This window comes from Corynebacterium accolens (assembly GCF_023520795.1).
In the GTDB taxonomy this organism is placed as follows: Bacteria; Actinomycetota; Actinomycetes; order Mycobacteriales; family Mycobacteriaceae; genus Corynebacterium; species Corynebacterium accolens.
Genome location: NZ_CP046605.1, coordinates 1,498,974 through 1,555,176, shown reverse-complemented (window position 1 = coordinate 1,555,176; position 56,203 = coordinate 1,498,974). Strand labels below are relative to the sequence as shown.

Here is a 56,203-nt window from a genome sequence, read left to right as displayed (position 1 = left end):
TTGCGGCCACGGAGGAAGTGCTCCCTGAATTCCCGGATACCAAGGTCATCATGTTGACCACCTTTGATGATCACAACTTTGTCCACGGTGCAATCTCTGCCGGGGCATCCGGATTTTTGCTCAAAGACGTCGAGCCTGAGGAGCTGCTCTCAGCCATTCGCACCGTGCACTCGGGTGAGGCCGTGCTCTCGCCGCGCATTACCGCCCAGGTGCTCCAACAAGTCCGCAGCGAGGAGGGTGGGGACAGTAGGAAGGCGCACTCGGCTTCGCACACCGCCGCGGCTGCACAGCCAGGCGCCACCACCGCTACGGCCCCGCCGTCCGCGGAACTTACCCCGCGCGAGATGGATATTTTAAGGCTCATGGCGCTGGGGTATTCGAATACCGAAATATCCGAAGAGGAGTTTGTCTCTATGGCAACGGTCAAGACCCACGTGCGCCACGTGCTGACCAAGACTGGGTCCCGCGACCGCGTCCAGGCCGTGCTGTATGCCTATACCCATGGGGTGGTCACCGTAGAAGAACTGCTTTCTCATCCCCAGGGATGAACGGCTAAATCCGCCTCGAGGATGGTTACTTCGCGCTGGGAAAGCGACACGATAAAACCATGCTCACAGTCACACAGCTTTCCAAGAAGTACGGTTCCTTTACAGCAGTAGACAACCTTTCCTTCGAGGTTCCCGATGGCCAAGTCACCGGGTTCTTAGGGCCCAATGGTTCCGGCAAATCCACCACGATGCGCATGTGCGTCGGTCTAGAAAATCCCACCTCCGGCACCGCCACATTCGACGGCACCCCATTCCGCGAACTACCCGATCCCGCCTCCACGGTGGGCACCTTGCTTGATGCCAATTGGTTCCACCCCGGCCGCAGCGCCCGCGCGCACTTGGGCTATATGGCAGCACTCCAGGGAGTATCGATGGACCACGTTGATGACACCCTGGAGCGCGTCGGGCTCGGCAAAGTGGCGAAAAAGCGCATCGGGGGCTATTCGCTTGGCATGAAGCAGCGCCTGGGCCTCGCCTGCGCCATGATGGGACAACCGAAGCACTTGCTTCTCGATGAACCCGTCAACGGCCTTGACCCTGAGGGCGTGCACTGGATGCGCGACCGTATCCGCGAATTCGCCGCCGGGGGATGCGCCGTGCTGGTGTCGTCCCACCTGCTCTCAGAAATGCAGCTCACGGCGGACCGCTTGGTGGTCATCGGCAAGGGCAAGCTCGTTGGTGAAGGAACGGTAGAAGAATTTGTCAATGCCTCTGGTGCCTCCACCGTGGAGGTCGTGGTGGATCAACCAGAAGAACTGGCCCGCCTGCTGCACGATTCGCAGGCAGAGACCTCCTTTGATGGGGAGGTTCTGCGCATTACCGGCCTAGACCGCGACGAGGTCGGCCAATTGTGCTTTGACCACCGCATCCGTATCAGCAGCCTTGAGGTGAAGCACCCCTCCTTGGAAGACGCCTTCCTCGGTGCTACCGCAGACCACCTGGATTACCGCTCCGCATAACCCCCTGTTATCCGTTATCGAAAGGCAGAGTACGAGCCATGAACACCATCGTTTCTGGATCCCGCAAGATATTTTCCCTGCGCTCAACGTGGGTCTACCTCGCTATCATCACCGTTGGCCTAACCACCGCGAACGTGCTGATGGGAGCTATCCGCACTGACGACAGCGCCCTCCAATCCTCCGACCTAGCCATCGGCGCCATCTTCGCCGTGGTCATCATGATCTTTTCCTCGGCCACGCTCGTCGGCGGCGACCTACAAAAAGGCACCGTCGCCTGGAGCTACCTATCTACCAACCGGCGTTTACAGGTGCTCTCGAGCCAAATACTCGTCATCACCGTGGCCAACGTCGCCGCGGCGGCCCTGGCGGGCATACTCGGAATGTTATTTAACGCTGCGCTCGGCAGCTCGTATGACTTCTCCAGCTTCGTGCACTACCCGGATAATGCGGTGTTCCTTTTCACCTTCGTGGAATACATCGTCTATACCCTGCTGGCTACAGGCCTGGCATATATCCTGCGCAGCGGCACCTTTGCAGCCATGCTGCTCATTATTGAGTACTTCGTCATCGAAAGCGTGCTGACTTCAATGGATATGGGCTGGGCCAAATACATCCTGCAGATTTTGCCCGATGCCAACCTGCGCACCTTCTTCCAAGGCCAAGACACCTTCGGCCTTATGGCCCCGCAATGGGCATCCGGCGTCATTGTCTTGGCCATGGTGGTAGCGGTCCTCGGCGGGGCCGCAGCCGTCCAGCGCCGCCGCGCCGTGGTCTAGGCTTCCCGCAGGCGCTCGCGCGTTACGGGGATACGACGAGGGTAAGTTCCCGTGAGCCGTGCGGTGGTTCCTCCACCGTCATGCCGGCCGCGCGGGCGATAGCGGCGACATCGGCGGCGCTGAAGGCATCGGCAGGCGAGAGCGCCAGCTCCCGGGCCAGCAGGCCCTTGTAGTGCTTGTTAAAGTGGCTGACCACCTTGCGCGAGCCATCTGGTTGCACGCTTTCTACCCGCACCGTCACCGCCGAAGGCAGCCGGCCCAATTGCTGGTAGGTGCCCGAGCGGAGATCCACAACCAGCTCGTCGATGTTTTCTAGCGCCTGCGTTATCTGCTTGCCCCAAAAAGACTTCATGGTGCGACCTCCCAGCTTGGAACCGCCCGATAAGCGGTAATGGGGGATGGGGTCGTCCGCGCGCAGGAGGCCGAAGAGGGCATCGCCAATAGCAAGGCGGCTCCACGAGGGAAGGGTGGACGCCGAAAGTGCATCAAAAAGCACGCCAGTATAGCGCTCCACCGCTGGCATGGTGGGGGTGGTAAAAAGCTGACTATTGGATTCGGCCTCACCGCGCAGCTTCTCCGAGAGCTTCAGCGCCACCATCGCCTCATCAATGGGAAGAGACTGCAGCTCAGCGGCGATTTCGCGCCGCGTATCGGTAAGTTCTGGAAAAGATAGGTTGGCAAAATCAAGCGGCTTTCCGGTGCCGCCATGGGCCTTGGTTTCTGAAGGAGGGAGGACAATGAGCATATAGCTAGGGTAGCGATGTATATTTTGACCATGATTACCCGCCTTTCTGAACTATTTCTCCGCACCCTTCGCGAGGACCCAGCCGATGCCGAGGTCCCCAGCCACAAGCTGCTGGTGCGTGCCGGTTACGTGCGCCGCGTCGCGCCGGGCATCTACACCTGGCTGCCGTTGGGTCTGCGCGCCCTGCGCAAGATCGAAGACGTAGTACGCCAAGAAATGGATGCCATTGGCGGGCAAGAAATGCTTTTCCCGGCCCTGCTGCCGCGCGAGCCCTATGAAAAGACCAACCGGTGGGTGGAATACGGCCCCAACCTATTCCGCCTGCAGGACCGCAAGAATGCCGACTTGCTGCTCGGGCCAACACACGAGGAAATGTTCGCCAACGCCGTCAAGGACATGTACTCCTCGTACAAGGATTTCCCGGTCACCTTGTATCAGATTCAGACGAAGTACCGCGATGAGGAACGCCCCCGCGCCGGGGTGCTGCGCGGGCGCGAGTTCGTGATGAAGGATTCCTACTCCTTCGATATGAACGATGAGGGGCTCGATTCCTCCTACGCCCGCCACCGCAAGGCGTATCAGAATGTTTTTGACCGCTTAGAAATCGATTACGCCATTTGTAAGGCCACCTCTGGCGCGATGGGCGGGTCCGCCTCCGAGGAGTTCTTGGCGCTTTCTGAGGTGGGCGAAGACCTCTTCGTGCGCTCCACCGAGGGCGATTATGCGGCCAATGTAGAGGCGGTCGTGACCCAAGCGCCCCCAGAAAAAGATATTGCGGGCCAGCCCGCGGCGAAGGAGTACCGTACCCCGGATGCCGCCACCATTGAAGCGCTTGTGCACTGGGCGAAGACCGAGGACATCGCCGTCGACGGCCATGAGGTCCGGGCCGCCGATATCCTTAAATGCGTCATGGTGGAGGTAACCCACCCGGCGCTTGAGGACGCTGAAGAGAAGAAGGAATTAGCGGCCGTGCTGATTCCGGGCGATCGCGAATTGGATCCCAAGCGCCTTGAGGCAGCCTTAGAGCCTGCGGAATTCACCCTGGCCAGCGATAAGATTTTTGCGCAATACGATTTCTTGGAGCAGGGCTTTGTGGGCCCGCGCGCGCTGAACTCCAATGGCGTGAAGGTCTTTGCCGATCCCCGCGTGGTCAAGGGCTCTTCCTGGATCACTGGCGCGGATGCGCAAAACTGCTACGTCGTGGGCTGCGTGGCCGGCCGCGATTTCCACGTCGATGAGTTTGTGGAAGCAGCAGAGGTGAAAGAGGGCGATCCCGCACCGGATAACCAGGGCACATTGGCCTTGCAGCGCGGCATCGAGCTGGGTCATATCTTCCAGTTGGGCCGCAAGTACACCGAGGCCTTTGACGTGCAAATCCTCGATGAAAACGGCAAGCGCGCCATCCCCACGATGGGCTCTTATGGCATCGGCATCTCCCGCATGCTGGCCGTGCTGGCAGAGCAGCGCCATGATGATAAGGGCCTGAATTGGCCGGTCGCGGTGGCGCCGTACCAAGTGCACGTGGCGGTGGCGAATAAAGATGCCGCGGCCATGGAGGCCGGCGATAAGCTGGTAGAAGAGCTGTCCCAGGCAGGCCTTGAGGTGCTTTTCGATGACCGCCCCAAGGTCTCCCCGGGCGTGAAGTTCAAAGATGCAGAGCTACTCGGCATGCCGTTTGTGGCCATCGTGGGCCGCGCCTTCAAGGACGGCATCATCGAGCTGCGTATCCGCGGCCAAGAAACGCTGGAGGTACCTGCGGATGAGATCGTGGACAAACTCCTCGAGTTGGTGCGAGCTTAACTTAAAGCACCGCGCTAAGGCCCGGCGCCTGTAGGCGCCGGCAGGGTATCGTAGGGGAGTATGAACTTTCATAAAAACGTGCTCCCCACAGCCCTTATCACGATGGGCACGCTGCATTTCCTGCGCGCCAAAACCTTCGAATCTATTGTGCCGCCGCAGCTGCCGGGCTCGCCGCGGTTGTACAACTTCGCCTCCGGCGCCTGGGAGATAGCCACCGGCTATTTGCTCACCGATCGCGCCACCCGCGAATCCGGCGGCGCCTCTGCCGCGGCGCTATTTCTTGCCGTGTGGCCGGCGAATATGTACCACGCCTGGATCGAGCGCGATGCGCGATGGCCGAAGAAGCTGTATCACATCATTCGCCTGCCGCTGCAGATTCCGTTGATTCGCTACGCATGGAAGATCGCGCAGGGTAGGGCATAAAACCTAAAAACCGACTCCCCAATTTTCCCGGGAAATAGATCCCAAGTGGAAAATGGGGGAGTCGGTTGCTTGCGTGATGCCGCGCTCAAGGCGGCATCACGCTACCGCTGTATCAGGAAGCCTATTAGCCGGCCACGGGGCCGCCGCAATTAGGCCATGCGCCAGCTCCCTGGGTGGCAAGGACGTTTTCAGCGATTTCAATCTGCTGTTCCTTGGTGGCTTGGTCAGCGGTGGGCGCGTACTGGGTGCCGCCGCTACCGGCCCAGGTTTGCTGCGAGAACTGCAGTCCGCCGTGGTAGCCGTTGCCGGTGTTGATGTGCCAGTCACCGCCGGATTCGCACGCGGCGACCTGGTCCCACGCGCTTTCCGGGGCGGCGTTGGCGGCAGGGGCGGCAATGCCCGCGATGCCCAACGTAGCTGCTGCCATAGTGAGCAAGGTCTTCTTAGTACGCATTGAGAAAGCACTCCTTCTCATTGTTTTGGCTCGTGGAATCTCCAACAAGCACGTAATCCACCAAATTACGTAGGGTCTGGAGGCATTAGCAATGAATATCGGCCTATAACTCGCTGATTTTTCACTGCCCGCCGGCCAGTGAATCTTCAGGCTGGGGATGTAAGGCAACGCTGGGCGCTATGCTGCCTGGGATTCGGCGGCGATGCCGATAAGCCAGTTCAGCCACTCCTGGTTTGGGCTTTCCTCTTGCGCCGCGGCCACTGCGGCAGCGTGCCACTTATCCGCGTCCTGCTCCATCATGGTATCCAGGAATGCGGCAGCGGAATCCGCATCGCTGGGAAGCGTTGTTCCACCGGAGGAATAGGCAGGCTCTGGCTGTGGAACCTCGCCGTTTTGGCTAATCGCCTCCTGCAGCTGGTCGATGCGGTGGTGATGGAGGCTTAAGAGCTTATCGATGCGCCCCTCGGCAGCAGGATCGCTATAGGCCCGCGCGAAATCCAGCCCAAAGACCTGCTCGTATTCCCACTGCAGCAAATCGGTGGCGCTTTCGCGCTGGGGTTGGGAGAGCGTGGGGATATCGGGGGCATCGCCAGGCAGCCAGGCATTGAGCGTAATGGCCTGTTGGGTAACTATCGGCCGCGACTCAGAACTGACCTCATCGGCGGCTTCCGTGGTGGCCGAGGCGGCCTCCTCTAGCACCTGGGAGGAATCTGTGGCAGGAGGTGCCTGCGTGGGCCGGTCCACCTCACAGCTGTGCGGGACATTGCCTTGGTCATCGGTGCCGCAGAGGCGCGCAATTTCCGCAAACAGCGCATCGGCCTGGGAGCTGCGCATATCCGCGGCTTCATCGTCGACACCTTGGAGGGCGAGTCCATCGCTCGCGGCGGCCACGGCGAGGCGCTCGAGTGCGTCTTCTGGGCGCGGGCCAAAATAGTCGACGACGGAATCGACTGCGGAACAACCCGCAAGCGCGGGCAGGGTGGCAGTCGAGGCTACACAGGTTAAAGCAATACGTCGGCGGTTCACCCAAAAGACTGTACCTCGAAGGACGTAGGCTAGTGGGCATGGCTTTCCCAGATGCACAACAATTAACTGATTTGCTCCAACCTCGCCTTGCAGCCCGCGGGCTCGACGTGGAGGATATTAAAACCACCAAGGCGGGAAAGAAATCACAGGTCATCATCCGCATCGATGGTGATAAGCGGCCTAGCTCCGATGTCTTGGAAGAGGTCTCCGACGATATTTCGGCCTTCTTCGATGAGAAAGAGGAAACGGGTGAGCTGAATTTTGGCGCCGGATATACCTTGGAGGTCTCCACCCCAGGCGTGGATCTGCCGCTGACCTCACCGCGTCACTGGCGCCGCAATCAGGGGCGGAAGGTGACCTTTAATCGCGGCGACGACAAGAGCCATACCGCGCGCATCGGTGCGCTCAACGCGGCCGAAGATGCCGTTGTCCTTATCACCTCTGAGAAAAACGAGGTGCATACAGAAGTGGAGCGATTGGAAAACATTGCCCACGCAGTGGTAGAAATTGAATTTGCACAGCCATCACAACGTGAGCTAGACGCCGTGCACCAGCCATTTGCAGAAGCCGAGAGCTAACCGGCAATCGAGAGGACAGACAAGTGAATATTGATCTTGAGGCACTTCGCACCATCGAATCCGAACGACAGGTCCCCGTCAATGACCTGTTGGAGGCGATTGCGAGTGCCTTGTTGTATTCCTACCTGGATTACCGCGAATCCACCGCGGAGGGTAAGGCCGAAGGCACCAAGTCCCGGGTAGACATCGATACCACCACCGGTGCCGTCAGCGTCATCGTTACTGAGCGTGACCCCGAAACCGGGGAAGTAACCAGTGAATACGATGACACCCCGGATAACTTTGGCCGCGTGGGTGCACGCGCCGTACGCGAAGCCATTTTGCGCAAGCTGCGCGAGGCCGAAGCCGAGCGCACCTTTGATTCCTATTCGGAGCTTAGCGGGCGCGTTGTCAGTGGCATCGTCCAGCGCGATGCGCATGCCAATGCCCGCGGCATCGTCGTGGTCCAGCTCGGCTCTGAACTGGAATCGCAGGACGGCATCCTGCTTCCCGCAGAACAAATCCCCGGGGAAAAGCTGCAGCACGGTGACCGCATCAAGGCTTATGTGGTGGGGGTAAACCGCAATGGCGCCAATGTGCAGATCAACTTGTCCAGGACCCACCCGGAGCTGGTGCGCGGTCTTTTTGAACTGGAAGTTCCGGAAGTTGCGGATGGCAGCGTGGAAATGATCGCCATTGCCCGCGAAGCTGGGCACCGCTCGAAGGTCGCCGTCATCGGTCACGCGAAGGGCCTGAACGCCAAGGGTGCGTGCATCGGCCCGCGCGGCCAGCGCGTGAATAACATCATGCGCCAGCTGGGTGGGGAAAAGATCGACATCATCGATTACAGCGAGGATCCCACCGTGTATGTGGGCAATGCTTTGGCCCCCTCGAAGGTGATCAAGGTGACCGTGCTCGATAGCGAGGAGCAGGTGGCGCGCGTCATCGTCCCTGACTACCAGCTGTCCCTTGCCATTGGTAAGGAAGGCCAGAACGCGCGGCTCGCCGCCCGTTTGACCGGATGGAAGATCGATATTCATTCAGACGCGGACGCGAATTAAGGAATTGCGGATATATAGCGTAGGCTAGTAAACGGCCCAGATGCAGAAAGGGACATGAAGACGCAGCGAAAGTTAAGGAGTTCGATGTCGCAGACTCAACGGCTTCGTACTTGCATCGCTACGCGTCAACGCATGCCCGATACGGAGTTGCTGCGGGTGGTCATTGATGCCAATGATCCCCACGGCAGCCGTGCGGTGGCGGATCCATTCCGGCGGCTTCCCGGCCGCGGCGCATGGATTAGCCCCACGCTTTCTGCACTCGAGCTAGCTGAGCGCAAACATGCTTTCAAGCGCGCGCTCCGCACGTCCGCATCCGTGGACACAGGTCAGGTACGTAGGTACTTGGAAGCACAGTGCGAAAATGTACAGGGCGAAAAAGTACCGTGTGCGGAACAACCTGCACAAGATTCGTACACACCAGAGTTAAAAAGGAAGACCGAACACTGATGAGCGCACAACGATGAAGCATCAGCGATGAAAGTCCAGAACGTTTAACTAGGAGTCAGGCCAGTTTTTCGCGGCCTTGGCTCCTAGGCGATACCAAGAGGAGACAAGTGCCCGGAAAGCTACGTGTTCACGAGTTGGCAAAACAGCTCGGAGTAACCAGCAAGGAACTGCTCGCCACACTGAAGGAACAAGGCGAGTTCGTTAAAACCGCATCCTCGACCATCGAACCACCGGTGGTCAAGAAGATGCGTGCTCACTATGAAGCACAGTCCGGTGGCGATGCGACCGAAGGCAAGGCAGACAAAGCCGAGAAGGCTGCCAAGCCCGCTAAGCCCGGCCAGGGCAACGCCAAGAAGCCGGCATCGCCTGCGCCGAAGCCAGGTCAAGGTGCACAGGGCGGCGCGAAATCCGCTGCGCCGAAGCCCGGCGCCCCTAAGCCAGGTGCACAGGCACCGAAGCCATCCGACGCTGCGCCGAAGCCCGACGCAGGGTCCGCTAAGGCTGCCCCCAAGCCAGGTCAGGCAGCACCAAAGCCAGGCGCTGCCGCTGGAAAGCCAGCGCCAAAGCCTGGCCAAGGTGCACCGAAGCCAGGCCAGAACGCGGGTCAAGGCGATGCCAAGAAGTCGGGCGAGCGCCCGACCCCAGGCAACGCCATGCCGCGACCGATGCCTAAGCCCGGCGGATCCCGCCGCGTGGCCAATAACCCATTTTCCACGGGTGGCGGGGACAACCGCCCAGGCCCACGCCCCGGTGGCTCTAAGGGCCAGCGCGGCAACCGCCCCGGCGATAACCGTGGTGGAAAGCGCGGCGGCCGCAACGAAGGCGGTAATAACCGTCAGGGCCAGGATCAGAACCAAGGCCAGGGTGGCGGCGGTGGACGTCGTCCATCGCCTGCCATGATGCCTTCGCATCCGAACCCAGCCTCGATGCCGTCCAAGGCACCGAGCGGTGGCGGACGCGGTGGCCGCGGTCGCGGTGGCCACGGCGGACCTGGTGGTCCAGGTGGCCCAGGTGGCGGTCGTCCCGGCGGCTTCCGCGGTGGACGCGGTGGGCGTCGCGGCGGTACCGCCGGTGCATTCGGCCGTCCAGGTGGCGCACCACGCAAGGGCAAGAAGTCGAAGCGGCAAAAGCGCCATGAGTTTGAAGAGCAGCAGAAGCACGTCGTAGGCGGCGTCCGCTTGCCAGATGGCAAGGGGCAGACCGTCCGCCTGCGCCGCGGCGCTTCGCTGTCTGACTTCGCGGAGAAGATCGGTGCCGATCCAGCAGCATTGGTGCAGGCACTGTTCAACCTGGGTGAGATGGTCACCGCAACCGCATCCGTATCGGAAGATACGCTGCAGCTGCTCGGTGACGAGATCAACTACAAGGTAGAGGTCGTCTCCCCAGAAGACGAGGACCGCGAGCTGCTCGAGTCCTTCGACCTGCAATTCGGCGAGGACGAAGGCGGCGAAGAGGCCCTCGAACATCGCCCTCCAGTCGTCTCCGTCATGGGCCACGTTGACCACGGTAAGACCCGCCTGTTGGATACCATCCGTAAGACCAATGAGGCAGCCGGCGAGGCCGGCGGTATTACCCAGGGAATCGGTGCTTACCAGACCACGGTTGACGTGGATGGCGAGCGCACCATTACCTTCCTGGATACCCCTGGTCACGAGGCCTTTACCGCCATGCGTGCCCGCGGTGCGAAGTCCACCGACTTGGCTATCTTGGTTGTCGCCGCCGATGACGGCGTCATGCCACAGACGGTTGAGGCCATCAACCACGCCAAGGCTGCCGATATCCCGGTTGTCGTGGCCGTGAACAAGGTGGATAAGCCGGAGGCCCAGCCGGAAAAGATCCGTGGCCAGCTCACGGAGTATGGCTTGGTGCCTGAAGAGTACGGCGGCGACACGATGTTCGTGGATATCTCTGCTAAGCAGGGCCAGAACATCGACCAGCTGCTGGAGTCTGTCATCTTGACTGCCGATGCCGCCCTCGAGCTCACGGCTAACCCAGAGATGGATGCCCAGGGCGTGGCCATCGAGGCCCACTTGGACCGCGGTCGCGGCCCGGTGGCTACGGTCATCGTCCAGCGCGGTACGCTGCACGTCGGCGATTCCATCGTGGTAGGCGATGCGCATGGTCGCGTGCGCCGCATGCTCGATGAGTTTGGCGAGGACGTTAAGGAAGCCGGTCCTTCCCGCCCGGTACAGGTACAAGGCCTGTCCGGCGTGCCGGGTGCTGGCGATAACCTGCTCGTGGTCGATGATGACCGCGTGGCCCGCCAGATTGCCAACCAGCGCGATGCTCGTAAGCGTTCTGCTTTGCAGGCAAAGCAGCGCAAGCGCGTGTCCCTGGAGGATCTGGACAAGGTATTGCAGGAGACTTCGACCCTCAACCTCATCCTCAAGGGCGACAATGCCGGCTCCGTCGAGGCGCTGGAAGATGCCCTGTTGGATATCAAGACCGAGGACGAAGTCGAGCTCAACATCATCGACCGCGGTGTTGGTGCCGTAACGGAGACCAATATTTCCTTGGCCGCCGCTTCCGATGCCGTCATCATTGCCTTCAACGTTCGCGCGGAGGGCAAGGCCACGGAAATCGCCACCCAAGAGGGCGTGGATATCCGCTACTACACGGTTATCTACAAGGCCATCGAGGAAGTCGAGGCCGCTCTCAAGGGCATGCTCAAGCCGATTTACGAGGAACGCGACACCGGTGCGGCCGAAATCCGCGCCCTGTTCAAGTCCTCCTCGGTGGGTACCATCGCAGGCTGTATGGTCACCGATGGCAAGGTTGTCCGCAACGGCAAGGTTCGCTTGCTCCGCGATAACAACGTCATTACTACCGATGCCAAGATTGAGTCCCTGCGTCACGAGAAGGACGACGCGACCGAGATCAAGGCCGGCTATGAGTGCGGTATGGTGCTGTCCTACCCGGATATCCAGGTAGGCGATATCATCCAGGCTTATGAAGAAGTCGAGGTACCGCGCGACTAGTCGCTGCTAGTTTCGGCCCGCTGTGCGTGCCCACCTTGAGGGCCTTTCTCCACGGAGTTTGGCCATTAGGTGCGGCAGGTAGAACGGGCCGTTTCGCGTTTTCGCATGCGGGATTTTCAAGCGGTTTCCATTGGGTGCGGTGAGTTACTAAACTGGTAGTTTCTGATACCGCGACACGGTAATTTAGGAATAAATTTTTCCCCTTTAGCTTGGAGGTTCTCATGGTCGATCACGCACGTGCGGCGCGGCTAGCAAAACGAATTCAGGAAATCGTGGCTAGCGCGATTGAGCTGCAGATTAAGGATCGCCGCCTGGAGATGGTCACCGTGACCGATGCCCGCGTCACCGGTGATTTGCACGACGCTACCGTCTTTTACACGGTGCGCGGCCACGATATCGAGGCAGAACCCGATTATGACCAGGCTGAGGAAGCACTCAAGCGCGCGAAGGGGCAGTTGCGCAAGATCGTTGGCGATCAGCTCTCCGTGCGCTTTACCCCAACCCTGACGTTTGAGCTCGATACCGTCCCAGAGGCCTCCGCGCACATGGAAGAGCTTTTGGCGCGCGCTCGGGCCCGCGATGAAGAGCTAGCGAAGCTGAAGGAAAATGCCCAGCCCGCGGGTGAGGCCAACCCATATAAGACCTCCGATGAAGACGAGGCTTAAGTGACCCGCAAGGAATATCAGGACGCAGTCGATGCCATCTCCGGCGCGCAAAGCATCTGTATTATCACCCACTTGCGCCCGGATGCCGATGCCATTGGTTCGGCCACGGCACTGCTCTTAGCCATGCAGCAAAGCGGGAAGGATGCCTGCGCGGTCATCGGCCAGGATAAGGACTTTGCGCCTAACCTTTACTCCATTCCAGGAGCGGATCAGGTCAAGGTCACCCGAGAGCTACCGCAGGGCTATGACGTTTATGTCACCGTGGATTGCGGGTCGATCGACCGCACCGGCCTATTTTCCGCAGACATCGCCGAGCTGGCGGCGGCAGGGCGCGTGTTGTGCATCGATCACCACTCATCCAATCCTGGATTTGGCTCCGTGAACTTGGTTGATTCAGAGTGCGAGTCCACCACGGTGGCCATCTTGACCATCCTGGACATGCTGTCGGTGCAGATAGAAAACACCATCGCGCATTGCCTGTACGCCGGCCTTTTGACCGATACGGGTAGTTTCCGGTGGGGCAGGCCCGCCATGCACGATGTGGCCACCCGTTTGATGCACTATGGCCTGGACACCAAGCAGATCGCCACGGATTTACTCGATGCCACGACCCCTGATGATCTGCAGATGGTCGGCCGCGTGCTCGCGGGACTGCGCATTGAACATGCCGGTGAGCTGGGCATAGGTATCCTGATCGCGGGCCTAGCCGATATCGAAGGTCATTCGGACTCCGCAGTGGAATCCCTGGTGGATTTCGTGCGCGCCCTTGAGGGCACGCAGTTGGGCGTGGTCTTTAAGGAGCAGTCGCCCGGGATTTGGGCGGTATCGCTGCGTTCGACGGCGATCAACTGCGCAGCCCTAGCGGCTACTTTTGGCGGCGGCGGGCACGTTCCGGCTGCCGGGTACATGACACAGGGAAGCGAAGAAGCCATCGTTGCGGAGCTGGTGAGTGCCATCGATGAGCACTAGGCAGTCAACCCCCACGACAGTAAGCGCACGCGAGGTCTTTGGCCTCGCGTTTCCTGCGCTTGGCGTCCTGGCCGCGATGCCGCTCTACCTCCTGCTCGATACCGCAGTGGTGGGGCGCTTGGGTGCCCAGGAACTGGCTTCGCTCGCCGCGGCAACCACGATCCATACCGTGGTGACCACGCAGCTGACCTTCTTGTCCTACGGCACTACGGCCCGCTCGTCCCGCCTGTTTGGCGCTGGAAAGCGAGCCGAAGCCGTAGCGGAAGGCGTGCAAGCTACCTATGTGGCTTTAGGCGTCGGCGGGCTTTTGGCCATTATTATGTGGATCTTCGGCGGCGTATTTGCCCAGTGGCTTACCGGAGATGCCACTACGGCGGCCGGCACCGCGCTGTGGCTGCGGATCGCCGCGCTGGCCATTCCCGTAACACTGGTGGAAATGGCCGGAAATGGCTGGATGCGCGGCGTACAAAATACCAAGAAGCCGCTCTATTTCACCCTCGCCGGAATGATTCCCGGTGCCATTGCCGTGCCTGCATTCGTGTACTGGTGGGGCCTTGCCGGTTCTGCCATCGCCACCGTAATGGGAATGAGCATTATCGCGAGCCTCTTCGTGCGCGAGCTGTATAAACAGCACGAAGGCTCGTGGGCATTTCGTTGGCACATCGTGCGCGAACAGCTCATCTTGGGCCGCGATCTGATCTTGCGCTCCGCCAGCTTCCAGGTGGCCTTTCTTACCGCCACGGCCGTGGTGTCCCGCGTGGGCACTGCGGCCTTGGGTGGCCACCAAATCATGATGCAGCTGTGGAATTTCATGTCGCTGATTTTGGACTCCCTGGCTATTGCCGCCCAGGCCTTGACCGGCGCAGCTTTGGGCGCTGGTTCGGCGCGCCACGCGCGCAGCGTGGGAAGCAAGGTAGTGATGTATTCCACCATCTTTTCCGCCTTCCTCGCCTTGGTTTTCGCCGCCGGGGCCGGGGTCATCCCGCGCGTGTTTACCTCCTCGCAGGAGGTCATTGATGCCATGAGCCAACCGTGGTGGATCCTCGTTGGCATGGTCATCGCCGGCGGCGTGGTCTTTGCCCTCGACGGTGTTTTGCTGGGAGCAGGGGACGCGGCATTCCTGCGCAGCCTGACTATCGCCTCGGTGCTTTTGGGATTTTTGCCTGGGGTGCTCCTCGCGCATGCCATGGGCACGGGCCTTACCGGTGTGTGGTGCGGCTTGGCCGCGTTCATTTCCTTCCGCCTGATTGGCGTGGTCTACCGCTTCTATTCCATGAAATGGGCTGTAATAGCAGAGTAGTACCTGCGCTACAGTGGCTGTAGCGAGTAATAACAGCACTTTAGAAGATGAATGAGGAAGGCGGGTGGGAGCGGTAATGCCAACGTTATGGGCAGTAGCAGACCTTCACGGCGCAATCAGTGATAACTTTGCGCGCATTGCAGAGCTAGCCCCACCAGATCCCGCCGATTGGCTCATTGTGGCAGGCGATGTCGCAGAGCGCAGCGAGCTTATCGTGCGCATCTTGCGGGACTTGGCCGCACGCTATGACACCGTTATTTGGGCGCCGGGCAATCACGAGTTATTTTCCCGTTCCCAAGACCAGTACAAGGGGCGCGAAAAATACGATCACCTGGTTGCCGCCTGCCGGGAGATCGGCGTTATCACCCCGGAGGACCCTTACCCGGTCTTTAACGGAATAACGATCGTGCCACTTTTTACCCTGTATGACTACAGCTTCCGCCCACCGGGGACCTCGGTGGAAGAAGCGGTGCAGCAGGCGCGCGCCAAAAAGCTTGTCATGACCGATGAGGTAGCTATCGCCCCTTTTGTAGACGTGCGCGCGTGGTGTTGGGACCGCTTGGCGTATTCCATTAAGCGTTTATCCCGAGTGCAGGGCCCAACCATCTTGATAAACCACTGGCCGCTGGTGCAAGAGCCCACGATGGTGCTGCGCTTCCCGGAAATCGCCCTGTGGAGCGGCTCGCGCCATACGCGTTCGTGGCCGCGACGGTACAAGGCAGAGGCAGTCATTTACGGCCACCTGCACATGCCCTCCAAGATGAATGTGGATGGGGTAGACCATATCGAAGTCTCCCTAGGTTACCCGCGCGAATGGCGTAACCAGCCGCACCGTATTGCCTGGCCATACCCAGTTACCTCAACCTTTGGGGAGGTGAATTAATGCTTTATCCCGACCTATTCCCAGAAACTACCCGTTATTGCTATGTGCGTACGGATGCCCGCGAGTCCGATCTGCTCAACTATGAGCATCTTGACCCTAAAGAACAGTCCATAGTCTCGCACGCGGTTGATATCCGGAAATCCGAATTTGGCGATGCCCGCTGGTGTGCGCACCAGGCCCTGCGCGAGCTGGGCTTTACAGGCTCGAACCCGATCCTGCGCGGGGAGCGGGGCATGCCGCTGTGGCCCGAAGGATTCATTGGATCCATGACGCATACGGAGGGCCTGCGCGCAGCGGTGGTGGCCTCCACCACGGATTTTCGCTCCATTGGCCTTGATGCGGAGCCGGCGCAGCGCCTGCCCGATCACGTCTTGACCATGATCGCTCGGGCCGGGGAAATGCCGCAGCTGCCCCGCCTAGAAAAGGCTGGGGTGCACTGCCCAGACCGCCTGCTGTTTTGCGCCAAGGAGGCCACCTATAAGGCGTGGTTTCCCATGACGCATCGGTGGCTGGATTTCGATCAAGCAGAGATCGATATCCGCGAGGATGGCACCTTCATTTCCTATATCCTAGCCCGCCCCACGCCAGTGCCGTTTATCACCGGGAAGTGGATTCTAGAGGGCGGTTATGTCGTGGTTTCTACGCTGGTTCCGGCCCTTGATTTTTCAGCCTGAACAGAAACCCGCTCAGATCTCCTCGAGCAATGCCCTCAGCCACTGACTTAGAGGGTAGACGGCCGCGCCACAAAGACCGTGGCCAGCCTTTTGCCCTTCTCCTTAATGAGCGCGATGGCCTGGCCATTGGGGGCTACCGCCGCATGAACCCCGGACAGCCCGCGCGGCTCTAACCATTTGCCCATCGCTAAAGCGGCGGCCTCGTCCTCGGTGACGGGCAGGACGGGGAAACTGCGCTTGAGCGCCTCATCGAGGCTCAAGGATAGGCTGGGGTTTTCGGCAAGATCGTCGAGCATGTGGGCATCGGCAAGCGCAAAGGGCCCCACCGTAGTGCGGCGCAGGGCGGTTAAATGCCCGCCGACGCCCAGGGCCTCGCCCATATCGCGCGCCAAGGAGCGGATATAGGTGCCGGAGGAACACTCCACGGATACATCGAGGTCAACGAAATCGCCCTCGGTGCGCAGGTCATGAATGTCAAAGCTGTGGATGGTGACCGGGCGGGCGGGAATATCTACCTCTTTGCCCTCGCGCACCAATTCATGCGCCCTTTTGCCCTTGATCTTGATGGCGGAAACCGCGGCGGGCTTTTGCATAATATCGCCGGTTAACGCGGCAACTTCGGCCTCGATGGCGGAACGGTGCAGCGCGGCCGCAGGCTTGCCCCAGCGAAATTCGCCCTCAGCATCATCGGTGGTGGTAGAAGCGCCGAGGCGGATGGTGGCTGAATAGGACTTGGTGGAGGCGACCATGTGCGCGAGGAATTTGGTGCCGCGTTCGATGCCGAGGACCAGCACCCCTGTCGCCATGGGATCCAGGGTGCCGGCATGGCCGACCTTTTTGGTGTGGAAATACCTGCGTAGGCGGCTAACAACATCGTGGGAGGTCATGCCGGCAGGCTTATCAACAATGACAAGTCCGGAATGTGCGAGCGCATCAGTCATAGGGTACAAGTCTATGCTCTACGATGGATTCCGTGGATATTTGTTACGGAATCGATGACATCCCCGCGGACGTGGGGCCGACCTCGGTAACCATTGGCGTCTTCGATGGCTTGCACCGCGGCCATCAGCAGCTCGTTTCTGCCTGCGTGGAGCATGCGCGGGCGAATAATCAGGTCCCCGTCATGGTGACCTTTGACCCGCACCCGGTCTCCGTTTTCTTGCCGGAGCGCGCCCCGCTGTCCGTGGTGAGCTTCGAGCGCAGGCTGGAGCTCGCGGAAGAAATGGGCATCGAGATGGTGCTTGTCATTGACTTCACCAAGGAGCTTGAGGGCGTGGAGCCGCGGCCCTATGTGCGCGACCTCTTGGTGGGAAAACTCCATGCGCAGCACGTGGTGGTGGGGGAGAACTTTACCTTCGGCGCTGGTGCCAGCGGCACCGCGGAAGCCATGCGGCAGCTGGGCGAGGAGTTTGGATTCAGCGTCGATATCATCCCGCTGCTGGATGAAGACGGCGTTCAGATTTGTTCCACCTATATTCGCCAGAGCCTGTCCCGGGGCGCAATAGAATCGGCGAATTGGGCGCTTGGCCGGCACTTTACGGTGACCGGACCCGTGGTGCGCGGTGCGGGGCGCGGCGGCAAGGAGCTGGGCTTTCCCACGGCCAACCAGTATTTCCCAGATACCGTAGCCATTCCCGCGGATGGGGTGTATGCGGGATGGTTCATTGTCCATTCCGAATCGCCCCTCGACGGGGACATGCAGCCCGAAGTGGCCTATGCCGCTGCGATTTCCGTGGGCACGAATCCCACCTTTGGTGATGAAGAGCGTTCCGTGGAGTCCTTTGTATTGGACCGCGATGCCGACCTATATGGCTATGAGGCAACCGTGAAATTCGTGGGCCACCTGCGCGATATGGTGAAATTCCATTCCGTCGATGAGCTTTTGGAAGCAATGGCCCAAGACGTCGCTGCCGCCCGCACGGTGCTGGCTGCCGATGCCTGCGCGCAAGGCTGCAAGAGCGAAGACTATTTCTTAAAGGAGAAGTAAATGAAGGCGATCCTCGATCTTGATACCGGCATTGATGATGCCCTGGCCTTGGCTTATGCCTTGGCCCACCCCGATCTTGAGCTCATCGGTGTGACGTGTACTTATGGCAACGTCACGGTGCCGCTGGCGGTGCGCAATACCCTGGCGCTGCTGGAGCTGCTGGATAGGCCCGATATCCCGGTCTTTGCCGGCCCCAGCCCGGACGGTTTCCAGCCCAGCGAGATTTCCTCCTTCATCCACGGCCAGAATGGCGTGGGTGAGGTCGCGCTTACCTCGTCCGATAAGACCGAGGACACCCAGCCGGTCACGGAGTTCCTCTTGCAAGCTGTGCGCGATTACGGCGATGACTTGGTCATTATCCCCACCGGTCCGTCGACGACCATCGCCCAGGCCATGCTTGCCGATGCCACCTTTGCCACCAACGCCCACATCGTCATGATGGGCGGGGCGCTGACTGTTCCTGGCAACGTATCCGCGTGGGCGGAGGCCAATATTTCCCAGGATCCGGATGCCACCGATTACCTCTTCCGCCACAGCCAAGATGTCACCATGGTGGGCCTTGATGTCACCCTGCGCACCCTCTTGACGGAAAAAGAAACCGCGCGCTGGCGGGCAACCGGTACGGCCGCGGGCGAGATTTTCGCCGATATGGTGGATTACTATATCCGCGCTTATGCCACCACGGCGCCTCACCTGGGCGGCTGCGGCCTGCACGATCCGCTGGCCGTGGCGGTAGCCGCAGATCCGTCGTTGGTAGAGGTCATCGAAACCAATATGAAAACGGATACGGAAGGCCCCACCCGCGGGCGCACCATCGCGGACGAAACTAGGCTGAGCCAGCAACCTACCGCGAAGGTGGCCGTGGGCGTGGACAACGAGCGGTTTGTCAGTGAATTTGTAGACCGCCTCGAAGAACTTTTCCGCACGGTGGGCGCCAAGTAGTGCAGCGTTTTGATTTGCCACGCTAATTGGCTGTAAGATGACCAGTTGGCTTAGCGACTGTGGTTCACGACAGTTGCGGCACGCGGAGCTCGCCACGGCGGCGCTGCGCGTTGAAGAATAGTGTGGACTGAAATAAAGGAGAAATACTCATGGCATTGACCACTGAGAAGAAGGCCGAAATCCTCAAGGAGTACGGCCTGCACGAGACCGACACCGGTTCCCCCGAGGCACAGGTTGCCCTGCTGACCTCCCGCATCAATACTTTGACGGAGCACCTGAAGTTCCACAAGCACGATCACCACTCCCGTCGTGGTCTGCTGCTGATGGTTGGTCGTCGTCGTGGCCTGCTGAAGTACTTGGCAGAAAACAACGTGGATCGTTACCGTGATCTGATTTCCCGCCTGGGCCTGCGCCGCTAATTGCGACGCGGCTGCAGCCGAATTTGTCCCCTTGCCCTGCGGCAAGGGGAATTAGTGGTTTTATACCCTCTTAATCCTTGTAGGGAGCAGGGGCGATTGCGGTTGCCGTAGCTCAAAAGTGCGGAATCTCTGTTAGAATTTTCACCGTTGTCAAAAACAATGTGGAAAAGGCGGCACCGACGATCGCCTAAAACATTCAAGGAGAATTACTAGATGAGCGTTCAGAACTCCGTAGAGTTCAATATCGATGAAGAATTCGGTATTACCGAAGCTATCGCTGTCCTCGACAACGGGGACTTTGGCACCCGCACGGTACGTTTCGAAACGGGCCAGTTGGCCCGCCAGGCCGATGGTTCCGTAACCACGTACCTCGACGATGACACGATGCTGCTGGCCACCACGACTGCCTCGAACCAGCCGCGCGAGAACTTTGACTTCTTCCCACTTACCGTGGACGTGGAAGAGCGCATGTACGCAGCCGGCAAGATCCCCGGCTCCTTCTTCCGCCGCGAGGGGCGTCCCTCCACCGAGGCCATCTTGGCCTGCCGCCTCATCGACCGCCCGCTGCGCCCCACCTTTGTCAAGGGCCTGCGCAACGAAGTGCAGGTGGTCATCACCGTCCTGTCGCAGGACCCAGAAGAGTACTACGACGTCGTAGCCATCAACGGCGCGTCCGCAGCAACCCAGCTTTCCGGCCTGCCGGTCTCCGGCGCCGTCGGCGGCGTGCGCATGGCGCTTATCGCTGATGACAAGCACCCAGAAGGCCAGTGGGTGGCGTTCCCGAACCACGAGCAGCACGAGCGCGCGCTGTTTGAAATGGTGGTTGCAGGCCGCATCGTTACTAAGGGCCGTAAAGAAGACGTCGCCATCATGATGGTGGAAGCTGGCGCCGGCACCAACGTTGCTGAGCGCATTGCCGATGGCGCCCCGGCACCGCAAGAAGCCGCCGTTGCCGAGGGCCTCGAGGCAGCCAAGCCGTTCATTAAGACCCTGTGTGAGGCCCAGAACGGCCTGGCAGAGCGCACCGCCAAGGAGACCCAGGAGTTCCCGCTCTTCCCAGCGTATGAAGACGATGTCTTCGCCGCCGTGGAAAAGGCCGCTTCCAAGAAGCTGGAGAGCTTGCTGACGATCCCGGGCAAGCAGGAGCGCGACGAGGCCACGAACGAACACATGGAGCAGGTCGAACAAGACCTGCTGCCGCAGTTTGCTGACCTGGAAGAGGCAGTGGCCTCCAAGCAGATTCGCGCTGCTTATAACGAGGTCATGAAGAAGATCGTGCGCCGCAAGATCTTGACCGATGGCTTCCGCATCGATGGCCGCGGGCTAACCGATATCCGCGACCTGTCCGTTGAAGTTGACTTGGTACCACGCGCGCACGGTTCTTCCTTGTTCGAGCGCGGTGAGACGCAGATCCTCGGTGTCACCACCCTGGATATGTTGAAGATGGAGCAGCAGATCGACTCGCTTACTCCTATCGAGTCCAAGCGTTACATGCACCACTACAACTTCCCGCCATTTTCTACCGGTGAGACCGGCCGCGTGGGCTCACCCAAGCGCCGCGAAATCGGCCACGGTGCGCTCGCCGAGCGCGCCCTGCTTCCGGTCATCCCGTCGCGCGAGGATTTCCCGTATGCCATCCGCCAGGTCTCTGAGGCACTCGGCTCCAATGGTTCCACCTCCATGGGCTCAGTCTGCGCATCCACCCTGTCCCTCTACAACGCGGGTGTTCCGCTCAAGGCGCCGGTAGCCGGCATCGCCATGGGCTTGGTCTCCGGTGAGGTCAAGGGCAAGGAAAAGTTCGTGGCACTGACCGATATCCTCGGCGCCGAAGATGCCTTCGGCGACATGGACTTCAAGGTTGCAGGTACCTCCGAATTCATCACTGCGTTGCAGCTGGACACGAAGCTGGACGGCATTCCTTCTAAGGTCTTGGCCCAGGCGCTCGAGCAGGCCCGCGATGCCCGCGCGACCATTCTGGAAACCATGGCTGAGGTCATCGATTCCCCAGATGAGATGTCTGGCCTAGCCCCGAAGATCACCTCGGTGAAAATTCCGGTCAACAAGATCGGTGAGCTCATCGGCCCTAAGGGCAAGACCATCAACCAGATCACCGAAGATACCGGTGCTGATGTCTCGATTGAGGACGACGGCACGGTCTACATCTCTGCAGTTACCGGCGAGGCCGCAGACGCTGCGATCGAAAAGGTTAACTCCATTGCCAACCCGCAGTTGCCCAAGGTGGGCGAGCGTTTCCTCGGCACGGTAGTCAAGACCGTTCCATTCGGCGCTTTCGTATCCTTGACCCCAGGCCGCGATGGATTGATCCACATCTCCAACCTGGGTGGGGACGAGCGCATCGAGAAGGTCGAAGATGTAGTCAATGTTGGCGATAAGGTACAGGTAGAAATCGCGGATATTGATAACCGCGGCAAGATCTCCTTGGTGCCAGTAGAGGACTAATCTCTCAGACGCTCTTTAGAGCAGTGGCCCTGTTTCCCGGATATGGTGGGAAACAGGGCCATTTTCTATGCCTGCGCCGTGATCACTTAGTTTTGGAAATCAAGCACGAGGCGTTTGGGGTTCTGCAAGAAGGTCACGGAATAAGGCGTTTGCTTCTTTAGCCCGATGACCAACTGCGTTTGCGCCTCGAAGGTGGTGGTGTAGTTGATCTCTTGCACAACACCGGCACCTGGGGTGATGCCAGAATCCATGAACCTTTGCTCTAACTCTGGTGTTGATGGCCACGGGGTGCCCTCGATACCAAGATTGAGGAATGTAGCGCCTTTGACCTCGACCGGAAGTCCCGATGCCTGGTGGGCGGGCTGATCCGTATAGGTAGTAAACCACCCGGCTTCGCCGTCACCTTCAAGATCAACCACGACGCGGGTAAAAGAGTCATGCGCGGCTACCCGTATCCGAGTGGGAACGAGGCCACCCAATCCAGGAGGCAGGTGGCGCTGATCCTCGAGGGAGGGCGTGCCCATGCCTCCGAAAGCAGGCTTTGGATCATTGGCCAGCGCCTGTTGTTGATTGTGGCTTAACGGGGCAGTGTCTTCTACCGTCTTGGTTGGGTCATCGGCGGTGTTCGTTGTGGAAGGCTCTGATTTCTTTGCCGCAGACGTGGTCGATTCCGCCGTGGAGCTGGTGGATTCCTGCTGCGTGGCAAATGAGGCATCGGCGGCCTCGTCATCGCTGGGGCTAGCGCAAGCAGCCAGCGAGAGCATGCAGCTCATGCCGGCGCCAGCAGCGATAACGCGGGTGAGAGTAGATCGAGACATTGTGACCACTTCCTAGGTTGTCTACCTTGTTGTCTCTTTCAATTCTACCGGTACACAAGTGGCCCAACTGGGGAAGTGATGCAATTGTTGTACAAGGGAAAGTAGCGAAGGCGTGGGCCTAGCGCTTCAATTGGACGAGCTGGATGAGGTTACCCACGGTATCGTCAAAGACTGCGATAATGGAGGGGCCAACGTCGGTGGGCTCCATGGTAAAGTCCACGCCCTTGTCCTTGAGTTCGGCGTATTCTTTCTCCACATCCTGCGATAAGAATTGGGTGACCGGGATATTATCCGCCTTCAGCGCCTCGGTGTACGTCTTAGCGGCAGGGTGGCCCTTGGGCTCAAGGAGCAGTTCAACGCTGCCATCGCCGTCCGCGTTGGTGACCGTAAGCCACCGGAAATCGCCGTGTGTGACGTCATCTTTTACCCGGAAACCTAGGACATCGACATAGAAATCGTGGGCACGGGCAACGTCATCGACTGGAACGGAAGCAATATAAATCTGCATGGCGACCAGTCTAGCAGTGGTATTTCTGGTGTTCGGAGGGCTGCCCGCCGCGCATGGGCGAGCGCGATAGGATAGGTAAACGAAGCAGAACTTTAACGCAAAGTTGTTGAGAAAGTGAGGCCGACAATGGCGATCAAAGTAGGGGTCTTGGGAGCGCAAGGGCGCGTCGGCAAGGCGATTGTTGAAGGCGTTAATGCCGAAGATGACTTAGAGCTCGTAGCGGAAATTAGCCGCGGGGATGACCTGCAGCAATTGGTTGATAATCACGCAGAGGTCATCGTAGATTTCACCCAGCCTGATTCAGTGATGGGGAACCTGGAGTTTTGCATCGCGAACGGCATTCACTGCGTGGTGGGCACCACCGGCTTTGATAAAGAGCGCTTGGACCAGGTGGAGCAGTGGACCCGCCAAGAGGGCGCTGGAAACGTGCTGATCGCACCGAATTTCGCCATCTCTGCCGTGATGACCATGGTGCTTGCCAAGCAGGCGGCGAAGTTCTTCGAGACCGCAGAGGTCGTGGAATTTCACCACCCCACCAAGCTGGATGCGCCTTCCGGTACCGCCATCCACACCGCAGAGGCCATTGCTCAGGCGCGCCGCGACGCCGACCTGGGGGAGATGCCGGATGCGACGGAAAAGTCCCTCGAGGGCGCGCGTGGTGCGAATGTAGACGGAATCCCAGTACATGCCGTGCGTACCCGCGGCATGGTGGCCCACGAGGAAGTCATTTTTGGTGCGCAGGGGCAATCCCTGACCATCCGCCAGGATTCCTACGACCGTTCCTCCTTTACTCCTGGCGTTTTGGTCGGTGTGCGCGAGATTGCGCAGCACCCGGGATTGGTCGTCGGACTAGACAAGTACTTGGGGCTGTAACGGTATGGCCACTGCGAGTGAGCTAAAAATCCAGCTCATTGCCGCCACCGAGTTTCACCCGCCACAGGGAACGCAGTGGCGTGCCGATGAGACGGCGACCGATGGCGAGGCCCTCGTCGAATTCGCGGGGCGGGCGTGTTATGAGTCTTTTGACAAGCCCAACCCGCGCACCGCGACGAACTCCGCTTACCTGCACCACATCATGGAGGTAGGCCATACGGCGCTTCTGGAACACGCCACGGCGACGATGTACATCACGGGGCTCTCGCGCTCAGCCAGCCATGAATTGGTGCGCCACCGGCACTTTTCCTTTTCGCAGCTATCCCAGCGCTTTGTGCATCCCAATGAGATGCACGTAGCGCTGCCCAAGCTGGTGGAAGAAGATGAACAATTGCGCCGGTTGGTCATGCAGGCCGTGGATGACACCCGTTTTGTCTACGATGAGCTGCTCGAGGCCTTGGAAGAAAAGCTGGATGAGCCGAATGCGCTGCTGCGAAAGAAGCAGGCGCGGCAGGCGGCGCGCGCGGTTTTGCCTAATGCGACGGAAACGAGGCTCGTCGTTACCGGCAATTACCGCGCGTGGCGCCACTTCATTGGGGCGCGGGCGGCCGAGCACGCTGATACGGAATTGCGCGAAGTGGCGGTGGAGTGCTTGAAGCATTTGCAGGAGCAAGCACCAGCGCTTTTCGATGACTTCCATATCACCACGTTGGCCGATGGAACGCGGATGGCCGCAAGCCCTTACGCTTAACACGCAGCCCCCCGATGCGGCCAAAAGGTGCCCTAGCGGGTAACCTTGACGGCTATGAGCACAGGTATGACAGCAAAGACTGGCGTTGACACCTTCGGTCGCATTGGCGTCGCCATGGTCACTCCGTTTGATCGTGACGGTGCGCTGGATGTAGAAGCGGGTCGCCGCCTGGCAGCTCATCTCGTAGACAACGGCGTGGATTCACTCATCTTGGGTGGAACGACGGGCGAGTCTCCTACCACGTCCTTGGACGAAAAGTTGGAGCTGCTCAAGGCCGTAAAAGAGGAAGTAGGAGACCGCGTCCGGATCTGTGCGGGCGCCGGAACGAATAACACCGCAACCTCGATCGAGGTTGCCCAAGCTTCCGCCGCCGCAGGAGCCGATAGCCTGCTCGTGGTGACTCCGTATTACTCCAAGCCCTCCCAAAAGGGCGTCTATGAGCATTTTGCCGCAGTTGCTGATTCTACGGATCTGCCGATTTGCGTCTATGACATCCCTGGCCGCTCGGGCATCCCAGTGGCGTCGGATACGCTCCGCCGCCTTGCGGAATTGCCGACTATCCAAGCCGTGAAAGACGCCAAGGGCGATCTTTCCGCGGCCGCAGAACTCATCCAAGAAACCGACTTGGCGTGGTACTCCGGTGACGATCCGATTAACCTGCCGTGGCTATCCCTCGGCGCTTCGGGTTTCATCTCCGTCATCGGCCACGCTGCACCGCGTGCCTTGGTAGAACTCTATGAAGCTTTCGATGCGGGCGATTTGGCCCGCGCGCAAGAAATAAATTACTCAACGCTTCTTCCACTGACCCGCGCTCAGGCGCGGTTGGGCGGAGCGACATTTGCAAAGGAAGCTCTGCGCCTGCAGGGCTTTGAAGTTGGCGATCCCCGCCTTCCTGTTACCGCCGCGAGCGAGGAGGAACGCGAGGTACTTCGCCGTGATTTGGAACAATCTGGAGTCCTTTAAGAATGACTGAACCCCGTAACCGTTCCCGTAAGGTCACCCGCAAGGCGGGTCCACCTTCGGAAACTGAGACCGCCTCCAATGAGGCGGCTTCGCCCGTATTTCAGGCCCCTGCCAATAACGCCGGCACTGCCGGAAATGAGGAACAGGGCAACTCTGGCAAGAATAACTCTGCCGATAACAAGAACGACGGCGATAACAACGGCCGCCGCTCGCGTTCCCGTGGCGGCCGCGGCCGTGGTCGTGGCGGAAACGGCAATAATGGCAATGGCCAAGGTGGCAATAACCACGGCGGCAATAACAAGAACAACAACGGTGGCAACGGAAAGAACGGCAATGGCAAGGGCCGTGGCCGCAATAACAATAACCGCGGCCGCCGCAACGTGCCGAAGTCCATGCAGGGTGCTGATTTGACCAAGCGCCTGCCGGAACCGCCAAAGCAGGCGAAGGATACCCTGCGCATCTACGCCTTGGGCGGTATCTCCGAAATCGGCCGCAACATGACCGTCTTTGAGTACGGCGATGAGCTGCTCATCATTGACTGCGGCGTGCTCTTCCCATCGTCTGGCGAGCCTGGCGTGGACCTCATCCTGCCGGACTTCGGGCCGATTGAAAAAAAGATCGACAAGGTCAAGGCCCTCGTGGTCACCCACGCCCACGAAGACCACATCGGTGCCATCCCGTGGCTGCTGAAGCTGCGCCCGGATATCCCCATCGTGGCCTCCCGTTTCACCATCGCGCTCATTGCGGCCAAGTGTAAGGAACACCGCCAGAAGCCGAAGTTCGTTGAGGTCAACGAAAAGTCTGACGTGACCTACGGCTGCTTCCGCGTTCGCTTCTGGGCGGTTAACCACTCCGTGCCGGATGCGCTCGGCATCATGCTAGGCACCCCGGCCGGGAATATCATCCACACCGGTGATATCAAGCTGGACCAAACCCCGTTGGATAACCGTCCGACCGACCTTCCGGCGCTGTCTCGTTACGGCGACGAGGGCGTTGACCTCATGCTGTGCGATTCCACCAACGCCACCGTGCCGGGCGTATCCGCCTCCGAGGGCGATATCCCAGCCAACTTCAAGCGCTTGGTGGCTAATGCGAAGCAGCGCGTCATCTTGGCCTCCTTCGCCTCGAACGTCTACCGCGTGCAGGCTGCCATCGATGCTGCCGTGGCCAATGGCCGCAAGGTGGCCTTCAATGGCCGTTCGATGATGCGCAATATGGAGATCGCGGAAAAGATGGGCTTTTTGAAGGTCCCGCGCGGCACCATCATCCCCATCGATGAGGCCGCGAAGATGGCCCCGCACAAGACGATGCTCATCACCACCGGTACGCAGGGTGAGCCGATGGCCGCGCTGTCCCGCATGGCCCGCCGCGAGCACCGCCAGATCACGGTGCGCGATGGCGATACCATCATCTTCTCTTCCTCGCTCATCCCGGGCAACGAAGAGGCCGTCTTCGGCGTTATCAATATGCTGTCCCAGATTGGTGCCAACGTCATCACCAACCAGGACGTCAAGGTCCACGCATCTGGCCACGGCTACTCCGGCGAGCTGCTCTTCCTGTACAATGCGGCGCGCCCGCGCAATGCCATGCCCGTCCACGGTGAGTGGCGCCACCTGCGCGCCAATAAGGAATTGGCGATTTCCACCGGCGTGGCCCGCGACCGGACGGTCTTGGCACAAAACGGCGTCGTGGTGGATCTGCGCAAGGGCCGCGCGGAGGTCGTCGGCCAGCTGCAGGTTGGCCACCTCTACGTCGATGGCGTGTCCATGGGCGATGTCGATGCCGATACCTTGGCAGACCGCACCAACTTGGGCGCCGGCGGCGTGGTATCCATTACCTGCGTGATTGATAACCGCACCTCCCGCCTGCTCGAGCACCCAACCGTGGCAACCACCGGTTTCTCCGATGATGACCGCGGTGTTGTGCCCGAGGTTGCAGAGATGGTGGAAAACACCATGAATGATCTCGCCGCAGAGGGCGAGAATGACACCTACCGGATGGTGCAAAAGCTGCGCCGCAAGGTCTCCAAGCTCATGGATTCCAAGTACAAGCGCGAGCCGGTTATTTTGCCCACCATCGTGCCGACGAATTCAGGCACGCTGCTTGCTGATGACGCCGATGTCGACGCCAGCCGCGAGTCCCTGTAGGTTCTGCTACAAAAGGATTTAATTCCGGCATAGTTTCTGTGCCCCAGCATTTCGATGACCTCGGTATGCTGGGGCACATGTCGTTTTCATCTTCCGAACGCGCCAAGATGGTCGCGCTTTTTCATCAGCTAGGTCCAGACGCCCCCACGCTGTGTGAGGGCTGGACCACGCGCGACTTAGTTGCCCACCTGTGGGTGCGCGAAAACCGTCCCGATGCCGCAGCGGGCATGTTCCTTTCGGTCCTGCAGCCCCACCTAGAAAAGGAATCCGCTAAGGTCGCCCGCCGCGATTTCGATGAGCTTGTCGATGCCTGGGGGAGGGGACCGGCAAAGTTCAACCCCGCACGTTTTCTCGATGCCCAGCAAAATTTGGGCGAACATTTCATCCACCACGAGGATATTCGCCGCGCTAATGGCCAGACCGAACCCCGCGATTTTTCTGTGGCCGTGCAGAAGAAGCTGCACCGTTTTTTGAAGATCTGGGCCAAATTGAGCCTGCGTAAATCCACCCAGCCGGTGATCCTGCAGCCGGACGGGATGCAGCGCATCGTCGTGGCAGATAAGCACGGGGTAGCCGATCGCGGCGATCGCGTGGTCCGCGTAAGCGGGGAGGTTGGCGAACTCCTCCTGTGGGCATACGGGCGCGATGTCGTACAAGTCACCATCAATGGCGACGAGTCAGCCATCAAGATGTCAACCCTGTAGGCTAGAAAAAGCCGCTTTTGTGGCCCGTGCTGCACCTTTTTAGCCCGAACTCGGGACATTTCTCGGTTAACTAGCCCTGCCACGCGTGTGGCGTATGTGATTTGTGGGGTTTTCCGGTTAAGGTAAATGACATGTCTGTCAAAAATGCCTCCTCTCGCGGATCGCGCCGGAACCAGACGCGAGCATCGAAAAGCGCGCCTGGCCGGAAAGCGAACCGGTCGCGGCCGTCTGGCCGCAGCCAGTCCAGCGCCGGTGTGCCAGAGACGCTGGAGATGACCTCGTCTGGGCGCGCGGCAGGAACGACGCAAGAGCGTACGGGGAGCGCATTTAGGGCCGTCGGCAAGGGGCTTGGCTCTGCATTTGGTGCCACCGCGCGCGGAATGGGCAATGTTGCCCGCGGCCTAGGCAATGGCCTTGCGGGCCTGAAGCCGAGCCAGGATGTAACTGCTGACGGCACGGAGGATTTCGAGAGAACAAGGGAGCCACAGGAAATTTCTGATAGCGCCGGGAAAAAGAAGAAAAGTAAGGTAACTCGCGCGCGCGATATCGCAGCCGAAGAGGAGGCACAGGCTTCCGATGAGGCGGCGGCTTCCCCGCAGGGCGGGTTGCGCGTCAATAACCCGGATGCGGTTGCCTTAGTGCTCATTGGCGTAGCCATCGTCCTCGCCGCCACCGTATGGTTTGGCGTCGCCGGCCAGGTGGGCGCCTGGGTGGGCAACCTGGTGCGCTACGTCATCGGCGCCGGCGCGTGGGTGCTTCCCATTGCGCTCGTCGCGCTGGCCATTTCGCTCATGATGGAAATGGATGGTCCATCCGGGCGCATTAATCCGCGCATTGCGGGCGGCACGTCGATCATCGTGCTGGCGATGCTGAGCCTCATCCACATCTTTGCCGGTAATCCGCCGCTCGGATTTACCACCGATACCGCGGGCGGGGCCGGCGGTGTTGTCGGCTTTGCAATCGGCGGGATTCTGGATGCCGCGTTTACCTCGTATGTCGCAGTACCCCTGCTCTTCCTCGTCATCATTTACGGCGCGCTGCTGGTTACGGGAATCACCATCCGCGAGGCCTACGAGCTCGTGGCGGATTCGCTGCGCTCGGCCTTGTCCCGCTTTGGCGGCAGCGATGAGGACTACGACGAGGCCGACGATGACGATCTCTACGGCCACGTGTCTGGCGATATCGACGATATTGCACATGGCCGCGAGCGCTCCGAGCGTCCTGCGCCGAAGCGTCGCGGCACGTCCGCCCTGCGCAAGACCGGCAGCTCCTATCCGGTGCAGTCGCTTGACGATGCCCCCGCAGACGACCACACCGTCGCCTTCAACACCCCAGTCCGTGCGGGTTATGAGCCCGTAGACCGCAGCGACGAAGAACTGGGCTATGGTGCAGATTCCCGCATGGGGGATACCGATGCCTTCCCGGCAGTAGACGATGCTGACTACGCTGACGACGCGGAATCCGCCCAACCTGCGCTGCCAGAAAGCGAGCCCACCCGCGTCTTGGGTTCTGCCACTGGCGGGTCTTCTACCGGCCGCAAGTCGCGGGCTGGCCGAGCGGCTGGTGCTGGGGCCGCTGGAGTCGCTGGGCCTGCTGGCGCCGGTGCTGCCGCTGCTTCTGGTGTGGCTGGTGCCGCAGGTGCAGCCGGCAAGGCCAAAGGCGCTGCTGCCGGTGCCGCTGCCGCTGGTGCTGCCAAGGCCGGTTCCGATGCTGTGTCTTCGGCGCACGAGGAGGCTCGGCGCCTGTTCCGTGAGCGCTCTGGTCGCGATGCGGCCACCGGCGCACAGGTGGAATCCACCGCGGCGGCGGAACAGCCTGCCACACAGCCCCAAGCGCCCGCGCCTGCTCAATTTGGCAACGACAACTATGCGGTGCCCTCTACCGATCTGCTGACCCCAGGCACGCCTGCGAAGGAACGCACCGAGATCAATGACCGCATCATCGAGGCCATTACCGATGTCTTCGAAGAGTTCAACGTCAATGCTCAGGTAACTGGCTTTAGCCGTGGCCCCACCGTGACCCGCTATGAGATTGAGCTTGGACCAGGCGTGAAGGTCTCAAAGATTACGAACCTGCAATCCAACCTGGCCTATGCCGTGGCGACCGATAACCTGCGCTTGCTCACGCCGATTCCGGGCAAGTCCGCGGTGGGCATTGAGGTTCCTAACCCGGACCGCGAGATGGTTCACTTGCGCGAGGTCTTGGATGCACCCAGCATGACGTCGTCCCCGGATCCAATGTTGATTGGCCTGGGCAAGGACATCGAGGGCGAATACACGTCCTTTTCCGTGCAGAAGATGCCGCACTTGCTGGTTGCCGGCGCCACCGGTTCCGGTAAGTCTGCATTCGTGAACTCCATGCTGGTCTCGCTGCTTACCCGCGCCACCCCGGAGCAGGTACGCCTGATCCTCGTCGATCCAAAGATGGTGGAGCTCACGCCGTATGAGGGCATTCCGCACCTGATTACGCCCATCATTACCCAGCCGAAGAAGGCTGCCGCGGCCCTCCAGTGGCTGGTGGAAGAGATGGAGCAGCGGTACATGGATATGAAGGCCGCGCGCGTGCGCAAGATCGAGGACTATAACCGCAAGGTTGTCTCCGGCGAATACCAGGCCCCGGCAGGTTCCGAGCGCGAGGTTCGGCCGTACCCTTATATCGTCTGCGTCGTCGACGAGCTGGCGGACTTGATGATGACCGCCCCGAAGGAAATCGAGGACTCCATCGTCCGCATCACCCAGAAGGCCCGCGCCGCCGGCATTCACTTGGTGCTTGCTACTCAGCGCCCGTCCGTCGATGTGGTCACCGGCCTTATCAAGACCAACGTGCCTTCCCGCTTGGCCTTTGCCACCTCGTCCTTGACCGACTCCCGCGTCATCTTGGACCAAGGCGGCGCGGAAAAGCTCATCGGCATGGGCGATGGTCTATTTATCCCACAGGGCAAGCGCCCAGTGCGCATGCAGGGTGCATTCGTCTCCGATGACGAGGTTATGGATGTCGTCGAGGCCGCTAAATCTCAGGCCGCCCCGAACTACACCGAGGGCGTGACCGAGGAAAAGCAGTCTGAGGCGAAGAAGGAGATCGACGATGACATTGGCAAGGACATGGATGACCTCCTCGAGGCCGTCGAGCTGGTGGTCACCGCCCAGCTGGGTTCCACCTCGATGCTGCAGCGCAAGCTGCGCATTGGCTTTGCCAAGGCGGGCCGCCTGATGGACCTGATGGAATCGCGCGGCGTTGTCGGGCCATCGGAAGGCTCCAAGGCGCGCGAGGTGCTGGTCAAGCCCGAAGAACTCGACACCATCCTGTGGATGATTAAGGGCGCCGACCCTGCCGATGCCCCCAAGGAAATCCAGGACGAGTTGAACCAGGAAGAAGACGATGATGCCGGTGATTCCGCAGATTCCGCTCTTTCCGACGCCCCCGACTCGCCCGATTCCGATACGCGGACGGTGCAAGCGACCTATAACCCATCGTCCGGGGCCTTCTAAGTAGTGTAAGATGGTCACGGTCTTGGAGGGGAGTACCCCACATTCGGCATAGATCGTCAACACGGTAGCTGTGCGCTCCCGGTCGTGTCGGCCCAGCGAGGAATATCCGCTGGGCGGGGGAGACCTCCGGTCACTTTCTTAAAGTAAATTCGACCGGAGGGATCTCGCGATGAACGTCCCATTGTGGGTGTGGCTGGTCACCGGTGCGGTGATTTTAGCCTTTTTTATATTCGACTTTTATTCTCACGTGCGCAGTCCACATGAGCCTACCCTGAAAGAGTCGGGCCTGTGGACCCTTTTCTATATTTGCGTCGCCGTAGTTTTTGGCGGCGTCGTGTGGGCCGTGTGGGGCCACGAGCACGGCATCCAGTTCTTTACCGGTTATGTCACAGAGCAGGCGCTTTCCGTGGATAACCTCTTCGTATTTGCGCTTATCATGGGATCCTTTAAAATCCCGCGCAAGTACCAGCAAAAGGTGCTGCTCATCGGCATCATCATCGCCCTCGTCTTCCGCCTCGTATTCATCCTGTTGGGCGCGGCGGTTATCGCGGCGTGGTCCGATATCTTCTACCTCTTCGCCATCTTCCTGCTCTACACCGCCATCAAGTTGGTCATTGATGAGATTCGGGACGCGCCGGAGACCAACCCGAACGATATGGCCATCATCAAGCTCGTGCGCAAGGCGGTAGATGTTACCCCGCAGTACCACGGGGATAAGCTCACCCACCGCGTGGACGATGGCTCTAAGAAGGGCAAGTTCGCCTTCACGCCGCTATTCGTCGCGCTGGTATCCATTGGGCTTATCGATGTCATGTTTGCCTTCGACTCCATCCCGGCAATCTACGGCATTACCTCAGAGGCGTTTTTGGTCTTTACCACCAACGCATTCGCGCTGATGGGCCTGCGCCAAATGTACTTTCTTATCGATGGCCTCTTGGACCGCCTCGTCTACCTGCCTTATGGCCTGGGCATCATCTTGGGCTTCATCGGCGTCAAGCTGCTTTTCCACGCGTTGCACGAGAATAACCTGCCGTTTATCAATGGCGGCGACAACATTGAATCCGTGCCAGAAATCTCCACGATCGGCTCGCTGGTGGTCATCGTTGGAGTCTTGGTCATCACGGTTCTTGTATCGGTTATCAAGAACATGCGCGATAAAACCCAAGGCGTAGTGGCTGTATCCCACAACCACTACGACTGGGACGAGGAAGGAAATAAGATCGTGCGCAATACGCGCGGCGATTACCTGGGCAGGGCCGAGGATCTGTCCAAGGAAGACCTACCCAACTAGGGGAGAGAGCCTAGAAGCGGGCTTTAACCGGATTCCACTCGCGGAAGCTGCGGCCCTGGAGGCAGCCTTCTTGATAGAAGGGATCATCGTTCATCAGCTGGATGACATCGGCTACCTCGGTGTCATCATCGTCAAAGCGCACAATGATGAGCGCGCCGCCTTGGGAATCCGTGAACGGTCCCGAAGCCACGATGGTGCCCTCATCAAATAGTTTCCCGGTGAACTCGCGGTGGGCCGGGCGGACCTTCGCTATCTCTGGGTTGGCCGGGTTGTATTCATAATTGACTGCAAAATATTTCATACCGGACAGTATAAATTCTCGGGGGAGTGTGCCGCGAGACCATAACCCAAGCGGGTAGTATGTATAGGGTGAATCAACCCGGAGCACAGTCAGCGCAGTCCTCGGAAGTGAATCCGCAGGTCTCTAATTGGAATCTGCCAAATTTCCTCACCTGCTTGCGTATCGTTTTCATTCCGGTCTTTGCATGGCTGGTCATCGGCGGCCATCAGTGGTGGTCTTTTGGCGTCTTCGCCGCCTTAATGCTCACGGATAAGCTCGATGGCGATATTGCCCGCGCCCGCGGGTTGATTACCGATTTTGGCAAGATTGCCGACCCCATTGCTGATAAAGCGCTCATGACCACAGCGCTTGTCTGCCTCAATATCGTCGATCAGCTTTCGGTCTGGGTCACCGTCATTATTCTGATCCGGGAATTCGGCATCACCATCTGGCGCATGGCCTTGCTGCGCCGCGGAAAAGTTGTCCCAGCCTCTAAAGGCGGCAAGCTAAAGACCGTCCTGCAGTCCTTCGCCGTGGGCTTATACTTGTGGCCGCTTCCCTCGTGGATGGATATTCCTACCTCCTTCATCATGTGGATGGCCGTCGTGGTTACGGTCGTTACCGGCGTGCAGTATCTCATCGATGGACAAAAGCAAAATAGCTAAACGCAATGACCTTCACAGAATCTGAACTCGTTGCCCTATTGACAGAGCGCCACGAGACCGTGGCCTTGTGCGAATCGCTGACTGCCGGCTTAGCCAGCGCTACTATCGCTTCGGTGCCAGGCGCGTCTGCCGTCTTGCGCGGTGGCCTTATCACCTATGCCACCGAGGTGAAATCTCACTTTCTGGACAAACCAGTCTCAGAGATCGAGCGCGTAGGCGTCGTCTCTGGCGAAACTGCAGTTGATATGGCTCGCGCCGCTGCTGCGGAAACCGGGGCGGATTGGGGTTTAGGGCTTACCGGCGTCGCTGGGCCCGATAAACAAGAAGGAAAAGAACCCGGCACGGTATTTTTAGGAATCTATTCCGCCGGGCGCATAGCGCAGTCTTTTTGCTTGCGTGACTTGGGCACTGAACGAAACCAAATTAGAAAGGCCACGGTAGGAGTTGCGATCGCCCAACTTGGTGCGATCATCAAAAATTTTCCTACCAGTGGGGAACAAATTTCATCGAAGGAGCGTTAAAACTTACGATGAACATTTCTACAGCAGTCCTCGACCACTCGGCGCAGACTGCCGCGGAACCTGCGGCAGCGGCACCATCGGCGCCACAACCTGCCCGTGCCCCCGAGCCACTATTGCGTGAAGCATTGGGCTTGACTCTGCGCGCATTCCGCGCGGATAAGTCAGTTACCCTGCGTGAATTGGCTAGCGTCGCCCGCGTGTCACCGGGCTACTTGTCGGAGCTCGAGCGAGGCCGCAAGGAAGTTTCTTCTGAGCTATTGGCCTCCGTGTGCCATGCGCTCGACGCGTCTGTGTCTGACGTCTTGATCGAGGCTGCCGGTTATATGGCTCTGCCGTCGATGGATGAAGAGCTCGCGCATACCGCGCCGGCTGCTTCTGAGCTTTAACGCGTGCGGGATTCTGAAAAGAATAGCCGCGGTGGATACCTGCGATTAGTAGCGGCAGAGCCCTAGGCGTTGGGTTACTATGAACACGACAACGCGACGCATTACCACATTCCCTAGAAAGGTCTAGAGCATAATGGCGAATCCATTTGTTAAGGGTTGGAAGTACCTGATGGCACTGTTCGATAATAAAATCGAAGAGAATGCCGATCCGAAAATTCAGATTGAGCAGGCCATCGAAGATGCCCAACGTCAGCACCAAGAGCTTTCGCAGCAAGCTGCGGCGGTTATTGGCAATCAGCGCCAGCTGGAGATGCAACTTAACCGTCGCCTAGCCGAGGTCGAAAAGCTGCAGGGCAATACCCGCCAGGCGCTCGAGCTTGCGGATAAGGCACGCGCCAATGGTGATGAAAACAAGGCCGTGGAGTACGAGAACGCCGCCGAGGCCTTTGCCGCTCAGCTGGTGACCGCAGAGGAGTCCGTGGAGGACACGAAGAAGCTTCACGACCAGGCGTTGCAACAAGCTGAGCAAGCGAAGCGCGCTGTTGAGCGCAATAATGCCGCCCTGCGCCAGAAGGTTGATGAGCGTTCGAAGCTGCTATCGCAGCTGGAGCAGGCAAAGATGCAGGAAAAGGTTTCTGAGTCTTTGAACTCCATGAACGAGCTTTCGGCCGGCGGCAACACGCCTTCGCTCGATGCCGTGCGCGATAAGATTGAGCGCCGTTACTCCAAGGCTTTGGGCCAGGCGGAATTGGCGGAAAATTCCGTCGAAAATCGCATGGCCGAGGTGCAGCAGGCGGGCATTCAGATGGCCGGCCACTCCCGCTTGGAGCAGATCCGTAGCGAGATGAACTCCACGAAGTCCGTAGAAGCTAACCGCACTCAGGCCATCGAGGGCAATAAGGCCTCTGGTTCCGCTGCGGATCAGGCCGCACAGCCGACGTCAAATGATGACGCCGTCCAGGCTCGCCTGCGCGAGCTGCGCGGAGAGTAACTTCGTTATCCCGGGCTGGCCATAGCGCAAACTGCACACTAGCCTCCGATCTTTCCTTTCCCGCTTCGAGCGGTGGGAGAAGGCGGAGGCTTTTTGGTGCTAGTTGGGCATGTGCCTAAGTTTCCTTAGTCACCGACGCCGCGGGCCTGAAGGGCTTCGCCAATGGCGCGAGCGCGCCGAATGGAGCGGATGATGACGGGCGTGACAAAGGCTGAGGGGGAGAAGCCAGCGCCGCGTGCCTTGCGGGCATCGAGAACCTCGTAGACCGTTTCGAACATGAGGGGGATGAGGCGGATTGTCAGGGACATCGCCAAGCTGATGTTTTCTACTGGGACGCCGAAACGATTCAGCGGCTGGAGGGATTCTTCAAGCGACTCCATGATGGCGTCGACGGTCGACGTGAGCGTTAGCAAAAAGGCCAGAATCATGGCCGCCAAGATGTTCAGGAACATCACGGCGGCGTAGTCAAAATCCTTCGCCCACCACTGGAATCCAGCTAGGGGAATGAGGATTATTAGGGGCGGCCAGAGCTGGCTCCAGGCAATCCGTGGGGGGATGCGGGCGATGACATAGGTTAGCGCTGCAGCGATCACCGCGCCGCCGGCCCACGGCAAAGAGTTGAAAAAGATGCTGGTAACCAGGATAAATACCAGCAAAATGAGTATCTTCCAGCTGGGCTTCATCCGGTGGATTACCGTCGTGCCCGGAACATATACGGATAGCGGAATATTGGTTCTGCGTCGGGTCATTGGAGGTGGCTTTCTAGAGTGGCCGCTGCGCCATGAGATCTCTGTAAAAATCGATGACCTCCTGGGGAGCGCCATCGGCAGCAACCTTGTGGTCATCGATGCAGATGACACGGTCGAAATCCGTGAGGAATTCCAGATCGTGAGTAACGACGATGAGCTGCTGGTCAAGCTGCGCGAACTCGCGCTTGATGCGGTCGCGATTGCGGAGATCAAGCAGCGTCGTTGGTTCATCGGCGATGATGAGAACCGGGTCGATGACCAACACTGCGGCTAAGGCGAGCAATTGCTTTTGTCCACCAGAAAGCGTGTGCGGGGAGCGCTCGGCAAATTCTAAGAGCCCGAACCGTTCCAGGGTGGCATCGACTCGCGCAGTACGCTCGGCCTTAGGCAGCTTGAAGCGGCGCAGGGAAAAAGCGATGTCATCGCGCACATTGGGCATAACGATCTGATTTTCGGCATCGGAAAAGACGAACCCCACCTTTTCGCGCACCTTCTTGCCCTGCTCGCTGGGATTTATGCCGTCGACGGTGACGGTACCCGCGGTGGGCTCACCCAGGCCATTGATAAGCCGAGTCAGCGTGGACTTTCCGCCGCCATTTTGACCGATGACGCCGATCCGTTGCTCGCTTAAAGTGAGGTTGATGTCATCGAGGACCACCGTCTCATCGAAGGCTACCGTGACCGAGGAAAAGTCGATGGTGGGCACTAGGAGGCCTTCCTACCCATCAGGTCGGGGAATGCGGAGTGAACACCAACGGCGATGATAACGGCCACGATGAGCTTTGCGGTGTCAACGAGGACGAACGGGCCTTGCGCCGCGATGGCCGGTCCGACGTTTAGTCCGGAGCGAACCATCAAGCCGATCGCGCCACAGGTGTATTGCACGAGAAGGCCTACGATGGCTGCGATAGCGAAAACCACGGTCATGCCGCCCTTTCCGCGCGGGGCGCGATAAGCGATGGCGCCGGCTGCGATGGGGGAGAGTACGTAACCGATGATGTATCCCACGGTGGGGCCGGCAAGCGCGCGGAGCGTGGTGCCACCGCCTGCCAAAACGGGCAATGCCAAACCGATAAAGAGGAATAGCAAGCCAACGTAGCCGCCGCGTTTTCCGCCCAAGATGAGGCCGGACAAAATGAGCGCGGCGTTTTGCAAGACGATGGGCACGCCGGCGGTGCCTACGGGGATAGAAACGAAGGCTAAAACGATAACGAGGGCGGTAAATACCGCTACATAGGCAATGGTGGTTGCCACGGAGTTCTTCTGCATGGGAAAAGATTAGCACCTTGGAGAAAAACGCTGTAGACACACCAATTTGAACGTCGTTCAAGGAGGGACATTTGCGGCGTTCTGGTGAAGGTTTTGGAAAAATTTCCGTGGTGGTGGGTAGGATTGCGCGCATGCGATTGACGGAGTACCACCAACTGGTTGTGGATGAATTTGGCGAATCAAAAGGGGCGTGGATTAGCCATTCGCATGTTTTATCAGAGCTCAATGGAACGCCGGATGATCTTATCGAACGTGGCGTCGATCCCCGCCGTGTCTGGATAGGGCTGTGCGATGATTTCGATGTCCCCCATGAGCGACGTCTCGGCGTAGATTACCCAACTTTATAGGCCCAAGAGAGCCTGAAAAGGCGTGTCCGTTTTCGATATTCGAACAGATGTATGTACTCTAGTTGGGGTGTCGGTGTGGGCGACTACAGTGGGATCGCGTTGAGGGCGGAACCATTTAGGGTTCTGCAGCAGTCTAATTAAGTGTTCACGCAGCGTCGTACGAGATAAGGATTAATAACAATGGCAACGAAAAAGAAATCATCCTCCGCCGCAACCAAGGGAGATGACCGCCAGAAGGCGCTAGATGCCGCGATGGCCATGATCGAGAAGGATTATGGCAAGGGCGCCGTTATGCGCTTGGGTGATGATGACCGCCCGCCCATCAAGGCCATTTCTTCCGGCAACACGGCAATCGACGTGGCGCTGGGCATCGGTGGCTTCCCGCGCGGGCGAATTGTGGAAATCTATGGCCCAGAGTCTTCCGGTAAGACGACGGTGGCGTTGCATGCCATTGCCTCGGCACAAAAAGACGGCGGCATTGCAGCGTTTATCGATGCCGAGCACGCCCTCGACCCCCAATATGCACGCCTGCTAGGCGTCGACACCGATAACCTCCTCGTGTCCCAGCCCGATACCGGTGAGCAGGCCTTGGAAATCGCGGACATGCTGGTGCGCTCCGGCGCTATCGACATTATCGTTGTGGACTCCGTGGCGGCGCTGACCCCAAAGGCGGAAATCGAAGGCGAGATGGGCGATAGCCACGTCGGCCTGCAGGCCCGCCTGATGTCCCAGGCCTTGCGCAAGATGACCGGTGCGCTATATAACTCCGGCACCACCGCAATCTTCATCAACCAGCTGCGCGAAAAGATCGGTGTGATGTTCGGTTCCCCGGAGACCACCACCGGTGGTAAAGCGCTGAAGTTCTACTCCTCCGTGCGCTGCGATATCCGCCGTATCCAGACGCTGAAGGATGGCCAGGATGCCATTGGTAACCGCACGAAGCTCAAGGTGGTAAAGAATAAGGTTTCCCCGCCGTTCAAGATCGCCGAGTTCGACATCATGTACGGCGAGGGCATTTCTCGCGAGTCCTCCATCATTGATCTCGGCGTAGAAAACGGCTTTATCCGCAAGTCCGGCTCCTGGTTTACCTATGAGGGCGACCAGCTGGGTCAAGGTAAGGAGAAGGCTCGTTCCTTCTTGAAGGATAACTCTGACCTTGCCAATGAGATCGAAAAGAAGATCTTCCAAAAGCTCGGCATTGGGGAAGAGGCGGCAAATGCTGAAGAAGCTACCGCCATGGATGTCCCCGGTTCCGATGACCCATTGACGGATGAATCCGTAGATTTGGTCCCGAACGTCGACTTCGATGACGACTAATCCTGTCCACCAACACTCCCACCGCTTAACACCCGCGCTATGAATCAACCCGCCCCTGAAAAGCTAGAGCAACTCCGCCAGGCCCTTGAAGCCTATGAAAAAGGAGAAGCCGGGGGCGGGCTTTTTGATCGAGAGGCCGAAGAGGCTAAATTAAAGGTTCGGTCCCGCGCATTGGGGCTGCTTGACCAGCGTTCGCGGTCCCGCCAGGAATTGTATGACCGCTTAGTACAAGCCGAATTCGACCCTGAGGTGGTTGATGAGGTCCTCGATGACTTGGCCCATGCGGGCCTCATTGACGACGCCGCCTTCGCCGCCGAATGGGTGCGGCAGCGGCATAAGCGGCGAGGAAAATCGCGCAGCGTCCTCGACCGCGAGCTCCGGGAAAAGGGAGTAAGCCAAGAAGACAGAGACGAAGCCCTCTCCCAAATTGACGCCGCCGATGAAGAGGCGATGGCCCGAGCCTTGGCGGAAAAGAAGGCGCGCGGCGTGAAATCCGTTCCTGTGGATAGGAAGGAACGGGAAAAGGCCTTGCGCAGGATCGTGGGCGTATTGGCGCGCCGCGGGTTCAACGAGGGTATGTCTTTGAACATTGCCATTAGCGCCCTTGAGGAGCGTTGCGAGGAGCTGTCTTCTCCTTAAATCCGGGGGATGGGGCTTAGTGCCTTATTGGCTCCAACCTTGTGACTCGCACACGCGCCCCACCCACCGCGGGCCCGCGCCCCGACGCGCCTCACGACGCGCCCATTCTGGCCCACTTGCCGTCACGGGCGCCGAGCAGCGACGGTTATGAGTTGTTCTGGGTGATGGCTAAACTATGCCGACGTGGAGCAGACAATTCCTGAAACCCGTACCTATGAAGTCCGAACCTTCGGCTGCCAGATGAATGTGCACGATTCCGAGCGCATTTCCGGCCTGCTGGAGGAAGCTGGCTACGCGGCCGCAGACGAAGCCACGGAGCCGGATCTCATCGTCTTTAACACGTGCGCAGTCCGCGAAAACGCCGACAAGCGCCTCTACGGCACGCTGGGCGCATTGAAGAAGACGAAGGAGAACCATCCCGGCATGCAAATCGCTGTGGGCGGTTGCCTTGCACAAAAGGATAAGGACACCGTCCTCGACAATGCGCCGTGGGTTGATGCCGTCTTCGGAACCCACAATATGGCAGCGTTGCCCACCCTCCTCGAGCGCGCCCGCCATAACGAGGAAGCTCAGGTCGAAATCGTCGATTCGCTAGAGGCATTCCCCTCGGTATTGCCCGCTAAGCGCGAATCCGCCTACGCGGGCTGGGTATCGGTGTCCGTGGGCTGCAATAACACCTGCACCTTCTGCATCGTTCCCTCCCTGCGCGGTAAGGAAGAGGACCGCCGGCCGGGCGATATTCTGGCCGAGGTACAGGCGCTGGTGGATCAGGGAGTTTCTGAGGTCACCCTCTTGGGCCAAAACGTCAACGCCTATGGCGTGAATTTCGCCGATCCAGAAATGCCGCGCGATCGCTTTGCTTTCTCGAAGCTGCTGCGCGAAGTGGGCAAGATCGACGGCCTCGAGCGCCTGCGGTTTACCTCCCCGCACCCGGCGGAATTTACCTCGGATGTCATCGACGCCATGGCGGAAACCCCGGCGGTGTGCCCGCAGTTGCACATGCCGCTGCAGTCCGGCTCGGATAAGGTCTTGAAGGACATGCGCCGTTCCTACCGCACGAAGAAGTTCCTGCGCATCCTCGATGAGGTCCGGGAGAAGATTCCGAACGCGGCGATTACCACCGATATCATCGTTGGTTTCCCAGGCGAGACCGAAGAGGACTTCCAGGCCACCATGGACTTGGTCCGGCGCGCCCGCTTCGCCTCGGCGTTTACCTTCCAGTATTCCCCGCGCCCTGGCACCCCTGCGGCGGAGATGGAAAACCAGGTGCCTAAGGAAGTCGTCCAGGACCGCTTCGAGCGGCTCGTTGCGCTGCAAGATAGCATCCAGGCAGAAGAGAACCAGAAGCTCGTGGGCACTGAGGTGGAGCTCTTGGTCCAGGCTGAGGGCGGACGCAAGAACGATGAGACCCACCGCATGTCAGGTCGAGCTCGGGATGGGCGCCTCGTGCACTTTAGCCCCATTGATGCCAACGGCGCGGATATCTCGGCCGAGATTCGCCCCGGCGACGTCGTGCGCACCAAGGTCACGGGTGCAGGCTCGTTCTTCTTGCTTGCCGATGCCGCAGTAGCCACCCACACCCGCACCAAGGCCGGCGACATGTCGGCTTCGGGCCAAACCCCCACTACCGCTCCGATTGGGGTGGGCTTGGGGCTGCCGGGCATCGGCAAGCCTGCTGGCGCTGCCGCAGCGGATTCTTGCGGCTGCTAACCGGGGAGTAGGCTAGGGTGCCATGAGAGAGCGAAATACCACCACCGCCGCCCAGGAGGCGGCACAGGCGGAGCGCCGAGCAGCACAAACCATGGATCTGCGTGGGCAGAAAGTGACGCTGTGGATCGCTGTGGCGGCCTATATTGTCTACCTCATCGTTCCTTATGCCGGCTCCGCCCACGGGTGGCAGGCCTTAAGCTTTGGCACCACCGAGGATGGGGTGAAGATCTCGCTGATGGAGACCGTCTCCGCGTGGCTCGCGCTACTTGGCGTGGGCGTGCTGACGACGGCAACCCTGCTGACCCGCCGCGCCACGCTCGGTCTGATTGCGTGGATGATGGTGACGGTTTCTTTCTTCGTTAACCTGTGGGGCTTTTGGTACCGCGGCTCCACCGCGGACGGCCCGGCCATTGGCATGTGGGTGGGTATGCTGGCGACCTTCCTGGCCTTCTTGGGCTTTAGCCTCGTCGCCCTGCGCCGCAGCCCGGAACAACGCGCGGCAGAAGAAAAGGTTCGCGCCTCGGCGGGCCAGCTGGATGAGGTAGGCAAATTCCAGTCCGATATTGCGTCCCCGCAGCCGCAGGAGATGCTTGTCGATGACCGCCGCAAGCAGGCCGCTGAGCGCCACCGCCACCAGCAGGAGGGCTAAAGGTGCAGCTCCCAGGCAGAAGACTGGGAGATTTCCCGCGCCCCGAGCCGCGCATACAGCGCGTTCATGGCGGCGTCGCCGGCTGCGACGGAACAATAGCAGCGGCGCACCTGCGGCCACGCTTGGTTGACCTCGCGTAGGGCGGTGAGTTTTGCCAATTGCGCCAAGCCTTGCCGGCGGTGGTCGCGGTCGGTGACGGTGAGGGTCCATTCGCAGACCTCCGGATCTGCGGCCTCGTGCCGTGCTAGCTCCGTGAGCGCTACGATGCCGTCGGCGTTATCGATGAGCGCTATGAGCAGCGTATGCCCGCGCCGCGAGCGCAGGCGTTGGTGCGCTTCTTCCAACCGCTGCCGGGACCACACGATGGGCTCGGTGGATAAGGTGCCGGTATCGGCATCCGCCGAGGCGACCGTTAAAAGGCGCATGACATCGTCGATATGTACCTCCGGAATGGCATAGTCCTGCCAAACCGCGGCCGAAAGCCCGGGTGGAAAGAGGGCGGCAGCCGGGTGCTCTGGAATATCGATGGCTAGTTGCCGCTCGCTATGGCGCCGCGTAAAGCCCAGGGATTGGTAGACCTCCGCCATTGCGTCATACTCCGGCGAAGTCTCCGGTGGGTGCAGCAGGCCCACGTGCGCGACGCTGCGACCGAGCTGTTGGGTGATTTTTAAGGCGGTATCTCCCATCCAGGTAGCCACCTTGTGCCCCTTGGCATCAAGCGGTTCTCCGGGCAGCGGCAGATCGCACAGGACGCACTCGATTTCCGCGGCATTGCGCTCTTCTAAAAGCGGCAGGCTGATGTGGATAAATCCCACGTAGTCCAGCTCGGGGCTCGGTGCGGTAGCGGGAATTTGGGGCAGACCGAGCTCGGAGACGGGCCCGAGCGTCGCCGGGCCATCGACCACCGCGAAAAGGTAAGTCTGCGATTCGCCCGAACCCTGCAGGCGGTGCACCACGCGGCTAGGCGAGGTCGAGGCCGCCGCATCCCCGCTTGCTTCCTGCGCCGCCAGGTTTGCCCAGAAAACAAAGGAACGGATACAATCCGCCGGTTCAGCCTCGGCTACCTGGGTCGGGCGCGCAATCTGAACGAGGTGCACTATTTATCGTTGACGGCATTGGCAGCGGCATCGGCAAATTCCTGCCATTGCTCCGCCTGCGCGCGCAGCTCCGCGGCCTTCTTCTCCTTGCCCTTAGCCTCCGCAGCCGCGGACTGGGCCTTGAAGTCTTCCACCTTGGCCTGGAATTGGGCCACGCGAGCCTGCGCTTCAGGGTCGGTGCGCCGCCATTCGGATTCTTCCGCTTGGGTGACGCGCTTTTCTAGCTGCTCAATTTTGGATTCGTACTCGCGCACCTGGTTGCGGGGCACGAAGCCGATTTCCTCCCACTTTTCCTGCAGTTCGCGCAGCTTAGCCTTGGCCTTGTCCATGCTTTGCGATGGGTCAATCAGGCTGTCGTATTCCGCAAGCAGCGCGTCCTTTGCCTTGGCGTTTTCGGCGAACTCGCGGTCCCGCTCGTCGTTGACCGCATTGCGGGCATCAAAGAAGCGGTCCTGTGCGGCGCGGAACTTCGCCCACAGCTGGTCATCGACCTCGCGCGGGGCGCGGCCGGCCGCCTTCCACTCCGCCATCAGATCGCGGTAGGCGCGGGCGGTGGGGCCCCAATCGGTGGAGTCCTGGATGGCCTCGGCGCGCTCGACGAGTTCTTCTTTCTTCTTTCGCGCGGCCGCGCGGGCGCGATCGAGATCCGCAAAGTGCGAACCGCGGCGCCGATTAAAGGAATCGCGGGCGCGCGAATAGCGCTTCCACAGGCCGTCATCGGTCTTCTTATCGATGCCCTTAATCTGCTTCCACTCTTCCAAAATGGCGCGGATGCGGTCGCCGGCGGCCTTCCATTCCGTGGAATTTTCGGCAATCTCTTCGGCCTCTGCGGCGAGCTTTTCCTTTGCCGCAATCGCGTCCTGCCGGCGCTTTTCCCGCTCCGCCTGTGCCTGTTCACCGGCCACGACCGAGTGATCAATAACCGCCGCGAGGCGGCGATCCAGCGCCGCGATATCGCCAATGACCGCAGCGGTAGGAAGGGTCTCGCGGAGTTCGGCGGCGGTTTGCTTGATTCCTGCGGCTTCGCTGGGGTTGGCGCGCAGGCGAGCCTCTAGGAGCTCGATCTCGGTGGCTAGGTCATCATACCGGGCGCCGAAGTGCTCGAGGCCCTCCTGCGCAGAGCCTGCCTGCCATTCCCCAATCTTGCGCTCGCCTTCGGGGGCGGACACGAAGACGGACCCATCGGCATCGACGCGCCCCCACTTGGCCGGGTCGTTTTTGCTCGGTGATTGCACGGGCACGGGCTTGGCTGTGGGGCGGGGGCCCTTCTTGGGCATGGAACCTGGGGTAGGGGTGGGAGACATGGAAAGCCCTCCTAGACATATATCGCCGCGCGTCACGGCTGCCGGATGAAATCACTGGTTACATTACCGCGAAAAATCGCCGTGTGCCTAGAATCTATTTAATTACCTCCTCTTGGGTAGATAGTATGGAGGAATAATGTTCAATCTCATGGTTATGCCCGCCTCGCCGGCGCTGGCAGTCGAGCTAGCTCCCAACGATGCCGCCTCGCGGGCGCTGCTGGCAGCGGCGCGCATGCTGGCGGTCGAAGCCGCTGCCGCCGGCATTAACGAGGCAGAAATTATCGGATCCCGCTCCTCCCGGTGGCATACCCGCCACACGGGTAGCCTGCGCGCCTGGGGAGCCCACCAGGTAAACGTGGGCGCGGGAGACTACCTGCCAGAAATCATGGCCCACTACGTCCTGTCCACGGTCCCACAGATAACGGTGCGCGATAGCCGCGACCGCCTGGGCATGCCAGACCCAAAGGTACTTAGCATCGTGGTTGCGGACGGCAGCGCGGGGCTTACCGAGAGGGCACCGCTGGCGCTTATTCCCGGCGCGCAGGAGGTGCACCGGTGGTGCGAGGAGGTGTTGATGGGGGCATCGGCAAGTAGCGAGGCCGAGTGGCTGAAGCAACGTGGCGTGGAAGAGCCGGCGCTCTGGCTGGAGCTTGCCGCCTGCACGCCCAAGCGCGCGCAGGTCCGGGCGACGGACGCCACCCTCGGGGTAGGCCGCTACGTGGCAGGTTGGGAGGTAACATGCGCCCCATCGCAGTAGTTGGCCCCACCGCATCCGGCAAATCCGCGCTCGGGCTGGCCCTTGCCCATAAACTGGGTGGGGAAGTGGTCAATGTCGATTCTATGCAGCTATACCGCGGCATGGATATCGGGACCGCGAAGCTTTCCCCCGCAGAGCGCGAAGGAATCCCGCATCATCAGCTCGATGTCTGGGACGTGACGGAGACTGCTTCCGTAGCGCGCTATCAGCAGGCGGCCTTGCGCGATATCGAGGACATCATGTCCCGCGGCAAGACTCCGATCCTCGTCGGCGGATCCATGCTCTATGCCCAGGCGTTGGTGGATGATTGGCAATTCCCGCCGACCGATCCGCAGGTACGGGCCAAATACGAGGCCCGCCGCGCCGATATCGGAACCGACGCGCTCCACGCGGAGCTCGCGCGCGTCGATCCGGCAGCCGCCGCTATCATCGAGGATAAAGACCCCCGCCGCACCGTCCGGGCGCTCGAGGTCATCGAGCTGACCGGCAAGCCCTTTAAGGCCAGCCAGCCGCCGAAGAACGGCCCGCCCCGGTGGGGGACCAAGTTGCTGGGGCTGCGCACGGATAGCGAGTGGTTGAACCCGCGCATCGAAAAGCGCACGCGCCTCATGTTTGAGCAAGGCCTCGTCGAGGAAGTCGAGCACCTGCAGGATAAGGGGCTTGTGGCCGATTCCACCGCGGGCCGCGCGATTGGCTATGCGCAGGTTCTACAAGCCCAGCGCGGCGAGCTGACGTGGGAAGATGCGGTAGAACGCACGATTACTGGCACCCGCCGGTACGTGCGCCGCCAGCGCTCCTGGTTTAACCGCGATAAGCGCATTACCTGGCTCGATGCCGCGGGCGATACCACCGCCCAAGCTTTGTACGCGCTTGGGCGCTAGGGTAGAGGCTATGAAATTTGCCAAAGGCCATGGAACCGAAAATGACTTCGTCATCGTAGAAGACTTCGACGCCGAGGCGCCGCTCTCACCAGAGCGCGTGGCGGCGCTGTGTGACCGCCGGGCGGGCATCGGCGGCGATGGCCTATTGCGCGTTGTGCGCGCCGGCGCCCTCGTGGACGCGGGCGAGTTGGCGGCACTTCCGGACGGGGTGGATTCCGCCGACTGGTTTATGGATTACCGCAACGCCGATGGGTCCGTGGCGGAAATGTGCGGCAATGGCACCCGCGTCTTTGCCCACTGGCTGCGCTCGCACGACTTGGTGGGCGAGGACGCATTCACCATCGGCACCCGGGCGGGCGCCAAGCAAGTAACGGTGCATTCCTGCGATGCCACTGCCGCTAGCGTCACCGTGGAGATGGGCCCCGCGCGCGTGACCGGAGTATCTACCGCGTCCGTGGGCGGTGAGTCCTACGCCGGCCTCGGGGTGGATATGGGTAACCCGCACCTCGCGGCCGTCATCCCAGGCCTGGAACCGGAAGCATTGGCCGCCAAGGACCTCACGGCGCCTGTCTACGACGAGTCCTTCTTTCCCGGCGGGGTGAATTTTGAGCTGGTGACCCCGCTGCGGGAGGGGCACGTGCACATGCGCGTCTTCGAGCGCGGGGTTGGGGAGACACAGTCGTGCGGTACAGGCACGGTCGCGGCAGCTACCGCCGCGCTTGCCGATGCCGCCCAAGCCCTCGGCACCGTCCATGTCCACGTTCCCGGCGGCGAGGTCACCGTCGAGGTCTATGACGGCGGCACGCGCTTGACGGGCCCGTCCGCCATCGTCGCGACGGGTGAAACGAGCCTGTAAGGGCCTTAGTTTTCGTCGTCGATCTGCCGCGTGCGGTAATCCGGGCCGAGCCGGAAGGCCGCGCGGCGGGCCGCCAGCCACGATTCTTTCAGCTCGCGGGCGCGTTCATCGGTGACGCGGAGGAGGGCTTCCAAGTCCTGTGTGCGCATGCCGTGGGCGTGGATGCGGATATTGAGGCGGCGGAGGAAGCGGCGCGCCCCAGCCAATTCGTAGTGGAACGCATCGATGGCGGGGTGGGAACAGTCGAGGTCCAGCAGTGCTGGCCGGTACAGCGTGCGATCCGCAAGCGGCTCGGCCTCCGTGGAGGTTTCGAATTCTTCGAATTCGGCGATGACGTCCTGGATATCGTCTGCCGAAAGCGAAATGGAGCTGCGCAGGGCCTTTCTTTCTGCGGTATCGGGGCGCGTGCGCAGCATGAACCAGCCCGCGCCCACCAGCATGGCGGCGATGATGAGTCCGGGCAGTTTTAGCATTACAACGATCGCGATCGCGCAAAGGACCAGGAGGATAAAGACAAGTGTCCTCCGGTTTTGTGGATCGCTAAGGAAAGGCATGGCCTAAAAAATCTAGTGCCCGCCGCAGCCGCAACCGCCGGATCCACAACCGCATCCGCCATCGCCGCAGCCGCCGGACGGCATGTCAATAGCGGCGGTGAGCAGGGCCGTACCGGAGATCACGGAATCCTTGGCCGGCAATTCGCCACGGTCCGCAGGCAGGCAGAGATCGAAGGGGAAAAGCCCGTCCATGACGAGGTGCGCGAATTTCTCGCCGGTGAGTTCATTGGTGCGCCACTCGGCTTCCATCACCCGGGCGGCAAAGGTAGCCGCCGGCGTGGGGGCCTGTGCGCCGGAGCCAGAGGCGATGACGCGGGCGCCCTCGGATTCAAAGAGGGCGGGGTATTCGCCGTGTTCGGCCTCGTAGGCAGCCGGGGACTCGTAGGTAGTGATATCAAGGCCCATGGCGGTCAGCGATACCTGCTGCCATTCCTGCCGCGGTTCTTCTGCCAACAGTGGCCCCTGCGCGAGGTTCGCCGTGACCTGGGCCAGCGGTGTGCCGAAGGGATCGATGATGTCCATGATCGCTAGAACGTCATTGAACATCTCCACGTGGGCAAAACCCTGCGTGACCGCATCGAAGCCGATAAAGGTGGCGTAGGGCTCTACCGCCAAGATATTAAGCTGGGCGCCCGAGGGGTCGCCGTATTGAATGAGCTGGCCACCGCGGACCTCGCCGGTAACGGCAAGGCGGTCCGTGGCGATGGCTGCCTCGACCGCGTCCTGCCAGCGTTCGAAATCCAGGCCGATCGCCTGCATTTCAGTATTCTTCTTCTGGGTAGTAGTCGTTGGCCTAGGCTGCGTCGTTTCCATAGCCACCATTGTATCGCTTTGTCCAGTAAGCCCGGAAACCGCAATTCCCGTTTTGCGGCCTAACGTGCCAAAATAGATAGCAATATGAACAAATTTTCCCCGCAGAATTCTGATAGCTCGGCGAGCAAGGACGAACTTCTCGCCCAGGCCTTCCGCGACCACGCGGACACCCCGCAGGAAACCACGCCCACCAGCGGCGATCTAGATTTGGCCGAGCGCAACGCCTTCCGCCGCGTTACCCGCGAGACCTCCATCCGCGCCGAGGACACCACCGATGGCTACGAGGTGGAATACCGAAAACTGCGCCTCGAGCGCGTCATCCTCGTGGGCGTGTGGACCGAAGGCACCGTAGCGGAGGTTGAGGCCACGATGGATGAGCTGGCCGCCCTGACCGAGACCGCCGGTGCCGACGTAGTCGAAATGATTTACCAAAAGCGCGATAAACCGGATCCTGGTACTTTCATCGGCTCGGGCAAGGTAAAAGAGCTCCACGATATCGTCGAAGCCACCGGGGCCGATACCGTCGTGTGCGATGGTGAGCTGAACCCCGGCCAGCTCACGGCATTAGAGCGCGCGCTCAATACCAAGGTCATCGACCGCACCATGCTCATCTTGGACATCTTTGCCCAACACGCAAAGTCCAAGGAGGGCAAGGCGCAGGTCTCGCTGGCGCAGCTGGAATACCTTTATACCCACACCCGCGGTTGGGGCGGCAACCTTTCGCGCCAGGCCGGCGGCCGCGCCGGTTCCAATGGCGGCGTCGGCCTGCGCGGTCCCGGTGAAACCAAGATCGAGACCGACCGCCGGCGCATCCGCACCGAAATGGCGCGCCTGCGCAAGGAACTGCGCGGGATGAAAACCGCCCGCGAGGTCAAGCGCTCCAGGCGCCAGTCCTCCACGATCGCCCAGATCGCCATCGCCGGCTACACCAACGCCGGCAAATCTTCGCTCATTAATGCCATGACGAACGCGGGCGTGCTTGTGGAAGACGCACTTTTTGCCACCTTGGATCCCACCACGCGCCGCGCCTCGCTTGCCGATGGCCGCCAGGTCGTCTTCACCGATACCGTCGGCTTCGTTCGCCACCTGCCTACCCAGCTGGTGGAGGCCTTCAAGTCCACCCTGGAAGAGGTGCTCGCCGCCGATATCATGCTGCATGTCGTGGACGGATCGGACCCGTTCCCGCTCAAGCAAATCGAGGCGGTCAATGAGGTCATCTACGATATCGTCAGCGAGACTGGTGAGCAGGCCCCGCCGGAAATCATCGTGATCAATAAGATCGACCAGGCCGATCCGCTTGTGCTCGCGGAGCTGCGCCACGTCCTGGATCATGAGGACGTCGTCTATGTTTCGGCGCGCACGGGGGAGGGCATCGACGAGCTGAGCGCGCGCGTGGAGCTCTTCCTCAACTCCCGCGATAGCCACGTTAAGCTGCAGGTTCCCTTCACCCGCGGCGATGTCGTTTCCCGCGTGCATGCCGAGGGCACCGTGCGTAGCGAGGAATACACCGAGGACGGCACGCTTGTCGATGTCCGCTTGCCCGCCACCACCGCCCGCGAGCTCGCCGAATTCATCGTGGAGGAAGATTCCTAAAATTCGTGCTCCATGGCCCATAATGGTGGTTCGTGAGCATACTAGGTTGGACCGTCCACGGCGACGGTAAGAAGATTGCACCAGGCGCCGTGGTCGCGCCCGAGGAACGACTAAGTTGGGGCCGAACCATTGGCATCGGCATGCAGCACGTGGTGGCGATGTTCGGTGCTACGCTGCTGGTGCCCACCCTGACCGGCTTTCCGGTCAATACCACGCTGCTATTTTCCGGCATCGGCACCATCCTCTTCCTGCTGATTACGCGCAATCGCCTGCCGTCCTACCTGGGGTCGTCGTTCGCCTTCATCGCCCCGCTGACCGCCTCGCAGCAATACGGGATTGCGGCGCAGGCCGGATCCATTCTGGTGACCGGTTTGGTGCTGGTGGCGGTCGGATTCGTGGTCAAGGCTGCCGGCAGGCGGGTGCTCGATGCGGTGATGCCGCCGGCGGTTACCGGCGCCATCGTCGCGCTCATCGGGCTTAATTTGGCGCCGAATGCGGCCGAGAACTTCGCCAGCCAGCCCTTGGTCGCAGGCATCACGCTGCTGGTTATTCTCCTAGCCACGGTTGCCGGGCGCGGCATGGTTTCGCGCCTGTCCATCCTCATCGGCGTGGTCGTCGGCTGGGTTTTCGCCGCCCTGACCGGCAATTTGGGCGAGGATGCCAAGGCCGCCATCGATGCCGCACCGTGGGTAGGCCTGCCCGAATTCCACGCCCCAGAGTTCCATCTTTCCGCGATCGCCGTGGCCTTGCCGGTGCTCGTGGTGCTGATTGCGGAAAACGTCGGCCACGTCAAAGCCGTCTCCGAGATGACCAACCGCGACTTGGACGACCTCGCCGGCGATGCCCTGATTGCCGATGGCCTCGCCTCTTCCCTCGCCGGTGGCTTCGGCGGCTCCGGTACCACGACCTACGCTGAGAATATCGGCGTTATGGCCGCCACGCGCGTCTATTCCACCGCCGCGTATTGGGTTGCGGCCCTAACCGCCATCCTATTGGCCTTCGTCCCGAAGTTCGGCGCGCTGATTTTCACCATCCCCACCGGCGTGCTCGGCGGGGCCACCCTCGTGCTCTATGGTCTTATCGGCATGCTGGGCGTGCGCATCTGGATGGATAATGAGGTCAACTTCAATAACCCGGTGAACCTGACGGCGGCTGCGGTGGCTTTGATCGCGGGCATCGGCAACCTGACCCTGACCGTGGGTGGGGTGAGCCTGGAGGGCATCGCCTGGGGCTCTGTCGGCATCATCGTTGCCTATCCCATCATGCGGCGCCTGTACGAAACCGTGGGCGAAGGCCACGATGCTAAATACTAAATTCTGTGGATAACTTTGTTGACCCTGCCGCGAAATAGCGCCGTGGCGGCAAGGTTTACCGCGTAATCCACAGGCCTTCGTGCGTGCGGTCGCCTTTGCACCGGGTTGTGCGCTGTACTAGGCGGCATGAACGCACTCGACCGTTATTTAACCGCGCTGGGCCAAGGGATGGACATCATCGCCGCCGCCCAGGGCTTAAGCGAGCGCGATTTGGTGCAGCGCGGCGCCAGCGACGTCGCCGCGCGCGAGGTGGTGCACCTTTGCGATGTCTACTTTGGCCGCTGTGCCTTTAGCGCCAAGCAACGCACGGCCCGCTCGACGACGCACCCGCTCGACGTACTCAGCCTCATCGAAAAGTTCGCGCTGCGCGCTCGCACCCAGCGCGATGCCTGGGCCGTACGCTCCGAGTTATGCCAGTTCCGCGGAAGCGCCACTGCCTTGCGCAAGCGGGCGCGCGCCCTCTTGCGGGAGCTGCAACCGCCCCGCACTCCCAAGAAAGGCGTGCGGATCACCCGCCGGCCGCGCGGACCGTGGTCGTTGACCATCACCGGGGAATCCGCCGACGTCGCAGATATGCACTCTGCCCTCGATAACGAGCGCCCATTGGAATCGGTCAAGTCCATCTTCTTCGGCGGGAAGTCGGGGGCGCGCACCACTGCGACCACGCAGGTGGTCATCACCTTGGACGAGCTCGACCGCATCGTCGATGGCGATGGCGAGGAAATAACCCTGCAGCTCACCAACGGCTCGCGCATCAGCGGTGCCGACCTCGCGAGCCGGGTTTTAAGCGATCACGGATACATCACGCTTGTGCATCCCGTTGAGGGTCCGGTCAATTTGTACCGCACGTCCCGGTTTGCCAATGCGAAGCAGCGCTTGATGGCGGCCGCCGTCAATCCTGTATGCCCCTGGGAAAAGTGCAATTATCCTGCCGATGAGTGCCAGATCCACCACCTAGACAGCTGGCAGCACGGTGGCAATACCAATGCCGCTAACCTCGCGACCTGCTGCCCGTACCATAACGGCGTCAACGATGATGACCCGCAGGCCCCGCCGCGGCGCGGGCGATTGGCCCGAATACAAGGAAAGGTCCGCTGGCTTCCGCCGTGGGCCACGAACCCCGGCAGCCCGAACGAAAACGACCGGCCGCCATCCTAAGAATCCGGGCCAAGAGAATTAGCGCAAAAGGATCCGCGCGCCCGCACCGATCCACCGGCTCAGGACCAAAAATCTAAGCGACCGCGCAAATGCGCCGCGCGACCTGAATAGCCGGCGCAATGGGCACTGGGAAACGGCCTATGGATCGCAAAAGCTCCCCGCCAACAAGGCGAGGAGCATACTAGGCGTGCTTAGGCACTACTAGCGAGCAGCAGCGCTTAGGAAGCGTCGAGATCCTGCTCGATGAGGCCGGCGATCTTCTCAACGGCTTCTTCGTTATCAGAGGTAACGGTGACCTCGTCGCCCTGCTCGGCACCGAGGGCCATGATCATCAGGGAAGAAGCGGCGTCGGTTTCGTTATCGTCATCTTCTTCACCAACGAGGCTCAGGAAGATGTCCTCATCGTATTCGCCAGCGGCGTCAGCGATGATGGAGGCAGGACGTGCGTGCAGTCCTACAGAGGAGCCAACCTTTACAGTCTTGGAAGCCATGGAAATTATCCTTTCTGTAGTTAATTTATCGTGATCCAGTGTACGAGCGTTTGGTTTATGCCGCCACGTTCTGGGAAGCGGTTTTGGACCCTGGAGCGGCCTTTTGGGCAGCTTCCTGGACGGTCTTATTAGGCCAGAATTGCTTCATGGCCAAGACCGCGACGGTAGATACCGCCACGCCGGCAAAGATGGCTACCAGGTAGGCCCAGAACGGGTCGATAGCAAAGGCAACGAAGATACCACCGTGCGGGGCGCGCGACTCGACCGACAGTGCCATGGAAATAGCACCCGTCATGGCGCCACCAGCCATCATGGAAGGGATGACGCGGAACGGATCGGCCGCGGCGAAGGGGATGGCGCCTTCGGAGACGAAGGACAAGCCGAGCAACCAGGCGGACCTACCGTTTTCCTGCTCGGCAGGGGTAAATAGCGACTTGCGGATGAAGGTTGCCAAGGACAGCGCGATGGGCGGAACCATGCCGGCGGCCATGACAGCGGCCATGATTTGCATGGAGGCTGCGTCGCCAGTGGACAAGCCTGCGGTGGCAAAGAGGTATGCGGCCTTGTTGACCGGGCCGCCCAGGTCGACGCACATCATCAGGCCCAAGATGATGCCGAGCACTATGGCAGAAGAGCCAGACATGGAAGACAGCCAGTCTTGCAGGCCCTCCATCAGCGCGGCCAGTGGGGCGCCCAGCAACAGGTACATCGCCAAGCCAACGACCAGGGAGGTCAAAAGTGGAATGATGACCACCGGCATGAGGGAGCCGAGCCAGCGCGGGACCTTCCAATTGCCAATCCACAGGGCGATAAAGCCGGCCAACAAACCGGTCACCAGGCCACCGATAAAGCCCGCGTCGAGGGTCACGGCGATAGCACCGCCGACAAAGCCCGGCGCAATACCAGGGCGCCCGGCCAGGGCGTAAGCGATGTAGCCAGATAACGCGGCAACAATAAAGCCCATTGCAGCCTGGCCAATGGCAAAGAGCACTGCGCCTATATAGAGCCCGAACCCGGAGTTCTCGAACGACATGGTCTCGCCGTCGACGGTAATCTCATTGCCCGGCAGGTTGGACAGGGAATAATCCGTGGAAAGCGCCTGCCAGCCATTGGCCATATCGGCGCCGCCGAAGAGGAATCCGAGGGCCAAGAGAAGGCCACCGGCGGCAACGAACGGCACCATGTAGGACACGCCGGTCATAATCGCCTGCTGGATGCGCTTGCCCCAACCCAGCGATTTTCCTTCCTCTTCGGCGGAGGAGGAAGAGGCGGTGCCAGAGACCTTTCGGGCATTCGGGTTCTTCGCCGCCGCGATGGCTTCATCGAGCATCTTGCCGGGTTCGTTGATGGCGCGCTTGACGCCGGATTCGATGACGGGTTTGCCCGCGAAGCGCTCGCGGTCGCGCACTCCGACGTCCGTGGCGAAGATGACCGCATCGGCAGCGTCGATGGTGGACTGCGAGACCGATTCATTATTGGACGAGCCCTGGGTTTCGACGGTGAGATCGACGTCGTCGCGCTCGCCGGCGGTTTGGGTGAGGGCATCGGCAGCCATGTAGGTGTGTGCGATGCCGGTTGGGCAGGCGGTGATGGCAACGATGCGGGTAGCTTGTGCCGAAGCACCTGCGCTTGCCGATGCCCCTTCCGCAGCCCCAGCTGCAGCCTCCGCGGTGTCCTGCTTTTTCTTCTTCGGCTTTTCCGCGTTGACGACAGCGAGGATTTCCTTGACAATTTCTTCCTTCGTCGACGCGGTGCGCAGGGCCTCTAAAAAGTCCTTGCGCACGAGGGCGCGGGCAAGCTTGGAAAGAATCTGCAGGTGGGCTTTGCCACCGCCGGCGGGTGCGGCGATGAGGAAGACCAACTGGGCGTCGCCGTCTGGGCCGGAAAAATCTACGCCGCGGGTAAGGCGGGCGAAAGCTAGGGTCGGTTCGGTGGCGGCCTCGGAACGGCAGTGGGGGATGGCCACGCCGCCTGGCACGCCGGTGCCGGCCTTGGCTTCGCGGTCGATGGCGGGCTGGGCGAGGCCTGCGACCTCGGTCGCGCGCCCGGTATCGTGCACCAAGGTGGCAAGGTTGGTGATAACGGAGTCGACGCTATCGCCAAAGTCGGCGTCAAGCGCGACAAGTTCTGTGGTGATGAGATCGGATGCCATGATGGAAGGCTCCTTTAGCTATAGAGCAGAGATGGAGGTATGGGCGGTATCGAGTTCTTCGGGGCGGGGGAATTGGGTGCCGGGCTTTGCGGCCG

Annotated in this window: 57 protein-coding genes (2 of these 57 only partly in view); 40 read left to right on the top strand and 17 right to left on the bottom strand. The window is 60.5% G+C overall.

The features are described 5' to 3' along the window. The 3 genes in view from CACC_RS07455 to CACC_RS07445 are tightly spaced (at most 59 nt apart) and all read left to right on the top strand, a layout consistent with a single transcriptional unit that may run on beyond the window. Positions 1-548 carry the 3' portion of a response regulator gene (locus tag CACC_RS07455; RefSeq protein ID WP_005278742.1) on the top strand. It extends 214 nt beyond the left edge of the window, so the window shows 548 of its 762 coding nt (coding positions 215-762); its start codon lies off the left edge, out of view; it ends in the stop codon at positions 546-548. 59 nt (positions 549-607) lie between these two features. Further along, complete coding sequence (locus CACC_RS07450) at positions 608-1,507, top strand: ABC transporter ATP-binding protein (RefSeq protein ID WP_005278745.1); 900 nt, start codon at positions 608-610, stop codon at positions 1,505-1,507. A 38-nt stretch (positions 1,508-1,545) separates the two neighbouring features. After that, complete coding sequence (locus CACC_RS07445) at positions 1,546-2,283, top strand: ABC transporter permease (protein WP_005278747.1); 738 nt, start codon at positions 1,546-1,548, stop codon at positions 2,281-2,283. A 22-nt stretch (positions 2,284-2,305) separates the two neighbouring features. Here the strand turns inward: CACC_RS07445 and yaaA are convergent, their stop codons facing one another. Further along, the gene (gene yaaA, locus CACC_RS07440; protein WP_005278749.1) at positions 2,306-3,028 is read right to left on the bottom strand and encodes a peroxide stress protein YaaA; all 723 of its coding nucleotides are present in this window, start codon (positions 3,026-3,028) and stop codon (positions 2,306-2,308) included. A 30-nt stretch (positions 3,029-3,058) separates the two neighbouring features. Here yaaA and CACC_RS07435 point away from each other — a divergent pair, with 30 nt between their 5' ends. Next, the gene (locus tag CACC_RS07435; protein WP_035108500.1) at positions 3,059-4,828 is read left to right on the top strand and encodes a proline--tRNA ligase; all 1,770 of its coding nucleotides are present in this window, start codon (positions 3,059-3,061) and stop codon (positions 4,826-4,828) included. Between the two features lie 60 nt (positions 4,829-4,888). Next, the gene (locus CACC_RS07430; protein ID WP_005278753.1) at positions 4,889-5,251 is read left to right on the top strand and encodes a DoxX family protein; all 363 of its coding nucleotides are present in this window, start codon (positions 4,889-4,891) and stop codon (positions 5,249-5,251) included. 124 nt (positions 5,252-5,375) lie between these two features. Here the strand turns inward: CACC_RS07430 and CACC_RS07425 are convergent, their stop codons facing one another. Together CACC_RS07425 and CACC_RS07420 are read right to left on the bottom strand one after the other, a co-directional pair. Continuing rightward, positions 5,376-5,705, bottom strand: a complete 330-nt coding sequence (locus CACC_RS07425) for a transglycosylase family protein (RefSeq protein WP_005278755.1) — start codon at positions 5,703-5,705, stop codon at positions 5,376-5,378. 177 nt (positions 5,706-5,882) lie between these two features. Then, complete coding sequence (locus CACC_RS07420) at positions 5,883-6,731, bottom strand: DUF4439 domain-containing protein (protein ID WP_035108445.1); 849 nt, start codon at positions 6,729-6,731, stop codon at positions 5,883-5,885. Between the two features lie 38 nt (positions 6,732-6,769). Between CACC_RS07420 and rimP the strand changes: the two genes are divergently transcribed. The 9 genes from rimP to CACC_RS07375 all read left to right on the top strand — a co-directional run bounded on the left by rimP (position 6,770) and on the right by CACC_RS07375 (position 16,265). Further along, entirely contained in the window at positions 6,770-7,309 is a 540-nt protein-coding gene (gene rimP, locus CACC_RS07415; RefSeq protein ID WP_005278760.1) for a ribosome maturation factor RimP, read from the top strand. A 23-nt stretch (positions 7,310-7,332) separates the two neighbouring features. After that, entirely contained in the window at positions 7,333-8,349 is a 1,017-nt protein-coding gene (gene nusA, locus CACC_RS07410; RefSeq protein ID WP_005278763.1) for a transcription termination factor NusA, read from the top strand. Positions 8,350-8,433: 84 nt separating this feature from the next. Continuing rightward, positions 8,434-8,796, top strand: coding sequence for a YlxR family protein (locus CACC_RS07405; RefSeq protein ID WP_005278765.1), 363 nt, complete (start codon positions 8,434-8,436; stop codon positions 8,794-8,796). Positions 8,797-8,903: 107 nt separating this feature from the next. Further along, complete coding sequence (gene infB, locus CACC_RS07400; protein WP_035108446.1) at positions 8,904-11,774, top strand: translation initiation factor IF-2; 2,871 nt, start codon at positions 8,904-8,906, stop codon at positions 11,772-11,774. Positions 11,775-11,995: 221 nt separating this feature from the next. Next, positions 11,996-12,439: a 30S ribosome-binding factor RbfA gene (gene rbfA / locus CACC_RS07395; protein ID WP_005278773.1), complete on the top strand. Its 444-nt coding sequence runs from the start codon at positions 11,996-11,998 to the stop codon at positions 12,437-12,439. Beyond that, on the top strand, positions 12,440-13,408 hold the full coding sequence (locus CACC_RS07390) for a DHH family phosphoesterase (RefSeq protein WP_005278777.1): 969 nt from the start codon (positions 12,440-12,442) through the stop codon (positions 13,406-13,408). Next, a complete protein-coding gene (locus tag CACC_RS07385; RefSeq protein ID WP_005278779.1) occupies positions 13,398-14,708 on the top strand; it encodes an MATE family efflux transporter in 1,311 nt (436 codons plus the stop codon). The genes CACC_RS07390 and CACC_RS07385 overlap by 11 nt, the downstream gene beginning before the upstream one ends. 76 nt (positions 14,709-14,784) lie before the next feature. Continuing rightward, on the top strand, positions 14,785-15,591 hold the full coding sequence (locus CACC_RS07380) for a metallophosphoesterase family protein (protein WP_005278781.1): 807 nt from the start codon (positions 14,785-14,787) through the stop codon (positions 15,589-15,591). Further along, on the top strand, positions 15,591-16,265 hold the full coding sequence (locus CACC_RS07375; RefSeq protein WP_005278783.1) for a 4'-phosphopantetheinyl transferase family protein: 675 nt from the start codon (positions 15,591-15,593) through the stop codon (positions 16,263-16,265). Before CACC_RS07380 ends, CACC_RS07375 begins: the two co-directional genes overlap by 1 nt. A 47-nt stretch (positions 16,266-16,312) precedes the next feature. Here CACC_RS07375 and truB read toward each other — a convergent pair whose 3' ends face one another. Then, positions 16,313-17,206 carry a tRNA pseudouridine(55) synthase TruB gene (gene truB / locus CACC_RS07370; protein WP_005278786.1) on the bottom strand — a complete coding sequence of 298 codons (894 nt, stop codon included), beginning with the start codon at positions 17,204-17,206 and terminating at the stop codon, positions 16,313-16,315. Positions 17,207-17,229: 23 nt separating this feature from the next. On the opposite strand from truB, the gene CACC_RS07365 reads away from it, so the two are divergent. The 4 genes from CACC_RS07365 to CACC_RS07350 all read left to right on the top strand — a co-directional run bounded on the left by CACC_RS07365 (position 17,230) and on the right by CACC_RS07350 (position 22,073). Further along, positions 17,230-18,252 carry a bifunctional riboflavin kinase/FAD synthetase gene (locus CACC_RS07365; protein ID WP_005278788.1) on the top strand — a complete coding sequence of 341 codons (1,023 nt, stop codon included), beginning with the start codon at positions 17,230-17,232 and terminating at the stop codon, positions 18,250-18,252. Further along, positions 18,253-19,194 (top strand): nucleoside hydrolase, encoded by a 942-nt coding sequence (locus tag CACC_RS07360; protein WP_005278790.1) that lies wholly within the window; start codon positions 18,253-18,255, stop codon positions 19,192-19,194. 149 nt (positions 19,195-19,343) lie between these two features. Continuing rightward, positions 19,344-19,613 carry a 30S ribosomal protein S15 gene (gene rpsO / locus CACC_RS07355; RefSeq protein WP_005278802.1) on the top strand — a complete coding sequence of 90 codons (270 nt, stop codon included), beginning with the start codon at positions 19,344-19,346 and terminating at the stop codon, positions 19,611-19,613. A gap of 213 nt (positions 19,614-19,826) precedes the next feature. Further along, positions 19,827-22,073: a polyribonucleotide nucleotidyltransferase gene (locus tag CACC_RS07350; protein WP_005278804.1), complete on the top strand. Its 2,247-nt coding sequence runs from the start codon at positions 19,827-19,829 to the stop codon at positions 22,071-22,073. An 86-nt stretch (positions 22,074-22,159) separates the two neighbouring features. On the opposite strand, the gene CACC_RS07345 is transcribed toward CACC_RS07350, so the two are convergent. Together CACC_RS07345 and CACC_RS07340 are read right to left on the bottom strand one after the other, a co-directional pair. After that, positions 22,160-22,891: an AMIN-like domain-containing (lipo)protein gene (locus tag CACC_RS07345; protein WP_005278806.1), complete on the bottom strand. Its 732-nt coding sequence runs from the start codon at positions 22,889-22,891 to the stop codon at positions 22,160-22,162. A 118-nt stretch (positions 22,892-23,009) separates the two neighbouring features. After that, positions 23,010-23,399, bottom strand: a complete 390-nt coding sequence (locus CACC_RS07340; RefSeq protein WP_005278808.1) for a VOC family protein — start codon at positions 23,397-23,399, stop codon at positions 23,010-23,012. A 126-nt stretch (positions 23,400-23,525) separates the two neighbouring features. On the opposite strand from CACC_RS07340, the gene dapB reads away from it, so the two are divergent. From dapB to CACC_RS07305, 7 genes are all read left to right on the top strand, one after another. Further along, positions 23,526-24,272, top strand: coding sequence for a 4-hydroxy-tetrahydrodipicolinate reductase (dapB, locus tag CACC_RS07335; RefSeq protein ID WP_005278809.1), 747 nt, complete (start codon positions 23,526-23,528; stop codon positions 24,270-24,272). 4 nt (positions 24,273-24,276) lie between these two features. Then, positions 24,277-25,023 (top strand): FAD-dependent thymidylate synthase, encoded by a 747-nt coding sequence (gene thyX / locus CACC_RS07330; protein WP_005278811.1) that lies wholly within the window; start codon positions 24,277-24,279, stop codon positions 25,021-25,023. A gap of 54 nt (positions 25,024-25,077) precedes the next feature. After that, on the top strand, positions 25,078-25,986 hold the full coding sequence (dapA, locus tag CACC_RS07325) for a 4-hydroxy-tetrahydrodipicolinate synthase (protein ID WP_034654087.1): 909 nt from the start codon (positions 25,078-25,080) through the stop codon (positions 25,984-25,986). Positions 25,987-25,988: 2 nt separating this feature from the next. Continuing rightward, positions 25,989-28,133, top strand: a complete 2,145-nt coding sequence (locus CACC_RS07320) for a ribonuclease J (protein WP_023022816.1) — start codon at positions 25,989-25,991, stop codon at positions 28,131-28,133. Positions 28,134-28,198: 65 nt separating this feature from the next. Continuing rightward, positions 28,199-28,837: a TIGR03085 family metal-binding protein gene (locus CACC_RS07315; protein WP_005278818.1), complete on the top strand. Its 639-nt coding sequence runs from the start codon at positions 28,199-28,201 to the stop codon at positions 28,835-28,837. A gap of 272 nt (positions 28,838-29,109) precedes the next feature. Further along, a complete protein-coding gene (locus CACC_RS07310; protein WP_005278823.1) occupies positions 29,110-32,325 on the top strand; it encodes an FtsK/SpoIIIE family DNA translocase in 3,216 nt (1,071 codons plus the stop codon). Positions 32,326-32,494: 169 nt separating this feature from the next. Continuing rightward, on the top strand, positions 32,495-33,616 hold the full coding sequence (locus tag CACC_RS07305) for a TerC family protein (RefSeq protein ID WP_005278827.1): 1,122 nt from the start codon (positions 32,495-32,497) through the stop codon (positions 33,614-33,616). 10 nt (positions 33,617-33,626) lie between these two features. On the opposite strand, the gene CACC_RS07300 is transcribed toward CACC_RS07305, so the two are convergent. Further along, positions 33,627-33,917 carry a YciI family protein gene (locus CACC_RS07300; RefSeq protein WP_005278830.1) on the bottom strand — a complete coding sequence of 97 codons (291 nt, stop codon included), beginning with the start codon at positions 33,915-33,917 and terminating at the stop codon, positions 33,627-33,629. 59 nt (positions 33,918-33,976) lie between these two features. Here CACC_RS07300 and pgsA point away from each other — a divergent pair, with 59 nt between their 5' ends. The 4 genes from pgsA to CACC_RS07280 all read left to right on the top strand — a co-directional run bounded on the left by pgsA (position 33,977) and on the right by CACC_RS07280 (position 36,459). Beyond that, positions 33,977-34,561, top strand: coding sequence for a CDP-diacylglycerol--glycerol-3-phosphate 3-phosphatidyltransferase (pgsA, locus tag CACC_RS07295; RefSeq protein ID WP_005278833.1), 585 nt, complete (start codon positions 33,977-33,979; stop codon positions 34,559-34,561). A 5-nt stretch (positions 34,562-34,566) separates the two neighbouring features. Then, a complete protein-coding gene (locus CACC_RS07290; protein ID WP_005278836.1) occupies positions 34,567-35,082 on the top strand; it encodes a nicotinamide-nucleotide amidohydrolase family protein in 516 nt (171 codons plus the stop codon). 8 nt (positions 35,083-35,090) lie between these two features. Next, a complete protein-coding gene (locus CACC_RS07285; protein WP_005278839.1) occupies positions 35,091-35,468 on the top strand; it encodes a helix-turn-helix domain-containing protein in 378 nt (125 codons plus the stop codon). Between the two features lie 133 nt (positions 35,469-35,601). Beyond that, positions 35,602-36,459, top strand: a complete 858-nt coding sequence (locus CACC_RS07280; RefSeq protein ID WP_005278842.1) for a PspA/IM30 family protein — start codon at positions 35,602-35,604, stop codon at positions 36,457-36,459. A gap of 125 nt (positions 36,460-36,584) precedes the next feature. Here CACC_RS07280 and CACC_RS07275 read toward each other — a convergent pair whose 3' ends face one another. Genes CACC_RS07275 through CACC_RS07265 form a run of 3 tightly spaced genes read right to left on the bottom strand, consistent with a single transcriptional unit; the run spans position 36,585 to position 38,477 of the window. Then, positions 36,585-37,208 (bottom strand): energy-coupling factor transporter transmembrane component T family protein, encoded by a 624-nt coding sequence (locus CACC_RS07275; protein WP_035108449.1) that lies wholly within the window; start codon positions 37,206-37,208, stop codon positions 36,585-36,587. A gap of 13 nt (positions 37,209-37,221) precedes the next feature. Continuing rightward, positions 37,222-37,914 (bottom strand): energy-coupling factor ABC transporter ATP-binding protein, encoded by a 693-nt coding sequence (locus tag CACC_RS07270; protein ID WP_005278847.1) that lies wholly within the window; start codon positions 37,912-37,914, stop codon positions 37,222-37,224. Further along, positions 37,914-38,477: a biotin transporter BioY gene (locus tag CACC_RS07265; protein ID WP_005278849.1), complete on the bottom strand. Its 564-nt coding sequence runs from the start codon at positions 38,475-38,477 to the stop codon at positions 37,914-37,916. Before CACC_RS07265 ends, CACC_RS07270 begins: the two co-directional genes overlap by 1 nt. Before the next feature lie 131 nt (positions 38,478-38,608). Between CACC_RS07265 and CACC_RS07260 the strand changes: the two genes are divergently transcribed. The 5 genes from CACC_RS07260 to CACC_RS07240 all read left to right on the top strand — a co-directional run bounded on the left by CACC_RS07260 (position 38,609) and on the right by CACC_RS07240 (position 43,139). After that, a complete protein-coding gene (locus tag CACC_RS07260) occupies positions 38,609-38,824 on the top strand; it encodes a DUF3046 domain-containing protein (protein WP_081445474.1) in 216 nt (71 codons plus the stop codon). Positions 38,825-39,004: 180 nt separating this feature from the next. Then, the gene (gene recA / locus CACC_RS07255) at positions 39,005-40,141 is read left to right on the top strand and encodes a recombinase RecA (protein ID WP_005278853.1); all 1,137 of its coding nucleotides are present in this window, start codon (positions 39,005-39,007) and stop codon (positions 40,139-40,141) included. Between the two features lie 39 nt (positions 40,142-40,180). After that, a complete protein-coding gene (gene recX / locus CACC_RS07250; RefSeq protein WP_005278856.1) occupies positions 40,181-40,780 on the top strand; it encodes a recombination regulator RecX in 600 nt (199 codons plus the stop codon). Between the two features lie 183 nt (positions 40,781-40,963). Next, positions 40,964-42,490: a tRNA (N6-isopentenyl adenosine(37)-C2)-methylthiotransferase MiaB gene (gene miaB, locus CACC_RS07245; protein ID WP_081445475.1), complete on the top strand. Its 1,527-nt coding sequence runs from the start codon at positions 40,964-40,966 to the stop codon at positions 42,488-42,490. 22 nt (positions 42,491-42,512) lie between these two features. Further along, positions 42,513-43,139 carry an Rv2732c family membrane protein gene (locus tag CACC_RS07240; protein ID WP_005278861.1) on the top strand — a complete coding sequence of 209 codons (627 nt, stop codon included), beginning with the start codon at positions 42,513-42,515 and terminating at the stop codon, positions 43,137-43,139. Here the strand turns inward: CACC_RS07240 and CACC_RS07235 are convergent. Both CACC_RS07235 and CACC_RS07230 read right to left on the bottom strand, forming a co-directional pair. Further along, positions 43,136-44,236 carry a GNAT family N-acetyltransferase gene (locus CACC_RS07235; RefSeq protein ID WP_005278865.1) on the bottom strand — a complete coding sequence of 367 codons (1,101 nt, stop codon included), beginning with the start codon at positions 44,234-44,236 and terminating at the stop codon, positions 43,136-43,138. The two genes, CACC_RS07240 and CACC_RS07235, sit on opposite strands and share 4 nt — an antisense overlap. Then, positions 44,236-45,540 (bottom strand): DUF349 domain-containing protein, encoded by a 1,305-nt coding sequence (locus CACC_RS07230; protein WP_005278868.1) that lies wholly within the window; start codon positions 45,538-45,540, stop codon positions 44,236-44,238. Before CACC_RS07230 ends, CACC_RS07235 begins: the two co-directional genes overlap by 1 nt. A gap of 136 nt (positions 45,541-45,676) precedes the next feature. On the opposite strand from CACC_RS07230, the gene CACC_RS07225 reads away from it, so the two are divergent. Genes CACC_RS07225 through dapF form a run of 3 tightly spaced genes read left to right on the top strand, consistent with a single transcriptional unit; the run spans position 45,677 to position 48,034 of the window. Beyond that, the gene (locus CACC_RS07225) at positions 45,677-46,297 is read left to right on the top strand and encodes a hypothetical protein (protein ID WP_005278872.1); all 621 of its coding nucleotides are present in this window, start codon (positions 45,677-45,679) and stop codon (positions 46,295-46,297) included. Then, positions 46,279-47,178: a tRNA (adenosine(37)-N6)-dimethylallyltransferase MiaA gene (gene miaA, locus CACC_RS07220; RefSeq protein WP_005278875.1), complete on the top strand. Its 900-nt coding sequence runs from the start codon at positions 46,279-46,281 to the stop codon at positions 47,176-47,178. Before CACC_RS07225 ends, miaA begins: the two co-directional genes overlap by 19 nt. Positions 47,179-47,188: 10 nt before the next feature. Next, positions 47,189-48,034, top strand: coding sequence for a diaminopimelate epimerase (gene dapF / locus CACC_RS07215; protein WP_005278878.1), 846 nt, complete (start codon positions 47,189-47,191; stop codon positions 48,032-48,034). 5 nt (positions 48,035-48,039) lie between these two features. Here the strand turns inward: dapF and CACC_RS07210 are convergent, their stop codons facing one another. Further along, entirely contained in the window at positions 48,040-48,507 is a 468-nt protein-coding gene (locus tag CACC_RS07210; RefSeq protein WP_244262145.1) for a hypothetical protein, read from the bottom strand. Positions 48,508-48,600: 93 nt separating this feature from the next. Next, entirely contained in the window at positions 48,601-49,410 is an 810-nt protein-coding gene (locus CACC_RS07205) for a hypothetical protein (RefSeq protein ID WP_005278883.1), read from the bottom strand. A 75-nt stretch (positions 49,411-49,485) separates the two neighbouring features. On the opposite strand from CACC_RS07205, the gene hflX reads away from it, so the two are divergent. From hflX to CACC_RS07190, 3 genes are all read left to right on the top strand, one after another. Further along, complete coding sequence (hflX, locus tag CACC_RS07200) at positions 49,486-50,994, top strand: GTPase HflX (protein ID WP_005278885.1); 1,509 nt, start codon at positions 49,486-49,488, stop codon at positions 50,992-50,994. Positions 50,995-51,026: 32 nt separating this feature from the next. Then, positions 51,027-52,307: a uracil-xanthine permease family protein gene (locus CACC_RS07195; protein ID WP_005278886.1), complete on the top strand. Its 1,281-nt coding sequence runs from the start codon at positions 51,027-51,029 to the stop codon at positions 52,305-52,307. Between the two features lie 126 nt (positions 52,308-52,433). After that, positions 52,434-53,465: an HNH endonuclease signature motif containing protein gene (locus CACC_RS07190; protein WP_005278888.1), complete on the top strand. Its 1,032-nt coding sequence runs from the start codon at positions 52,434-52,436 to the stop codon at positions 53,463-53,465. A 218-nt stretch (positions 53,466-53,683) separates the two neighbouring features. On the opposite strand, the gene CACC_RS07185 is transcribed toward CACC_RS07190, so the two are convergent. The 3 genes in view from CACC_RS07185 to CACC_RS07175 are tightly spaced (at most 55 nt apart) and all read right to left on the bottom strand, a layout consistent with a single transcriptional unit that may run on beyond the window. Continuing rightward, on the bottom strand, positions 53,684-53,956 hold the full coding sequence (locus CACC_RS07185; protein WP_005278890.1) for an HPr family phosphocarrier protein: 273 nt from the start codon (positions 53,954-53,956) through the stop codon (positions 53,684-53,686). A 55-nt stretch (positions 53,957-54,011) separates the two neighbouring features. Continuing rightward, positions 54,012-56,108: a PTS fructose transporter subunit IIABC gene (locus CACC_RS07180; RefSeq protein ID WP_005278892.1), complete on the bottom strand. Its 2,097-nt coding sequence runs from the start codon at positions 56,106-56,108 to the stop codon at positions 54,012-54,014. An 18-nt stretch (positions 56,109-56,126) separates the two neighbouring features. After that, a protein-coding gene (locus CACC_RS07175; RefSeq protein WP_005278894.1) for a 1-phosphofructokinase family hexose kinase crosses the window boundary here: on the bottom strand, positions 56,127-56,203 show its final stretch. The gene runs 886 nt beyond the window's last position; only the last 77 of its 963 coding nucleotides appear in the window; its start codon lies beyond the right edge, outside the window; the stop codon is at positions 56,127-56,129.

Bases quoted from the DNA above. Each gene is read 5' to 3' on its own strand.
- CACC_RS07190 (WP_005278888.1), top strand. From the start codon at position 52,434: ATGAACGCACTCGACCGTTATTTAACCGCGCTGGGCCAAGGGATGGAC.
- CACC_RS07230 (WP_005278868.1), bottom strand. From the start codon at position 45,540: ATGTCTCCCACCCCTACCCCAGGTTCCATGCCCAAGAAGGGCCCCCGC.
- CACC_RS07340 (WP_005278808.1), bottom strand. From the start codon at position 23,399: ATGCAGATTTATATTGCTTCCGTTCCAGTCGATGACGTTGCCCGTGCC.
- CACC_RS07345 (WP_005278806.1), bottom strand. From the start codon at position 22,891: ATGTCTCGATCTACTCTCACCCGCGTTATCGCTGCTGGCGCCGGCATG.
- CACC_RS07305 (WP_005278827.1), top strand. From the start codon at position 32,495: ATGAACGTCCCATTGTGGGTGTGGCTGGTCACCGGTGCGGTGATTTTA.
- CACC_RS07445 (WP_005278747.1), top strand. From the start codon at position 1,546: ATGAACACCATCGTTTCTGGATCCCGCAAGATATTTTCCCTGCGCTCA.
- CACC_RS07260 (WP_081445474.1), top strand. From the start codon at position 38,609: ATGCGATTGACGGAGTACCACCAACTGGTTGTGGATGAATTTGGCGAA.
- rbfA (WP_005278773.1), top strand. From the start codon at position 11,996: ATGGTCGATCACGCACGTGCGGCGCGGCTAGCAAAACGAATTCAGGAA.
- CACC_RS07315 (WP_005278818.1), top strand. From the start codon at position 28,199: ATGCTGGGGCACATGTCGTTTTCATCTTCCGAACGCGCCAAGATGGTC.
- CACC_RS07385 (WP_005278779.1), top strand. From the start codon at position 13,398: ATGAGCACTAGGCAGTCAACCCCCACGACAGTAAGCGCACGCGAGGTC.
- CACC_RS07290 (WP_005278836.1), top strand. From the start codon at position 34,567: ATGACCTTCACAGAATCTGAACTCGTTGCCCTATTGACAGAGCGCCAC.
- CACC_RS07425 (WP_005278755.1), bottom strand. From the start codon at position 5,705: ATGCGTACTAAGAAGACCTTGCTCACTATGGCAGCAGCTACGTTGGGC.
- CACC_RS07265 (WP_005278849.1), bottom strand. From the start codon at position 38,477: ATGCAGAAGAACTCCGTGGCAACCACCATTGCCTATGTAGCGGTATTT.
- CACC_RS07405 (WP_005278765.1), top strand. From the start codon at position 8,434: ATGTCGCAGACTCAACGGCTTCGTACTTGCATCGCTACGCGTCAACGC.
- CACC_RS07310 (WP_005278823.1), top strand. From the start codon at position 29,110: ATGACCTCGTCTGGGCGCGCGGCAGGAACGACGCAAGAGCGTACGGGG.
- CACC_RS07240 (WP_005278861.1), top strand. From the start codon at position 42,513: ATGAGAGAGCGAAATACCACCACCGCCGCCCAGGAGGCGGCACAGGCG.
- CACC_RS07380 (WP_005278781.1), top strand. From the start codon at position 14,785: ATGCCAACGTTATGGGCAGTAGCAGACCTTCACGGCGCAATCAGTGAT.
- CACC_RS07360 (WP_005278790.1), top strand. From the start codon at position 18,253: ATGAAGGCGATCCTCGATCTTGATACCGGCATTGATGATGCCCTGGCC.
- CACC_RS07300 (WP_005278830.1), bottom strand. From the start codon at position 33,917: ATGAAATATTTTGCAGTCAATTATGAATACAACCCGGCCAACCCAGAG.
- rpsO (WP_005278802.1), top strand. From the start codon at position 19,344: ATGGCATTGACCACTGAGAAGAAGGCCGAAATCCTCAAGGAGTACGGC.
- CACC_RS07350 (WP_005278804.1), top strand. From the start codon at position 19,827: ATGAGCGTTCAGAACTCCGTAGAGTTCAATATCGATGAAGAATTCGGT.
- truB (WP_005278786.1), bottom strand. From the start codon at position 17,206: ATGACTGATGCGCTCGCACATTCCGGACTTGTCATTGTTGATAAGCCT.
- dapA (WP_034654087.1), top strand. From the start codon at position 25,078: ATGAGCACAGGTATGACAGCAAAGACTGGCGTTGACACCTTCGGTCGC.
- miaA (WP_005278875.1), top strand. From the start codon at position 46,279: ATGCGCCCCATCGCAGTAGTTGGCCCCACCGCATCCGGCAAATCCGCG.
- dapF (WP_005278878.1), top strand. From the start codon at position 47,189: ATGAAATTTGCCAAAGGCCATGGAACCGAAAATGACTTCGTCATCGTA.
- rimP (WP_005278760.1), top strand. From the start codon at position 6,770: ATGGCTTTCCCAGATGCACAACAATTAACTGATTTGCTCCAACCTCGC.
- CACC_RS07275 (WP_035108449.1), bottom strand. From the start codon at position 37,208: ATGACCCGACGCAGAACCAATATTCCGCTATCCGTATATGTTCCGGGC.
- CACC_RS07225 (WP_005278872.1), top strand. From the start codon at position 45,677: ATGTTCAATCTCATGGTTATGCCCGCCTCGCCGGCGCTGGCAGTCGAG.
- CACC_RS07285 (WP_005278839.1), top strand. From the start codon at position 35,091: ATGAACATTTCTACAGCAGTCCTCGACCACTCGGCGCAGACTGCCGCG.
- yaaA (WP_005278749.1), bottom strand. From the start codon at position 3,028: ATGCTCATTGTCCTCCCTCCTTCAGAAACCAAGGCCCATGGCGGCACC.
- pgsA (WP_005278833.1), top strand. From the start codon at position 33,977: ATGTATAGGGTGAATCAACCCGGAGCACAGTCAGCGCAGTCCTCGGAA.
- CACC_RS07185 (WP_005278890.1), bottom strand. From the start codon at position 53,956: ATGGCTTCCAAGACTGTAAAGGTTGGCTCCTCTGTAGGACTGCACGCA.
- CACC_RS07210 (WP_244262145.1), bottom strand. From the start codon at position 48,507: ATGCTAAAACTGCCCGGACTCATCATCGCCGCCATGCTGGTGGGCGCG.
- CACC_RS07205 (WP_005278883.1), bottom strand. From the start codon at position 49,410: ATGGTGGCTATGGAAACGACGCAGCCTAGGCCAACGACTACTACCCAG.
- CACC_RS07435 (WP_035108500.1), top strand. From the start codon at position 3,059: ATGATTACCCGCCTTTCTGAACTATTTCTCCGCACCCTTCGCGAGGAC.
- thyX (WP_005278811.1), top strand. From the start codon at position 24,277: ATGGCCACTGCGAGTGAGCTAAAAATCCAGCTCATTGCCGCCACCGAG.
- recA (WP_005278853.1), top strand. From the start codon at position 39,005: ATGGCAACGAAAAAGAAATCATCCTCCGCCGCAACCAAGGGAGATGAC.
- CACC_RS07280 (WP_005278842.1), top strand. From the start codon at position 35,602: ATGGCGAATCCATTTGTTAAGGGTTGGAAGTACCTGATGGCACTGTTC.
- dapB (WP_005278809.1), top strand. From the start codon at position 23,526: ATGGCGATCAAAGTAGGGGTCTTGGGAGCGCAAGGGCGCGTCGGCAAG.
- CACC_RS07430 (WP_005278753.1), top strand. From the start codon at position 4,889: ATGAACTTTCATAAAAACGTGCTCCCCACAGCCCTTATCACGATGGGC.
- CACC_RS07180 (WP_005278892.1), bottom strand. From the start codon at position 56,108: ATGGCATCCGATCTCATCACCACAGAACTTGTCGCGCTTGACGCCGAC.
- CACC_RS07450 (WP_005278745.1), top strand. From the start codon at position 608: ATGCTCACAGTCACACAGCTTTCCAAGAAGTACGGTTCCTTTACAGCA.
- hflX (WP_005278885.1), top strand. From the start codon at position 49,486: ATGAACAAATTTTCCCCGCAGAATTCTGATAGCTCGGCGAGCAAGGAC.
- recX (WP_005278856.1), top strand. From the start codon at position 40,181: ATGAATCAACCCGCCCCTGAAAAGCTAGAGCAACTCCGCCAGGCCCTT.
- CACC_RS07320 (WP_023022816.1), top strand. From the start codon at position 25,989: ATGACTGAACCCCGTAACCGTTCCCGTAAGGTCACCCGCAAGGCGGGT.
- CACC_RS07375 (WP_005278783.1), top strand. From the start codon at position 15,591: ATGCTTTATCCCGACCTATTCCCAGAAACTACCCGTTATTGCTATGTG.
- CACC_RS07365 (WP_005278788.1), top strand. From the start codon at position 17,230: ATGGATTCCGTGGATATTTGTTACGGAATCGATGACATCCCCGCGGAC.